The organism is Nocardiopsis sp. ATB16-24 (assembly GCF_030271535.1).
Taxonomy (GTDB): Bacteria; Actinomycetota; Actinomycetes; order Streptosporangiales; family Streptosporangiaceae; genus Nocardiopsis.
Map to the genome: position 1 here is coordinate 57,672 of NZ_JASCXJ010000011.1, position 56,438 is coordinate 114,109.

50 protein-coding genes and 1 riboswitch (2 of these 51 cut by a window edge) are annotated in these 56,438 nt (G+C 69.3%); of the genes, 26 read left to right on the forward strand and 24 right to left on the reverse strand.

Features of this window, described 5'->3' with window-relative positions:
* On the reverse strand, window positions 1-902 hold the 5' portion of the coding sequence (locus PFX91_RS13710; RefSeq protein WP_285731907.1) for a class I SAM-dependent methyltransferase. Its footprint begins 154 nt before the window's first position; 902 of the gene's 1,056 nt are visible here — the first part of the coding sequence; it begins with the start codon at window positions 900-902; its stop codon lies off the left edge, out of view.
* Window positions 903-1,257: 355 nt separating this feature from the next.
* On the opposite strand from PFX91_RS13710, the gene PFX91_RS13715 reads away from it, so the two are divergent.
* From PFX91_RS13715 to PFX91_RS13745, 7 genes are all read left to right on the forward strand, one after another.
* The gene (locus tag PFX91_RS13715; RefSeq protein ID WP_285731908.1) at window positions 1,258-2,820 is read left to right on the forward strand and encodes an ABC transporter substrate-binding protein; all 1,563 of its coding nucleotides are present in this window, start codon (window positions 1,258-1,260) and stop codon (window positions 2,818-2,820) included.
* A 79-nt stretch (window positions 2,821-2,899) separates the two neighbouring features.
* The gene (locus PFX91_RS13720) at window positions 2,900-3,982 is read left to right on the forward strand and encodes a class I SAM-dependent methyltransferase (protein ID WP_285731909.1); all 1,083 of its coding nucleotides are present in this window, start codon (window positions 2,900-2,902) and stop codon (window positions 3,980-3,982) included.
* A complete protein-coding gene (locus PFX91_RS13725) occupies window positions 3,979-4,992 on the forward strand; it encodes an ABC transporter ATP-binding protein (RefSeq protein WP_285731910.1) in 1,014 nt (337 codons plus the stop codon). The genes PFX91_RS13720 and PFX91_RS13725 overlap by 4 nt, the downstream gene beginning before the upstream one ends.
* Window positions 4,989-6,101 (forward strand): ABC transporter ATP-binding protein, encoded by a 1,113-nt coding sequence (locus tag PFX91_RS13730; RefSeq protein ID WP_285731911.1) that lies wholly within the window; start codon window positions 4,989-4,991, stop codon window positions 6,099-6,101. Before PFX91_RS13725 ends, PFX91_RS13730 begins: the two co-directional genes overlap by 4 nt.
* A 2-nt stretch (window positions 6,102-6,103) precedes the next feature.
* Window positions 6,104-6,379 carry a hypothetical protein gene (locus tag PFX91_RS13735; protein ID WP_285731912.1) on the forward strand — a complete coding sequence of 92 codons (276 nt, stop codon included), beginning with the start codon at window positions 6,104-6,106 and terminating at the stop codon, window positions 6,377-6,379.
* 4 nt (window positions 6,380-6,383) lie between these two features.
* On the forward strand, window positions 6,384-7,310 hold the full coding sequence (locus tag PFX91_RS13740) for an ABC transporter permease (RefSeq protein WP_285731913.1): 927 nt from the start codon (window positions 6,384-6,386) through the stop codon (window positions 7,308-7,310).
* Entirely contained in the window at window positions 7,307-8,251 is a 945-nt protein-coding gene (locus PFX91_RS13745) for an ABC transporter permease (protein ID WP_285731914.1), read from the forward strand. Before PFX91_RS13740 ends, PFX91_RS13745 begins: the two co-directional genes overlap by 4 nt.
* Before the next feature lie 133 nt (window positions 8,252-8,384).
* Here the strand turns inward: PFX91_RS13745 and PFX91_RS13750 are convergent, their stop codons facing one another.
* The 3 genes from PFX91_RS13750 to PFX91_RS13760 form a co-directional block, all read right to left on the reverse strand.
* Window positions 8,385-9,014: a DUF4352 domain-containing protein gene (locus tag PFX91_RS13750; protein ID WP_285731915.1), complete on the reverse strand. Its 630-nt coding sequence runs from the start codon at window positions 9,012-9,014 to the stop codon at window positions 8,385-8,387.
* Window positions 9,015-9,402: 388 nt separating this feature from the next.
* Complete coding sequence (locus PFX91_RS13755; protein ID WP_285731916.1) at window positions 9,403-10,209, reverse strand: hypothetical protein; 807 nt, start codon at window positions 10,207-10,209, stop codon at window positions 9,403-9,405.
* Window positions 10,210-10,789: 580 nt separating this feature from the next.
* Window positions 10,790-11,641, reverse strand: coding sequence for a poly(ethylene terephthalate) hydrolase family protein (locus PFX91_RS13760; protein WP_285731917.1), 852 nt, complete (start codon window positions 11,639-11,641; stop codon window positions 10,790-10,792).
* A gap of 456 nt (window positions 11,642-12,097) precedes the next feature.
* Between PFX91_RS13760 and PFX91_RS13765 the strand changes: the two genes are divergently transcribed.
* Window positions 12,098-13,555 (forward strand): acyl-CoA synthetase, encoded by a 1,458-nt coding sequence (locus PFX91_RS13765; RefSeq protein ID WP_285731918.1) that lies wholly within the window; start codon window positions 12,098-12,100, stop codon window positions 13,553-13,555.
* Here PFX91_RS13765 and PFX91_RS13770 read toward each other — a convergent pair.
* Window positions 13,527-13,703 carry a hypothetical protein gene (locus tag PFX91_RS13770; RefSeq protein WP_285731919.1) on the reverse strand — a complete coding sequence of 59 codons (177 nt, stop codon included), beginning with the start codon at window positions 13,701-13,703 and terminating at the stop codon, window positions 13,527-13,529. The two genes, PFX91_RS13765 and PFX91_RS13770, sit on opposite strands and share 29 nt — an antisense overlap.
* Before the next feature lie 168 nt (window positions 13,704-13,871).
* Here PFX91_RS13770 and PFX91_RS13775 point away from each other — a divergent pair, with 168 nt between their 5' ends.
* Together PFX91_RS13775 and PFX91_RS13780 are read left to right on the forward strand one after the other, a co-directional pair.
* Window positions 13,872-14,291 carry a Fur family transcriptional regulator gene (locus PFX91_RS13775; RefSeq protein ID WP_285731920.1) on the forward strand — a complete coding sequence of 140 codons (420 nt, stop codon included), beginning with the start codon at window positions 13,872-13,874 and terminating at the stop codon, window positions 14,289-14,291.
* 58 nt (window positions 14,292-14,349) lie between these two features.
* On the forward strand, window positions 14,350-15,849 hold the full coding sequence (locus tag PFX91_RS13780) for a catalase (RefSeq protein WP_285731921.1): 1,500 nt from the start codon (window positions 14,350-14,352) through the stop codon (window positions 15,847-15,849).
* A gap of 85 nt (window positions 15,850-15,934) precedes the next feature.
* Here PFX91_RS13780 and PFX91_RS13785 read toward each other — a convergent pair whose 3' ends face one another.
* Together PFX91_RS13785 and PFX91_RS13790 are read right to left on the reverse strand one after the other, a co-directional pair.
* Window positions 15,935-16,312 (reverse strand): ankyrin repeat domain-containing protein, encoded by a 378-nt coding sequence (locus tag PFX91_RS13785; RefSeq protein ID WP_285731922.1) that lies wholly within the window; start codon window positions 16,310-16,312, stop codon window positions 15,935-15,937.
* A gap of 9 nt (window positions 16,313-16,321) precedes the next feature.
* Complete coding sequence (locus tag PFX91_RS13790; protein WP_285731923.1) at window positions 16,322-16,465, reverse strand: hypothetical protein; 144 nt, start codon at window positions 16,463-16,465, stop codon at window positions 16,322-16,324.
* A gap of 392 nt (window positions 16,466-16,857) precedes the next feature.
* Here PFX91_RS13790 and xynA point away from each other — a divergent pair, with 392 nt between their 5' ends.
* Complete coding sequence (gene xynA / locus PFX91_RS13795) at window positions 16,858-17,874, forward strand: endo-1,4-beta-xylanase XynA (protein WP_285731924.1); 1,017 nt, start codon at window positions 16,858-16,860, stop codon at window positions 17,872-17,874.
* Window positions 17,875-18,427: 553 nt separating this feature from the next.
* On the opposite strand, the gene PFX91_RS13800 is transcribed toward xynA, so the two are convergent.
* Genes PFX91_RS13800 through PFX91_RS13810 form a run of 3 tightly spaced genes read right to left on the reverse strand, consistent with a single transcriptional unit; the run spans window position 18,428 to window position 21,719 of the window.
* The gene (locus tag PFX91_RS13800; protein ID WP_285731925.1) at window positions 18,428-20,824 is read right to left on the reverse strand and encodes an ATP-binding cassette domain-containing protein; all 2,397 of its coding nucleotides are present in this window, start codon (window positions 20,822-20,824) and stop codon (window positions 18,428-18,430) included.
* Between the two features lie 29 nt (window positions 20,825-20,853).
* Window positions 20,854-21,264, reverse strand: coding sequence for a VOC family protein (locus PFX91_RS13805; RefSeq protein ID WP_285731926.1), 411 nt, complete (start codon window positions 21,262-21,264; stop codon window positions 20,854-20,856).
* 5 nt (window positions 21,265-21,269) lie between these two features.
* Window positions 21,270-21,719 (reverse strand): helix-turn-helix transcriptional regulator, encoded by a 450-nt coding sequence (locus tag PFX91_RS13810; RefSeq protein WP_285731927.1) that lies wholly within the window; start codon window positions 21,717-21,719, stop codon window positions 21,270-21,272.
* Window positions 21,720-22,074: 355 nt separating this feature from the next.
* Here PFX91_RS13810 and PFX91_RS13815 point away from each other — a divergent pair, with 355 nt between their 5' ends.
* Both PFX91_RS13815 and PFX91_RS13820 read left to right on the forward strand, forming a co-directional pair.
* The gene (locus PFX91_RS13815; RefSeq protein ID WP_285731928.1) at window positions 22,075-24,351 is read left to right on the forward strand and encodes a catalase; all 2,277 of its coding nucleotides are present in this window, start codon (window positions 22,075-22,077) and stop codon (window positions 24,349-24,351) included.
* A gap of 358 nt (window positions 24,352-24,709) precedes the next feature.
* Window positions 24,710-25,378, forward strand: a complete 669-nt coding sequence (locus PFX91_RS13820; protein ID WP_285731929.1) for an enoyl-CoA hydratase-related protein — start codon at window positions 24,710-24,712, stop codon at window positions 25,376-25,378.
* Between the two features lie 142 nt (window positions 25,379-25,520).
* Here the strand turns inward: PFX91_RS13820 and PFX91_RS13825 are convergent, their stop codons facing one another.
* Entirely contained in the window at window positions 25,521-25,880 is a 360-nt protein-coding gene (locus PFX91_RS13825) for an MmcQ/YjbR family DNA-binding protein (protein ID WP_285731930.1), read from the reverse strand.
* 158 nt (window positions 25,881-26,038) lie between these two features.
* Entirely contained in the window at window positions 26,039-27,010 is a 972-nt protein-coding gene (locus tag PFX91_RS13830) for a peptidoglycan-binding protein (RefSeq protein ID WP_285731931.1), read from the reverse strand.
* 215 nt (window positions 27,011-27,225) lie between these two features.
* On the opposite strand from PFX91_RS13830, the gene PFX91_RS13835 reads away from it, so the two are divergent.
* The gene (locus tag PFX91_RS13835) at window positions 27,226-27,783 is read left to right on the forward strand and encodes a dihydrofolate reductase family protein (protein ID WP_285731932.1); all 558 of its coding nucleotides are present in this window, start codon (window positions 27,226-27,228) and stop codon (window positions 27,781-27,783) included.
* A 257-nt stretch (window positions 27,784-28,040) separates the two neighbouring features.
* Here the strand turns inward: PFX91_RS13835 and PFX91_RS13840 are convergent, their stop codons facing one another.
* On the reverse strand, window positions 28,041-29,123 hold the full coding sequence (locus tag PFX91_RS13840) for a type I restriction enzyme HsdR N-terminal domain-containing protein (protein WP_285731933.1): 1,083 nt from the start codon (window positions 29,121-29,123) through the stop codon (window positions 28,041-28,043).
* A 585-nt stretch (window positions 29,124-29,708) separates the two neighbouring features.
* Here PFX91_RS13840 and PFX91_RS13845 point away from each other — a divergent pair.
* The 4 genes from PFX91_RS13845 to PFX91_RS13860 all read left to right on the forward strand — a co-directional run bounded on the left by PFX91_RS13845 (window position 29,709) and on the right by PFX91_RS13860 (window position 32,276).
* Entirely contained in the window at window positions 29,709-30,377 is a 669-nt protein-coding gene (locus PFX91_RS13845; protein WP_285731934.1) for a lysoplasmalogenase, read from the forward strand.
* A 91-nt stretch (window positions 30,378-30,468) separates the two neighbouring features.
* Window positions 30,469-30,903, forward strand: coding sequence for a hypothetical protein (locus PFX91_RS13850; RefSeq protein WP_285731935.1), 435 nt, complete (start codon window positions 30,469-30,471; stop codon window positions 30,901-30,903).
* Window positions 30,904-30,952: 49 nt separating this feature from the next.
* Window positions 30,953-31,549 (forward strand): HD domain-containing protein, encoded by a 597-nt coding sequence (locus tag PFX91_RS13855; RefSeq protein WP_285731936.1) that lies wholly within the window; start codon window positions 30,953-30,955, stop codon window positions 31,547-31,549.
* Between the two features lie 58 nt (window positions 31,550-31,607).
* Window positions 31,608-32,276, forward strand: a complete 669-nt coding sequence (locus PFX91_RS13860) for a YdcF family protein (protein WP_285731937.1) — start codon at window positions 31,608-31,610, stop codon at window positions 32,274-32,276.
* Between the two features lie 36 nt (window positions 32,277-32,312).
* Here PFX91_RS13860 and PFX91_RS13865 read toward each other — a convergent pair whose 3' ends face one another.
* Both PFX91_RS13865 and PFX91_RS13870 read right to left on the reverse strand, forming a co-directional pair.
* The gene (locus PFX91_RS13865) at window positions 32,313-33,230 is read right to left on the reverse strand and encodes a polysaccharide lyase (protein WP_285731938.1); all 918 of its coding nucleotides are present in this window, start codon (window positions 33,228-33,230) and stop codon (window positions 32,313-32,315) included.
* A gap of 181 nt (window positions 33,231-33,411) precedes the next feature.
* The gene (locus tag PFX91_RS13870) at window positions 33,412-34,407 is read right to left on the reverse strand and encodes a GlxA family transcriptional regulator (protein ID WP_285731939.1); all 996 of its coding nucleotides are present in this window, start codon (window positions 34,405-34,407) and stop codon (window positions 33,412-33,414) included.
* A 70-nt stretch (window positions 34,408-34,477) separates the two neighbouring features.
* Here PFX91_RS13870 and PFX91_RS13875 point away from each other — a divergent pair, with 70 nt between their 5' ends.
* Both PFX91_RS13875 and PFX91_RS13880 read left to right on the forward strand, forming a co-directional pair.
* Complete coding sequence (locus PFX91_RS13875; protein WP_285731940.1) at window positions 34,478-35,818, forward strand: MFS transporter; 1,341 nt, start codon at window positions 34,478-34,480, stop codon at window positions 35,816-35,818.
* A 5-nt stretch (window positions 35,819-35,823) separates the two neighbouring features.
* Window positions 35,824-36,387: a hypothetical protein gene (locus tag PFX91_RS13880; RefSeq protein ID WP_285732018.1), complete on the forward strand. Its 564-nt coding sequence runs from the start codon at window positions 35,824-35,826 to the stop codon at window positions 36,385-36,387.
* Window positions 36,388-36,443: 56 nt separating this feature from the next.
* Here the strand turns inward: PFX91_RS13880 and PFX91_RS13885 are convergent, their stop codons facing one another.
* Window positions 36,444-36,602 (reverse strand): DoxX family protein, encoded by a 159-nt coding sequence (locus PFX91_RS13885; RefSeq protein WP_285732019.1) that lies wholly within the window; start codon window positions 36,600-36,602, stop codon window positions 36,444-36,446.
* Between the two features lie 559 nt (window positions 36,603-37,161).
* On the opposite strand from PFX91_RS13885, the gene PFX91_RS13890 reads away from it, so the two are divergent.
* Entirely contained in the window at window positions 37,162-38,529 is a 1,368-nt protein-coding gene (locus tag PFX91_RS13890; RefSeq protein WP_285731941.1) for an MFS transporter, read from the forward strand.
* A 23-nt stretch (window positions 38,530-38,552) separates the two neighbouring features.
* On the opposite strand, the gene PFX91_RS13895 is transcribed toward PFX91_RS13890, so the two are convergent.
* From PFX91_RS13895 to PFX91_RS13915, 5 genes are all read right to left on the reverse strand, one after another.
* Entirely contained in the window at window positions 38,553-40,814 is a 2,262-nt protein-coding gene (locus PFX91_RS13895) for a terpene synthase family protein (protein ID WP_285731942.1), read from the reverse strand.
* Between the two features lie 86 nt (window positions 40,815-40,900).
* Window positions 40,901-42,172, reverse strand: coding sequence for a 4-hydroxy-3-methylbut-2-enyl diphosphate reductase (locus tag PFX91_RS13900; protein ID WP_285731943.1), 1,272 nt, complete (start codon window positions 42,170-42,172; stop codon window positions 40,901-40,903).
* A 14-nt stretch (window positions 42,173-42,186) separates the two neighbouring features.
* A complete protein-coding gene (locus PFX91_RS13905) occupies window positions 42,187-43,224 on the reverse strand; it encodes a family 2 encapsulin nanocompartment cargo protein polyprenyl transferase (protein WP_285731944.1) in 1,038 nt (345 codons plus the stop codon).
* 8 nt (window positions 43,225-43,232) lie between these two features.
* A complete protein-coding gene (locus PFX91_RS13910) occupies window positions 43,233-44,624 on the reverse strand; it encodes a family 2B encapsulin nanocompartment shell protein (RefSeq protein ID WP_285731945.1) in 1,392 nt (463 codons plus the stop codon).
* A 123-nt stretch (window positions 44,625-44,747) separates the two neighbouring features.
* Window positions 44,748-46,178, reverse strand: a complete 1,431-nt coding sequence (locus PFX91_RS13915; protein ID WP_285731946.1) for a family 2B encapsulin nanocompartment shell protein — start codon at window positions 46,176-46,178, stop codon at window positions 44,748-44,750.
* 756 nt (window positions 46,179-46,934) lie between these two features.
* Here PFX91_RS13915 and PFX91_RS13920 point away from each other — a divergent pair.
* Complete coding sequence (locus PFX91_RS13920; RefSeq protein WP_285731947.1) at window positions 46,935-47,882, forward strand: serine/threonine kinase; 948 nt, start codon at window positions 46,935-46,937, stop codon at window positions 47,880-47,882.
* An 83-nt stretch (window positions 47,883-47,965) separates the two neighbouring features.
* Here PFX91_RS13920 and PFX91_RS13925 read toward each other — a convergent pair whose 3' ends face one another.
* Window positions 47,966-48,505, reverse strand: a complete 540-nt coding sequence (locus tag PFX91_RS13925) for a class IV adenylate cyclase (RefSeq protein WP_285731948.1) — start codon at window positions 48,503-48,505, stop codon at window positions 47,966-47,968.
* Between the two features lie 388 nt (window positions 48,506-48,893).
* Here PFX91_RS13925 and PFX91_RS13930 point away from each other — a divergent pair, with 388 nt between their 5' ends.
* Window positions 48,894-50,003, forward strand: coding sequence for an NAD(P)-dependent alcohol dehydrogenase (locus tag PFX91_RS13930; protein ID WP_285731949.1), 1,110 nt, complete (start codon window positions 48,894-48,896; stop codon window positions 50,001-50,003).
* Window positions 50,004-50,579: 576 nt separating this feature from the next.
* Window positions 50,580-51,632, forward strand: coding sequence for a pirin family protein (locus tag PFX91_RS13935; protein ID WP_285731950.1), 1,053 nt, complete (start codon window positions 50,580-50,582; stop codon window positions 51,630-51,632).
* A 189-nt stretch (window positions 51,633-51,821) separates the two neighbouring features.
* On the opposite strand, the gene PFX91_RS13940 is transcribed toward PFX91_RS13935, so the two are convergent.
* Window positions 51,822-53,138: an LLM class flavin-dependent oxidoreductase gene (locus PFX91_RS13940; RefSeq protein ID WP_285731951.1), complete on the reverse strand. Its 1,317-nt coding sequence runs from the start codon at window positions 53,136-53,138 to the stop codon at window positions 51,822-51,824.
* Window positions 53,138-53,920 carry a 3-oxoacyl-ACP reductase gene (locus PFX91_RS13945; RefSeq protein ID WP_285731952.1) on the reverse strand — a complete coding sequence of 261 codons (783 nt, stop codon included), beginning with the start codon at window positions 53,918-53,920 and terminating at the stop codon, window positions 53,138-53,140. Before PFX91_RS13945 ends, PFX91_RS13940 begins: the two co-directional genes overlap by 1 nt.
* Before the next feature lie 51 nt (window positions 53,921-53,971).
* Window positions 53,972-54,074: riboswitch (TPP riboswitch) on the reverse strand.
* 1,068 nt (window positions 54,075-55,142) lie between these two features.
* Here PFX91_RS13945 and PFX91_RS13950 point away from each other — a divergent pair.
* Entirely contained in the window at window positions 55,143-55,919 is a 777-nt protein-coding gene (locus tag PFX91_RS13950) for an aspartate racemase/maleate isomerase family protein (RefSeq protein WP_285731953.1), read from the forward strand.
* On the forward strand, window positions 55,916-56,438 hold the 5' portion of the coding sequence (locus PFX91_RS13955; protein WP_285731954.1) for an FAD-dependent oxidoreductase. Its footprint extends 674 nt past the window's final position; the window shows 523 of its 1,197 coding nt (coding positions 1-523); it begins with the start codon at window positions 55,916-55,918; its stop codon lies beyond the right edge, outside the window. Before PFX91_RS13950 ends, PFX91_RS13955 begins: the two co-directional genes overlap by 4 nt.

A 56,438-nucleotide genomic window follows, 5' to 3' on the forward strand; every position in this document is an offset into this window, starting at 1 on the left:
GTCTCCCAGTCCAGGACGACGGCGCGGAAGGCCTCCTGGTGTTCGTAGGGGGCCACGTCGCCGATGATGATGTCACCGCCCGGCTCCAGGACCCGGAACATCTCGCGCAGGATCGCCTCGGTGGCCTTGGGCGGGGTCTCGTGGAACAGGATGTAGGCGGCGACCAGGTCCACCGAGGCGTCGGGCAGCCCGGTGTCCTCGGCCGCGGCCTGGATCAGCTCCCAGTCCAGTCCGAGCTCCGCCGCGGTGGCGTGGGCGTAGCGCAGCATCTGCGTGGACAGCTCCACCCCCGTGATCTTGGCGTCGGGGAAGACCTTGCTCAGGGACAGGGCGAAGCGGCCGGTGCCGATGCCCGGCTCCAGGATCCTGCGGTAGTCGCGCCGGGGCGCCTCCATGGCCAGCAGGGTGCGCTGGTCGTTGAGGTCCTCTCCGGTGCGCACCGCGCCCACGCCTCCGGGCTTGAGGACGTAGTGGTAACCGAAGTCCTGGGTGATGACGCCCATCAGGTCGTGTCCGTCCCACCCGCCGGGGGTGAGGTGGAAGCCGTTCTCCCAGTAGGAGGGGGGCGTGAGGTCGGGGTCGAGGGTGAGTGTGCCCGGGGCGTCGGACACGTCCAGCCACTCCTCGATGGCCGGGCGCACCTCCTCGGCCGCGGGGATGGCCCGCACGTAGATCTCCTCGGCCACGTAGCGGGTGAGGAAGCGGTCGAAGCGCCAGGCGCTGTTGTCGGCCAGGGTCTGGTGGACCGAGTCCCGGCGTTCCTTGAGCTTGGTCGGGGGTTCGGGGACGGCGGCCGTGTAGGCGGCTGCGGCCCGCTTCTGGAGTACACCGCCGGAGTAGCCCTGGAGTGAGCCCAGGAACTCCATCCCCGCACGGCCCCGATGACGGATGGGAACGTCCATCAGCGATCCTCTCATGTTCCGCTCTCTGGAACGACATTCCAGAAAATCTGGCTCTTACACCTTAACCATCCAGGATGGTGTGTCAATGGTCATTTTTCCCTCTTGACGCATCATGCACCCTGTGTCCATTATTACTGGAACAGCTTTCCAACCAAGGAAACATAGACTGTTCGCGCCAGATCGCGAGAACTACCGTCACCCACAGTGACGATCCTTCGAGCGGGCCCCGACTCGCTCCCCCTTTTCGAACCAGGTGTCCGACCTCCGCGGACCGCGCCGAAGACGACCCTTCCGGACCCTGGCTCAGCCACACCACCCAAGCGTGTCCCCTCAGGGCGCGAACGAGGAGAAACCCATGACCGGACACCCGGTTCACGCGAACGATCCGGCTCCGTCCCGTGCCGGATCCTCCCGCCGAGGCCCGGCCCTCGCGGCCGTCGCGGCCATCACGGCGGCGGCACTGACGCTGACCGCGTGCGGCGCTCCCGGCTCCTCCGGCGGTCAGGAGGCGAGCACCACCATCACGGTGGGCACCACCGTCACCGAGGACGCCATCAACCCCCTGAACAAGCAGTACGCGACCTTCCAGTTCAACGCCTTCGACGCCCTGGTCCGTCAGATGCGGGGCGACGAGGAGCCCCAGCCGCGTCTGGCCACCGACTGGGAACAGGTCGACGACACCCTGTGGCGCTTCACCCTGCGCGAGGACGCCACGTTCCACAACGGCGCTCCCGTCACCGCCGAGGACGTGGTCTTCAGCTTCAACGAGATCCTCGACCAGCAGTTCGCCAACGCCTCCTACATCAGCACGGTCTCGGAGGTCCGCGAGGGGGAGAACGGAACCGTCGAGATCGAGACCTCCGAGCCCGACCCGCTGCTGCTGTCCCACATCGGCCAGATCTTCATCGTGCCCAAGGCCCACTGGGAGGAGGTCGGCGGAGCCGAGGGCTTCAGCGCCGACCCCGTGGGCTCGGGCCCCTACGAGATCACCTCCTTCGACCCCTCCACGGGGGTGGAGTACCAGGCCTACGAGGACTTCTGGGGTCAGGCTCCCGCCACCGAGAACGTCCACGTCCGCTACATCACCGACACCGGCGCCCTGTCCTCGGCGCTGGAGTCCGGTGAGATCGACATCGCCCACGAGCTGGCGCCCGACGCCATCGAGGTCCTGGGCGGGCGCGACGACATCGTCGTGCACAACGAGTTCAGCGGCCTACAGAACATGTTCCAGCTCAACGCCGTGCAGGAGCCCTTCGACGACATCCGCGTCCGCAGGGCCGCGGTCGCCGCCATCGACGCCCCCGCCATGATCGACGCCCTGTCCTACGGCGCGGGTACCATCGAGGACGGCCAGGTCGCCGCGGAGGGGGTCTTCGGCTACTCTCCCGACATCGAGCGTCCTCCCTTCGACCCCGACCTGGCCCGTGAGCTGCTGGAGGAGGCCGACGCGGTCGGCGTCGAGATCACCCTCTCGGGCCAGGCCCGCGACACCTCCCTGCTGGAGTCCCTGGGCAACCAGCTCGACGAGGTCGGTTTCAAGACCACCATCGAGGCCAACGAGATCGGCGTGTGGGTGGAGCAGTTCCGCAACGGAACCGACGCCGACATCTTCTACCGCGGGTCCTCCTACAGCGGGGTCTTCGACGCCGGGCGTCCCTACTCCTTCATCTCCTCGGGCGAGCGCCCCTTCGTCGAGGACGAGGAGTGGAGCGCGCTGTACGAGGCACAGCGCAACGAGATGGACCCCGAGGTGCGCGAGGAGCTGCTCATCGAGGCCTCCGAGTACGTCCGTGAGCAGGCCTACGTCCTCTACACCTACGGTCGGCCCTCGGTCTCGGCGAGCCACGCCGACGTCACCGGAGTCGACTACGGAGACGGCCTGGTCTTGCTGCTGGACGAAGCGGTCAAGAGCAACTGACCGACGCCGACCCGGGGCGCGTGGCCAGGCCGAGCACACGCGCCCCGGGTCCCGTCGGCCCCGATCCCAAGGAGTGACCATGACCACCGCACAGCCCGCCGTTCCCGACGGGATGCGTGCCGACGTCGAACTGGCACAGCGCGGCCGGTCCGAGATGCAGTTCCTCCAGGCCATGCGTGCCGGCCTGAAGCCGGTGCAGGCACGCCTGCGTGAACGTCTGGAGAAGGGGACCGCCCTGGCCGAGGGCTCCGGCGACATCGAGCGGTTGCGCGCGGCCGTCGACGAGGAACTGGCCGAGGACACCGACCTGGGACTCATCGGCGCGGCCCTGCGGTGGAACCGCTCCGTTCTGACCCCCCGCGCGATCGACGCCTTCGAGGAGCGGAGCGAGGAGCTGACGGCCAAGGCCGTCCCGCCCCGGGCCGAGGCGATCACCGACCGCGGTGAGGAGGCGGTCCCCCGCTACTGGCGCTACGAGTTCCACGGAACCGCCGGTGGGTGGGACGGCCACGAGCACATGGGGTTCGTCCACCACGAACTGGTCTACCGCTACCTGTTGGTCCCCTCCTTCCCCGGCGACATCTTCGGCCAGCGCGCCGCCGTGGCCCGGCTCGCCCCCCGCCAGGACTACACCGACATCTGCGACCTGGGCTGTGGAACCGGACAGTTCACCATGAAACTCGCCCAGACCTACCCCGACGCCCGCGTCACCGGGGTGGATCTGTCCCTGTCGGAGCTGCGCTACGCCCAGCGCCGCGCCGCCGAGGCCGGCCTGGAGTGGGACCTGGTGCGGGCCCCCGCCGAGGACACCGGTCTGCCCGACGAGGGCTTCGACCTGGTGACGTCCTTCATCCTGCTCCACGAGATCCCGCCGCACGCCATCCGCAAGGTCTTCGCCGAGGCCCTGCGTCTGCTGCGTCCGGGAGGCGACCTCGTCTTCTCCGACGTGGCTCCCTACCACCTCCGCAGCCCCTACCAGGCCTGGTACGACGACTGGGACGCCGAGAACGGCCACGAACCCTGGTGGCGGACCGCCGCCACCCTCGACCTGACCGAGGTCGCCCGGGAGGCGGGGTTCGTCGACGTGCGCCAGGAGGCCCTGGGCAGGGAGTCCTACCCCTGGGTCACCCTGGCCCGCAAGCCCGAACAGGAGCGACCGTGAACACCGCTACGGATGACATCCTCCGTCTTGAGCGGGTGAGCGTGCGGCTGCGCACCGCGAGCGGCACCGCCCAGATCCTGCGGGACGTCTCCTTCTCCGTGGGCCGCGGCGAGATCGTCGCCCTGGCCGGGGAGTCGGGGTCGGGCAAGTCCACCGCGCTGCTGGCCGTGCTGCGGCTCTTGGCGCCCGGAGCGCAGACCAACGGCTCCATCCTGGTCGACGGCCAGGACATCGCCCCCCTCCGGGGGCGCCGGCTGCGCGAGTTCCGCGCGCGCACCGCCAGGATGGTCTTCCAGGACCCCTGGCGGGCCCTGCACCCCATGCACTCGATCGGACGCCAGTTGGTGGAGTCGGCCCGCGCCGCGGACCCCTCCCTGTCCAAGGACGCCGCACGCGACCTGGCCGGCGACACGCTCGCCCGAGTCGGGATCCCCGACCCGGGGGCACGACTGCGCTCCTACCCGCACCAGGTCTCGGGCGGGCAGCTCCAGCGCGTGGTGATCGCGATGGCGCTGGTGGCCTCGCCCTCGCTCCTGTTGTGCGACGAGCCCACCACCGCCCTCGACGTCACCACCCAGGCCCAGATCCTCGAACTCCTCCAGGAGCTCAACCGGGACCTGGGGATCTCCATCGTCCTGGCCACCCACGACCTCGACGTCATCGCCGACGTCGCCGACAAACTGGTCGTGATGTACGCGGGCGCGGTCTCCGAGGAGGGCCCCACCCAGCAGGTCATGGCCCGACCGGAGCACCCCTACACGTGGTCGTTGTTGCAGGCCGCTCCGGGTCGGCACCCGGGGGAACGGCTGCGGGCGATCGAGGGCAGGCCGCCCTCCCCGCTGGCCGTCATCACCGGATGCCCGTTCGCGCCGCGTTGCGAGCACCGGCGTGACGTGTGCGATGCCGCGCCGCTCACACCGGTACCGGTGTCGGACCTGCCGGGCCGGCACTCCTCGTGTGTGCGTGTCACCGCGCAGAGCGCACGATCGACGGAAAGGACCTCGGGATGAGCGCTGACCACCGGGACGGTACGGGCGACGAGCCCGTCCTGCGCGCCCACGAACTGACCAAACACTTCCCCATGGGCGGCTTCGGCCGTTCCCGCAAGGTCCTCAGGGCCGTGGACGGGGTCTCCCTGGAGATCGGCCGGGGCGAGACCCTGGGCCTGGTGGGCGAGTCCGGCAGCGGGAAGACCACCGTGGGTCGCACCCTCATCCGTCTGTACCGGCCCACCTCGGGAACGGTCGAGTTCGAGGGCCGCGACATCACCGCCAGCTCCGGCTCCCGTCTCCGTCATGACGTGCGACGCCGGATGTCCATGGTCTTCCAGAACCCCTCGACCTCGCTCAACCCCTACCTGAGGTTGGAGGACACCCTCACCGAACCGCTGGTGGTGCACGGCTTCGGCAACACCGCTCTGCGTCGTGACCGGGTCGCCCGGATGCTGGAGATGGTCGGACTCGACATGTCCATGGCCCAGCGCTACCCCCAGGAACTCTCCGGGGGGCAGCGCCAACGGATCGGCATCGCCCGCGCCTTGATCACCGATCCCTCGCTGATCATCGCCGACGAGCCGACCGCGTCCCTGGACGTGTCCGTGCAGGCCCAGATCGTCAACCTCCTGGGCGACCTGCAAAGGGAACTGGGGCTGGCCTACCTGTTCATCACGCACGACCTGGCGCTGGTCCGCCACATCAGCCACCGTGTCGCGGTGATGTACCTGGGCAGACTCATGGAGGTCTCCCCCGCCGAATCCCTGTTCACCGAACCGCTGCACCCCTACTCCGCGGTGCTCGCCTCGATGCACCAGGAGCGCGAACACCGCATCGTCCCCTCGGGGGAGATCCCCTCACCGATGTCGCCTCCCTCGGGCTGTGTGTTCCGCACTCGTTGCCCGATCGCGCGCGAACGTTGCGCGTCGGAGGCCCCCGCCCTGCGCGAGGCCGCCCCGGGCCGTTCCGTGGCCTGTCACTACCCCGGCGAGTTGCGACTCGACGGGTCGGCCTCGGGGGTGCGTCCGGAGCCGGTCGGCCTCACCTTCACCGACGCCCCGTCCGTCTCCGCACCGTCACACCCGGTGTCCGTGGGTCCCGTATCGCGCACCAGCGAGGAGAAGTAACCATGCCAGGCTTCGCCAAAGACGACGCCGTGTACCTGACCCGACCGCAGCACATGGACGCGCTCTTCGCCATCACCATGGAACTGGCCTCAGAGCTGTGGGTGATGCGTGACAGGCTCACCGTGATCGAACAGCTCCTCGACGAGCGCGGCGGTCTCACCCGTGAGGACATCGAGAGCACCCAGCCTCGGGGCGAGGCCGCCGAGCGGCTCGCCCGGGAACGCGAACGCTTCCTGACCCGGGTGTTCGACGCCGCCTCACGGGCCGGTGAGGGGTAGGAACATGCTCGTCCATCTCCTCCGACGACTCGCCTTGGTCGTCTTCGTCGCGATCGGCGTCTCCACGCTGCTGTTCGCCCTGGTGCGTCTCTCCGGGGACGCCGCGACCCTGCTGGTGCCCGCCGACGCCAGTCCCGAGGTCGTCGAGGCCACTCGGGCCAGGTTCGGTCTGGACCAGCCCTTGGCCGTGCAGTACCTGAACACGATCCTGGCCAACTTCACGCTCGACTTCGGGCAGTCGTTCATGTTCGGTCTGCCCGCCGCCGAGATGGTGTTCGCGCGTTTGGGGCCGAGCCTGTGGATCGTGCTCCCCCCGCTGATCATCTCGTTGGTGGGCGCGCTCTCCATCGGCATCTTCGCGGCGCTGCGGCCCACCCGTCTCTCGGGCCGTTCCCTGATGGTCGTGACGTTCCTGTTCGACGGCATCCCCTACTTCTGGCTCGCGATGCTGCTCGTGCTGGTCTTCGCCATCAACCTGCAATGGCTGCCCGCCACCGGCAACGCCGACTTCTCCGCCCTGGTCATCCCCTGGATCGCGCTGAGCATCTACGGACTGGCCACCCTGAGTCGTCTGACACGCGGCCAACTGCTGGACGCCTTCACCGAGGGACACGTCGCCACCGCCCGGTCCAAGGGCATCAGTCCGGCCAGGGTGCTGCTCCTGCACGCCCTGCCCACCGCGCTGCCGCCGGTCCTGGCATGGTTGGGCATCCAGTTCTCCCTCATGTTCAGCGCCCTGCTCATCCTCGAGCCCCTGCTCAACTACAACGGTCTGGGCGCCCTCCTGGTCGGAAGCGTGTCCAACCGGGACTTCCCGATGATCCAGGCGAGCGTGTTCTGCCTCGCGGTACTGATCACCTTGATGAACATCCTCATGGACACCATCGTCAGAGCGGTCGATCCGCGGCTACGGACGAAGGCGGCACATTGAACAGCACGGCAAGCACACAGAACGCCGCGGCGGCCGGGGCGGCCCCCACCCCCCGCAGCACGTCCCGGACCAAGGAGATCCTGGGCAGGGTCTGGGCCGCGCCCATGGGCAGGATCGCCGCCCTGATGATCGCCGCCCTGATATTGGTGGCCTGTTGCGCGGAACTGCTCATCACGCACAACCCCACCGCCCAGATCCTGAGTCGGACGAACGAACCCCCGTCCTGGCTGGGCGGTGAGGGCGGCCACCTGTTGGGAACCGACCCGTTGGGCCGGGACGTGTTCAGCCGCATCCTGGTCGGACTGCGTCTGAGCCTGCTCATCGGGTTCCTGACCGCCACCGCGACCGCGCTCATCGGCCTGACCCTGGGTCTTCTCGCGGGTTACTACGAGCGTTTCGTCGGTGGATTCCTCATGCGGATGGCCGACATCCAGTTCGCGGTGCCCTTCGCGGCCGTGGGCATCGCCCTGGCCGCGTTCGCCGGGCCCAGCGTCGTCCTGCTGATGCTGGTGCTGGCGTTCTGGGGATGGACCAACTACGCACGGACCATCGTGTCCCTGGTGCAGCAGACCAAGCGGCTGGACTTCGTCACCGCGGCCCGCACCACCGGTGCCTCCCCGGTCAGGATCCTGGTGCGCCACATCACCCCCAACGTCCTGGGGCCCGTCATCATCCTGTGGTCCACGAGCGTGGGCACGCTGATCCTGGTCGAGAGTTCGCTCAGCCTGTTGGGCCTGGGCGTGCAGCCTCCGGGGTTCTCGCTGGGCAGCATGCTCGCCGACGCGCAGAAGACCCTGCGTCTGGCCTGGTGGGCGGCCGTGTTCCCCGGAGTGGGGATCACACTGGTCGTCATCGCGTTCAACCTGTTGGGCGACGCCCTGCGTGACGCGTTCAACCCCGCGCTGCGTTCCCTGACCGAGAACGACCCCGAGTTGACGTAGGACCGGGGCGAGGGCACCGGCCCGGAACGGCCCCACGCGTCGATCCGGTCCCCGCCCGAAGCGGACCGCGGGTCGGTCCCACTCCCACCGACCCGCGGTCCGCCTGTGAGCGGCCCCCGTCCGGGCCGCCCGTCTATCCGACCTCGGCGGTGTAGGTCCGCCCCATCCCGAAGGGCCCGCCGAACTCCACGCTCGCGGGGGTGAAATCCCCCTCGGCGGTGACCACGCCCTCGGCCCGCTGGCCCGGGCTCAGGGTCATCGTGGCGATCTGGTCCTCCGCCTCTCCCAGGCCGCTCGTGGTGTCCTTCTTGGTGCCGTCGTCGGCCACGATCGAGAAGTAGAGCGGGTTGACGTCGACGTTCTCGTCGCCGTTGTTCTCGACGGTGACGTACACACTGGTGAAGTCTCCACCGTCATAGAGGATGCTCGGTGTGAACTCGACGGCCTCGGCGGTGACGACGACGTCCTGTTCCTCCTCGGGGGCCGCCTCCTCCGTGTCCTCCGCCGCGGCCTCCTCGACCTTCTCCTCCTGCTCCGTCCCCTCCCGTGCGGTGGTCGGCTCCGGAGGGCCGTCGTCGAGGTCGCCTCCCGAGACGGCGGCCACGCACCCGCCGAACAGGAAAAGGACGAGGAGGAGACCTCCGCATCCCAGGCCGAACTTCTTGCCCGTGGACATGCCTGGTCGCGGGGAGGCGGGCGGCATGGGCCGACCGTAGGGGGGCTGCTGGGAGTCGCCGGGGTGAGGCTGCTGGGGCTGGGTCACGGTGTGCTCCGGTCTGGGTGTGAAGAGGCGGTGGGGACACCGCCGAGACGCGCCGGCGGTGGAAGGAGCCCCCGGCGGGCGAGGACACAGAGAAGGAGAGGCGGATGCACACGCCTTCCTTCGCCCCAGAGGACCTACGGAACTCCTGAGGCACTCACACAGTACACAGATATTGTGAACATGGGCAACCACACGCAGAAGATCGATTCATTCACAACTGTGAAGTCACCAAGAGGCCTCCTGGACGGCACGCACGCGCAAGGAGGGAGCGAAAAGGACCCGGACGAGGGCGGACCCGTGGCGACCGCCCGACGAAGGACCGCTCGAAACGACGACACCGGCCGGACAGGAGTTCTCCTGCCCGGCCGGTGTCTCACGTCGACGTGGCTCAGGTGGCTGTGGCCGCGCTCCCCACGGCGGGGGTCCGGAACACCTGGTGCGGCTGGAAGATGCAGATGTTCGTCTCACCCTGGACGTTGGCGTCGGTGATCTCGACGAAGTAGGCGTAGGCCGTCCGCTCCTGTAACCCGGCTCCGACCTGCACCTCGCCCCTGTTGAGTCCGGCGTGGTCGTGCCCGCGCCGCCGCTGGATGAAGATGTTGTCCCACCAGGTCAGGTTCTGGGTGTCGAACTCTCGGGCCGAGGAGCCCTTGGACAGCCGGTGGATGTAGTAGGCGTCGGGGCCGCCGCTCTGGTCCAGGGTCTGCCAGGAGCAGAACAGCTCGCCCACCTCGGGAACGCCGTCGATCTCCTGCCCACCGGAGGGGGTGAAGGAGGCCTTCAACTCCTCACGCCGCGAGGTGTAGTGCTCCACGAACCGCCGTGAGACCTCGCCGTCCTGGTGACGCGAACGGGTCTGCACGCTGCCGTCGGTACCGCGCACCTCGATCGTGTACTCGCCCTCGGCGAGGAACCCCGTGGGCAGGTTGACCATGTACCAGTAGTAGTCCAGGGTCCGGTCGTAGATGTGGCCGTCGGTGTTGGCGGGGGTGAAGACCTGGTTGGTGAATTCCACCTCGTACCCGCCGGGGCCGCGCGCGGTGATCGACTCGACCAGGTCTGGCGTCGGCACCCCCGGGGTGGGATAGAAGGAGACCAGGAACTTGTGCTGCTCCTTGGGCAGCGACGTTCCCTCGAAGTCCCAGTAGACGTCGCAGGCCATGATGTCGTAGACGCGCAACGGAGGGTTGCTCACGTTCGTTCCTTTCGTCGCGGGAGCGTGAACCGTCCTCGTGAGTGTGGTCCCGTGGGGAGCGTGCGCGCATCGGTCAAACCTCGGTGAAACGGCGTACCGGTGGAAAAGCCCGCAGCCTCCCCTTCCCCGGGAACGGGAGAACCGATCCATGCCGCTGCCGGTCCTCCACCGCGTGGTCCTCGCAGCCGAAAAGAACGAGGAAGGCGTTCGAAGAACGTCGTCCGACGGTTTCGGTCCGCGCTTTCTACGTCGCCTCGCATAATGCCGGGGCGAGGGCATCGAACCCAGAACTGTCCTCGACTTTCCAAGAACGGAGGATTTCGACGAGGACGTCCTTTTCCGGCCGGTGAGCGTGGAGTTCCGAAGGCCTCGGATCTCCGAGGAAGACGGCCGCCCCGTGGTGGACCCGGTCCAGGCTCCGCGAGAGTCCGGACTTTCGGCCGTCACGGCGAGCGACGTCGAGAACCGGCCTCCCCCCGGGGTCTCGACCGGGGCGCCCGCACACGGACGGGCGCCCCGGACGGCCGTGTGCCGGCGACCGCCCGAGGCGCAGAGAAGGCCGGTGTCACCGGCCTTCCGCCTACGACAGGTTCTTGCTGTCGATGTCCCATGCGGTGGAGCACAGGCCACAGTCCTCGCCGACGAACTCCCGGCGGGCCTGCGGATCGCCCTTGAGCTGCCACTTCAGCCACGCGGTGCCCACACGCCCGTACTCGCCGCCGTTGGGCTCGGCGAAGGTGCCGAAGTGTCCCACATCCAGGTGCCCGATGAAGGCGGGCAGGCCTTGGGGCAGTCGACCGTAGTCGTCCACGGCGTTGGCGTAGGCGATGTCGCCGGGGCCGCCGGTGAAGTAGGCGATGGGGGCGTGCAACCGGTCGAGCTGGTGGTTGTCACGGTCGTTCAGCATGCCGCTGTTCCACAGCACGGTGGTGGTGATCCGGGGGTCGTCGGCCACCTCGTAGGTCTCCAGCCCTCCGCAGGACTGCCCCATCACGGCGATCTTGCCGGTGTCGAGCCTGCCCCGGTAAGGGCTCAACAGACGGCTATTCTCCGCGATCGCCCAGTCGACGGCCTCGATGAGCATGTCGGCGTCGGTACTGCCCCTTCCTCCGGGGCGTCCGTTGGCGATCACCAGGAAGCCGTGCGAGGCGAACTCGGTGAGGATGTTCTCGAACCACGTCCCGTCGGCGCGGCAGGCGCCGTTGCCCCAGGCCACGATCGGCAACTTCTCGTCCCGGGGAAGGTCGACGGGACGGTAGATCGTGTGGTCACGCAGGCGCAGGGTGGTCACGTACTCGGCGTCATAGGGCCCCGACCCGCCCATGGTCTCCACGGTGTCGGCCGACGCCGGCGAAGCGGGAAGGACGGTGGCCGCCATGAGCAGGCCGAACAGTGCGGCCGAAGCCCGACGGATCAAACTCGGTGATCCCATATTCCGACTCCTCAGGGGGTGTGCTGAACACAGCGGGAGATCTCTTCCAGCGCGCTGAACCCCGAATATTCGCCACCGGGAAACCGCTGTCAACACACCCTCACGAAGGACCCGTGATTCTACGGATGCCCGCGCATTTTCTCCGATTTCTCATTCTCCACATCCGTGAGAACACGCATGGGCGACAATCGCACTCCTGCGTCCACACCGGATGCGGCGTGTGCTCGCCGAGAAAGTGAGCGACCCTCCTCCCGAAACCCGCGCTTCTCCACCCTTTGGTGTGTGTTCTCGTTGGAGCCGTGAAGGGACACCGTCGACGCGGCGGACGGGGTCGGACCTTCACCGTCGCCCACGGCGACGCCGGAAAGGACGGCCACGGGACCACCGCCCCATGCCCGCACACCACGCCCTGTGGTGTACTGGCTCGCGACCGGTCGGCGGCGGAGGGAGCACGGGATGCTGTTGGGCTCTGACACGGACCAGGAACTCGCGGTGCGGGTGGGGCGGGAGGAGATCGACCGCGAGGGACTGTGGTCCGCGGCCGCCGCCGTGGCCTCCCGGATCCACGGGGCCCGCGCCGTGGCGGTGCACGGCGCCCCCGACCTGTCCACGGTCGTCGCGGTCGTGGGCGCTCTGTCGGCCGGGGTGCCCGTGGTCCCGGTCCCCGCCGACGCGGGGATCGACGAGCGCCGCCACATCGTGCGCGACTCCGGCGCCGCCCTGTGGCTGGGTCCCCCTCAGGAGGGGGTCGATCTGCCGCACGTGCCCGTGGACCCCTCCGCACGTTCCCCGTTCACCCTGCCCGAACCCTCCCCCGACGCCACCGCGTTGATCATGTACACCTCCGGGACCACCGGCCCGCCCAAGGGCGCGGTCATCTCACGCCGTGCGGTGGCCGCCGACCTGGACGCGCTCGTCGACGCCTGGGACTGGACGCCTGAGGACGTGTTGGTGCACGGCCTGCCCCTGTTCCACGTGCACGGCCTGGTGCTGGGGGTACTGGGCGCCCTTCGCGTGGGCAGCCCCCTCCTGCACACCGTGCGGCCCTCCCCCGCCGCCTACGCCGCCGCGGCCGGGGCCCGCCCCTCAGGAAGCCTGTTCTTCGGTGTGCCGACCGTGTGGTCGCGCATCGCCCGCGATCCCGACAGCGCACGCGCCCTGGCCCGAGCGCGTCTGTTGGTGTCCGGCAGTGCCCCACTGCCCGACACGGTGGCCGAGGCACTGCGCAAGACGGCCGGGCACAGCCCCGTGGAGCGGTACGGGATGACCGAGACGCTGATCACCGTGGCCGCGCGCGCCGACGCGGCGCGACGTACCGGCTGGGTGGGCACGGCGCTGCCCGGGGTCACGACGCGGCTTCGGGACGAGCACGGCCGGCCCGTCCCCGACGACGGTCGGAGCATCGGCGAGTTGCAGGTGCGCGGTGCCACCCTGTTCGAGGGCTATCTCGGTCTGCCGCGGGCCACCGCCGAGTCCTGGACCGAGGACGGCTGGTTCCGTACGGGCGACGCGGCGGTGCGCGATCCCGAGGGCCTGCACCGGATCGTGGGGCGGATGTCGGTGGACATGATCAAGACCGGTGGTCACCGCGTGGGCGCCGGCGAGGTCGAGGCGGCCCTGCTCGGCCACCCCTCGGTGGTCGAGGCGGCGGTGGTGGGCGAGGCCGACGACGACCTCGGCCAGCGGATCGTGGCCTACCTGGTGGGCGAGGACATCCGCCCCGAGTCCGTCATCGACTTCGTGGCCCGACGCCTGTCGGCGCACAAACGCCCGCGTGAGGTGCGCGTGGTGCGCGAGTTGCCGCGTAACGCGATGGGCAAGGTGCAGAAGAAGCTGTTGGAGGGCGCCGACGGTCCAGGGGCGTGCGAACACCGTCCCCGACCCGTCAGCCGAACACCTCCAGCAGCACGATGACCAGTCCGATGACCAGCATCGCCACGAGCATGAAGTAACAGCCGACGTTCGCGGTGGGGCCGGGGTCCCGGGTGGGCCCTCGATGGATCTCGTTGGCGCCCTTGCCGCGCCCGGTGCGCCGACCCGACTTGCTCTTCTTCTTGGCCATGTCCGGTCCCTCTCCTCACCGTGCCGCGTATGGTCCCTGTGGACTGAAGACCCTACGGCACGGGAGATCCGGCCTCCACCGGGCGTCCGCACGTTCCGCATCCCCGCGTCGAGGGGCCCACGACCCCCTTGATTGGAATCATTCCAGAAAAGCTGCTTTAATGGGGGCATGCACCAAACGGAGACCGAGGCCCTTCTCCGGAATGCCTCGTTGCGCGTGACACGACCACGGGTCGCGGTCCTGGATGCGGTCGGGGCCCACCCCCACGCCGATGCCGGCACCGTTCTCCAGGTCGTCCGCGACGAGCTCGGTGCAGTGTCCACCCAAGCGGTGTACGACGTGCTCAAGGCCCTGACCGACTCCGGACTCATCAGGCGGATCGAACCGGAGGGCTCACCCGCCCGCTACGAACGGCGCGTGGGCGACAACCACCACCACGTGGTCTGCCGCGGCTGCGGCGCGATCGCCGACGTGGACTGTGCGACCGGCTCGGCCCCCTGCATGACGGGCTCCCAAGACCACGGTTTCGCCATAGACGAGGTCGAGGTCACCTACTGGGGCATCTGCCCCGACTGCCAGAAGCGCTGACGGCAGCCGGTGTCCTCACCACGGCACCACAAAGATCCCATCTCAGGACGAGGAATCGATGACGCAGGACAACACCAAACCGCTGACCACCGCCGGCGGCGCCCCCGTCGCCAACAACCAGGACAGCCTGACGGCAGGCCCCCGCGGGCCGATGCTGCTCCAGGACCTGTGGTTCCTGGAGAAGCTCGCGCACTTCGACCGTGAGGTCATCCCCGAGCGTCGCATGCACGCCAAGGGTTCCGGCGCCTTCGGTACCTTCACCGTCACCCACGACATCACCAAGTACACCAAGGCCGCGATCTTCTCCGAGGTCGGCAAGAAGACCGAGATGTTCGCCCGCTTCTCCACCGTCGCCGGCGAGCGTGGCGCCGCCGACGCCGAGCGCGACATCCGCGGTTTCGCCCTGCGCTTCTACACCGAAGAGGGCAACTGGGACGTCGTCGGCAACAACACCCCGGTGTTCTTCTTCCGCGACCCGCTGAAGTTCCCCGACCTCAACCGCGCCGTCAAGCGCGACCCGCGCACCAACATGCGCTCCGCGGAGAACAACTGGGACTTTTGGACCAACCTCCCCGAGTCCCTGCACCAGGTCACCATCGTGATGTCCGACCGTGGCATCCCGGCCGGCTACCGCCACATGCACGGCTTCGGCTCGCACACCTTCTCCTTCCTCAACGAGGCGGGCGAGCGCTTCTGGGTCAAGTTCCACTTCCGCACCCAGCAGGGCATCAAGAACCTCACCGACGAGGAGGCCGCCAAGGTCATCGCCGAGGACCGCGAGTCCTCCCAGCGCGACCTGTTCGAGGCCATCGAGCGGGGCGACTACCCCAAGTGGACGATGTACGTCCAGATCATGCCCGAGGCGGAGGCCGCGGACTACCGCTTCCACCCCTTCGACCTCACCAAGGTCTGGTCCAAGAAGGACTACCCGCTCATCCCGGTCGGCGAGTTCGAGCTCAACCGCAACCCGGAGAACTACTTCGCGGACGTGGAGCAGGCCGCCTTCACCCCGGCCAACCTGGTCCCGGGCGTCGGCGTCTCCCCCGACCGCATGCTCCAGGGTCGTCTGTTCTCCTACGGTGACGCCGCTCGCTACCGTGTGGGCGTCAACCACCACCAGATCCCGGTGAACTACCCGCGTGGCGCCAAGCTGGTCAACACCTACCACCGCGACGGTGCCATGCGCGTGGACGGTAACCAGGGCGGCGTCCCGGGGATCGAACCCAACTCCTACGGCCGTTGGCAGGAGCAGCCCGCCTACGCCGAGCCCGCACTGGGCGTGGGCGCCAGCGCCGACCGGTTCGACTACCGCGAGGACGACGACAACTACTTCCAGCAGCCGGGCGACCTGTTCCGCCTGATGAACGCGGACGAGCAGCAGCGACTGTTCGAGAACACCGCGCGCGCGATCGACGGCGCCTCCCAGGCCACCATCGAGCGCCACATCAGCAACTGCACCAAGGCCGACCCGGCCTACGGTGAGGGTGTGCGCAAGGCCATCGAGGCCCTCCAGGCGGGCAAGGTCTCCTCGACCGACCCCAACTCCGACAGCGTCTGAGCAGTGCCTGACGGCCTGACCCGGACCTGATCCACCGAGCCGACGCGGCCCCGCCGCGTCGGCTCGGCCCTTTTCGGGAACCGGCTCAGGGCAGCAGGTGGGCGCGACCGAACATCTGGGCCGTGGCACGGGCGCTGGGCGTGCCCGCGTCGAGGTCGGCGCCCGCGGCGACGAGCATCGCCACGACCGCCTCCTCCCCCTTGAAGAGCGCACCGGCCACAGGGGTCTGGTCCCGATCGTTGCGCAGGTCCACGTCGGCCCCGCGCTCGACCAGCGCGCGCACCGTCTCCTCCTGCCCGTGGTAGGCGGCGAGCATCACCAGGCTGTTGCCCTGCTCGTCACGGGTGTCCACGGGCAGACCGTGGTCGAGGAACTCCAACAGCTCCTCGGTACGCCCTTCCCGGGCGAGGTCCATGGCCAGGGCGATGACGCGGCCGGTCTGCTCTGGTGAGAGTTCGTTCATGGACCCATGCTAGAAGCGCCGCCCCGCGTCGAGCACGCTCGCCGAGACGGCGGGGCGGTCCGCCGCGCCGTGGCCGTCGACCTTGGGCGGGACAGCGGACCCGCGCTCTCGTAACGGCACCGCGGCGCGGTCCACCGCCACTGCGAAGGGCATGCGGTTCTGCCACCTCCGGCCGAGGGCGGGCCCGTTCGCGGAGCCGCGCCGAATCAGGCCGGCCCCGTGTCCACTACTCGGTACTTTCCCTTCACGCTCTCCGAAATCTTTCCGGAAGACACGCTGCCAGGTAGCGAATGCCCCTGTGCACAAGGCGGATAGCAGGCATGTCGCTCCGCCGCCGCCACACTCCCGCACATCTGCGTCCGGAATTTTCCGGAAGATTATTGACAACATGAGGTGCCGGATGGACACTGTCAGCACCGACAGCACTCACCCGCTGTCAGCGTGTGTCACCCACCGCGACCCGAGTCCGGGACGGCTTCCGCTCCGGGACCACCCCCTCAGGTCGCACCACCCCCCATCGGTCCTCTTACAGAGGAAGCACACACATGAACCACTCCTCCACACGACCCCGGAACCGCGTACGCGGCCGCGCCGGACAGTTCCTCGGACGTGTCTGCGCGGTCGCGGTTGCGATGGTCACGGCCATGGCGCTGCTGCCCGGCGTCGCCGCCGCCCAGACCGTCAACTCCAACCAGACCGGCAACCACGGCGGCTACTTCTACTCGTTCTGGACCGACAGCCCCGGCACGGTCTCCATGCAGATGGGCTCCGGCGGCAACTACAGCACCTCCTGGAGCAACACCGGCAACTTCGTCGCCGGCAAGGGTTGGGCCACCGGCGGACGCAGGGCCGTGACCTACTCGGGCACCTTCAACCCGTCCGGCAACGCCTACCTGACCCTCTACGGGTGGACCCGGAACCCACTCGTGGAGTACTACGTCGTCGACAACTGGGGCACCTACCGGCCTACGGGAGACTTCATGGGCACGGTCACCAGCGACGGCGGCACCTACGACATCTACCGAACGATGCGCTACAACGCCCCCTCCATCGAGGGCACCGCGACCTTCCCCCAGTACTGGAGCGTCCGACAGTCCAAGCGGACCGGCGGAACCATCACCTCCGGCAACCACTTCGACGCCTGGGCCCGCGCCGGGATGAACCTGGGCAGCCACGACTACATGATCATGGCGACCGAGGGTTACCAGAGCAGCGGCAACTCCAACATCACGGTCGGCTCCTCCGGTGGCGGTGGTGGCGGTGGTGGCGGCGGAAACCCCGATCCCGGGAACCCGGGCGGTTGCACCGCGACCCTCTCCGCCGGCCAGCAGTGGAACGACCGCTACAACCTCAACGTCTCGGTGTCCGGCTCCAACAACTGGACCGTGACGATGAACGTCCCCCAACCCGCTGAGATCATCGCCACCTGGAACATCAGTGCCAACTGGCCCAGCTCCCAGGTGTTGACCGCCCGCCCCAACGGCAACGGCAACAACTGGGGTGTCACCGTCAAGCACAACGGCAACTGGACCTGGCCTACCGTCTCCTGTAGCGCGAACTGATCCCTGACCACGGGTGACACCGCACCTGAAGGGCGCGGCGGCCTCAAGCCGCCGCGCCACACCCGTGCCCGGGTCGGGCGGCGCCGCCGTCGGGGAACCGTGGCAAGGCGCCCACCGCCTGGCGCGCTCGCGCCATGAACGGCGTGGAGGCGCTACCTCGGGCTGACACGCGGTGCCGTGTCCCCGCGTCCTGGGGTCCGTTCGGCCGATCAGATGGTGGGCGGATGCGGTTCTATCGCAGCGCGCACGAGGGGAGACTCGTCACGGACCGCTTCTCCGGTACCCCCGGCCAGAACGTGAGACCGCCCGGGAATCTCCGACCCGACGGGCACAGGGGCCATCGCGCTTCCGGTCGTCGGAACCCGTAGGTGTACGGGTTCATGGTGCACCGAGTGTTCTGCGATAGAGGAGCTTTTCTGTTGGAGTACGCACAAAACGCCACCTTTATACCGTAGATCATGGTGGGGGGAGAAAGAAACCGTTCCCGGTCGTACCCCACCACGTCGCGGGTGTCAGGCGTGGGCCCGTCCCCGCTGGGGAGGACCCACCCCTGTCAGGCGCCCACGTAGTCCGCCAGGTGCTCCCCGGTGAGGGTGGAACGGGAGAGGACGAGGTCGGCGGGCGTTCCCTCGAAGACGACCCGACCACCGTCGTGACCGGCACCGGGGCCCAGGTCGATGATGTGGTCGGCGTGCGCCATGACCGCCTGGTGGTGCTCGATGACGACGACCGACGTTCCCGAGTCCACGAGCCGGTCGAGCAGACCCAGGAGTTGTTCGACGTCGGCGGGGTGCAGGCCCGCGGTCGGCTCGTCGAGGACGTAGACCCCGCCCTTCTCGGCCATGTGCGTGGCCAGTTTGAGCCGTTGCCGTTCGCCTCCCGACAGGGTGGTCAGCGGCTGGCCGATCCTGAGGTAGCCGAGCCCGACCTCCTCCAACCGCCGCAGGATCCGCGCCGCCGCGGGCACCTTCGTTCCCTCACCGCCGAAGAAGCCGTGCGCCTCCACCACCGACATCGCCAGGACCTCGCTGATGTTCCTGCCGTCGTCAGGGCCGCCGAGGAGGTACTCCAGCACCTCCGCCTGGAACCGTCTGCCGCCGCACTCCTCGCAGGTGGTGGCGGCTCCGGCCATCATCGCCAGGTCGGTGTAGACGACGCCGGCACCGTTGCAGGCGGGACACGCCCCGTCGGAGTTGGCGCTGAACAACCCCGGCTTCACACCGTTGGCCTTGGCGAAGGCCTTACGGACCGGGTCGAGCAGCCCGGTGTAGGTCGCCGGGTTGCTGCGCCGCGAGCCGCGGATCGCGCTCTGGTCGATCGAGACCACACCCGCGTCGGTCGGCACCTCCCGCAGGAGCGAGCTCTTGCCCGAACCCGCCACGCCGGTGACCACGGTGAGCACGCCGAGCGGGATGTCCACGTCCACGTTCTTCAGGTTGTGGGAGTCGGCCCCGCGGATCTCCAGTACGCCGCTCGGCGTCCGCACCTTGGGCTTGAGCCCCGTCCGGTCGTCGAGGTGGCGGCCGGTGAGGGTGCCGCTGCCCCTCAGCTCCTCCACCGTGCCCTCGAAACAGACGACGCCGCCCTCCGACCCGGCGCCGGGCCCCAGGTCCACGACGTGGTCGGCGATCGCGATCGTCTCCGGTTCGTGCTCCACGACCAGCACCGTGTTGCCCTTGTCCCGTAGCCGCAACAGCAGGTCGTTCATCCGCCGCACGTCGTGGGGGTGCAGGCCGATGGTGGGTTCGTCGAAGACGTAGGTGGTGTCGGTGAGCGAGGATCCCAGGTGGCGGATCATCTTGGTGCGTTGGGCCTCGCCGCCGGAGAGCGTCCCCGAGGACCGGTCCAGGGAGAGGTAGCCCAACCCGATCTCCACGAACGAGTCCAGGGTCTCCCCCAGTTTCGCGAGCAACGGCGCCACCGACGGCTCGTCGAGGCCACGGACCCACACGGCCAGGTCGCTGATCTGCATCGCGCAGGCCTGGGCGATGTCGACCCCGTCGATCCGTGAGGAGCGGGCCGCCTCGCTGAGTCTGGTGCCCTCGCACTCGGGACAGGCGGTGAAGGTGACCGCCCGGTCCACGAACGCCCGGATGTGCGGCTGCATCGCCTCGCGGTCCTTGGCCAGGAAGGTCTTACGGATCTTGGGGATCAACCCCTCGTAGGTGAGGTTGATCCCGTCGACCTTGACCTTGGTCGGCTCGCGGTGGAGGAAGTCGTGCCTTTCCTTGGGGGTGTAGTCGCGGATCGGTTTGTCGGGGTCGACGAAACCCGAGGCGGCGAAGAGCCGCACCGTCCAGCCGTCCGCTTTGTACCCGGGGACGGTGATCGCCCCCTCGGAGATGGACCTGGAGTCGTCGAAGAGCCGGGTGAGGTCGAAGTCGGTGACCCTGCCCAGGCCCTCGCAGTGCGTGCACATGCCGCCGGTACGGGTGAAGGTCTGCTTCACGGCCTTGTGATCACCGCGTTCGACCTTGACCATGCCGGAGGCCTTCACCGAGGGCACGTTGAAGGAGAACGCGTTGGGCGAGCCGATGTGGGGCCGCCCCACACGGCTGAAGACGATCCGCAGCAGCGCGTTGGCGTCGGTCACGGTGCCGACCGTGGAGCGGGGGTCGGCCCCTATCCGCTCCTGGTCGACGATGATCGCGTTGGTCAACCCGTCCAGCACGTCGACCTCGGGGCGTGCCAACGTCGGCAGGAAGCCCTGCACGAAGGCGCTGTAGGTCTCGTTGACCAACCGCTGCGACTCCGCCGCGATGGTGTTGAACACCAGGGAGCTCTTCCCCGACCCCGACACACCGGTGAACACCGTCAGTCGGCGTTTGGGGATCTCGACACTGATGTCCTTGAGGTTGTTCTCCCTGGCGCCGTGCACACGTATCAGGTCGTGTCCGTCGGCGACGTGCCGGGCGGATGCCCGCTCCCGCGCTCGCGTGTCGATGCTCATCGTGCTCTCCGTCCGTGAGCGGCTCCGGCTCAGCGCTGTTCCTGGATGCGGATCATGTTCCCCGCGGGGTCGCGGAAGGCACAGTCGCGCACGCCGTAGGGCTGGTCGACCGGTTCCTGGACGACCTCGCCTCCGGCGGCCTCCACTTTCTCGAAGACCCCGTCGAGGTCGGTGGTGGCCAGGATGAGGCCGGCGTAGGTGCCCTTGGCCATCATCTCGGCGATGGTGCGACGCTCGTCGTCGGTGATGCCGGGGTCGGCGGCGGGCGGGGTCAGGACGATGGAGGTGTCCGGCTTGCCCACGGGACCGACCGTGATCCAGCGCATCCCGTCGTATCCGACGTCGTTACGGACCTCGAAGCCCAGGGCGTCGCGGTAGAAGGCCACAGAGGCCTCGGGGTCGTTGTGCGGAAGGAATCCGGCGTGAATGGTGATGTCCATGACGCTCACGCTAGAGGCGGTTCGGGCATCCGCGCTTCTTGATTCCTGATCGGTCTGGTCATCTGTTTGGCCACGCACGGCGGCATTCCCGCCGTCGCGCGTGCCGCCCGGCGACGGTAGACGCTGGGCGGCACGCCGACCAGTTCGGTGAAGCGGGTGCTGAAGGTGCCCAGGGAGGAGCAGCCCACCGTGAAGCAGACCTCGGTGACGCTGAGGTCGCCGCGGCGCAGCAGGGCCATGGCGCGCTCGATGCGCCGTGTCATGAGGTAGGAGTACGGAGACTCGCCGTAGGCGCCGCGGAACCGGCGACTGAGGTGACCGGCCGACATGTTCACTCCACGAGCGAGCGCCTCGACGTCCAGCGGCTGCGCGTACTCCCGGTCGATCCGGTCCCGGACACGACGCAGCAGGGCCAGGTCGCGAAGATACGAGGCTTCGACGAACGTACTGCTCATCTGGTGATGATGCCATGTGGCACCCACATTTCACAGTGTCGTCGCGGTGGGCGGGGAAGGCGCCCCAAACCCCACCCGGCGTCGCAAACCGTCTCTCCGGTGTCCTTCCGGGACGGGCCTCCCCGACGCCGGCGGGCCCGCCTTTGAGCGGTGGACGTTCCGACGCCCGTACTCCGACAGCACGCGGGCCGGACACAAGTCGGGTACACGGATGCTCACTCTCCGAAACATTCCTGCTTCGATCGTCCTGGGTCGGGTAGTCGCACGCCGTGACGGCCCGGCACGAGTGTCGGGCCGTGGTGGCGCGTCCGCTGGACGTGCGCCGGCGAACACGCATCCGTGAAGGGAAACCATCATGAAGGAGTCCAACCCGATCAAGGCGGCGGTCGACAAGGTCACCGAGGCGGTGTCGGACGGAGACGGGTCCGCCGAGGTCATCCCCGGCCGGCCGACCGGCCAGGCACCGCCTCTGGAGGAGCCGACCGAGCCCAGGGAGCCGCTCCCGCCCAAACCCGACCAGGGCCGTCCGGCCCCGCGCACGGCCACGGGTCGGCCGACCGGCGGATCCGCGGAGGCCTTCTCCCAGGAGGGCCCCTACCTGACCACCGCCCAGGGCGCGCGACTTCCCGACTCCGACCATTCGCTCAAGGCCGGGCCGCGAGGGCCGGTGCTCCTGCAGGACCACCACCTGCGGGAGAAGATCATGCACTTCGACCACGAGCGCATCCCCGAACGCGTGGTGCACGCGCGTGGGGCCGCGGCCCACGGCGTCTTCAGGGGTTACGGGACGGCCACCAACGTCACGAAGGCGGCCTTCCTCCGCAAGGACGTGGAGACCCCGGTGTTCACACGGTTCTCCACGGTGGTCGGCTCCCGAGGTTCGGCGGACACCGTCCGCGACACCCGCGGCTTCGCCACCAAGTTCTACACCTCCGAGGGCGTGTACGACCTGGTCGCCAACAACATCCCGGTGTTCTTCATCCAGGACGCCATCAAGTTCCCCGACGTCATCCACGCGGCCAAACCACACCCCGACCGGGAGATCCCCCAGGCGCAGAGCGCGCACGACACCTTCTGGGACTTCGTCTCCCTGCACACCGAGGCGATGCACCACACGATCTGGTTCATGGCCGACCGCGGCATCCCGCGCTCCTACCGGACCATGGAGGGCTTCGGGGTCCACACCTGGCGGCTGATCAACGAGCGGGGTGAGACGACCCTGGCGAAGTTCCACTGGAAGCCCAAGGCCGGGGTGCACTCCCTGGTGTGGGAGGAGGCGCAGATCGTCAACGGCGTGGACCCCGACTTCCACCGCCGTGACCTGGCCGACGCCATCGAGGCCGGCGCCTACCCGGAGTGGGAGCTGGGCATCCAGACCTTCCCCGACACCCCGGACCAGACCTTCGAGGGCATCGATCTGCTGGACTCGACCAAGATCGTCCCCGAGGAACTGGCACCGGTACAGCCGATCGGGTTGCTCACCCTCAACGCCAACACCTCCAACTTCTTCGCCGAGACCGAGCAGGTCGCCTTCCATCCCGGCCACCTGGTGCCCGGCATCGACGTCACCGACGATCCACTGCTGGCCGGAAGGCTGTTCTCCTACCTCGACACCCAGCTCATACGGCTGGGCGGACCCAATTTCGCCCAACTGCCGATCAACCGTCCGCACACACCGGTCAACGACATGTTGCGCGACGGCATGCACCAGACGGCCGTGCACAAGGGCGGCGCACCCTACAAGCCCAACAGCCTGGACGCCGGTTGCCCCTTCTTCGCCAGTGCCGACGAGGGCGGGTACGTCGAGGTCCCCGCACCGGTCGAGGCTTCCACGAAGGTCCGTCAGGCGCCCGAGTCCTTCGCCGACCACTTCACCCAGCCTCGGCTCTTCTGGCTCAGTCTCTCGCCGGTCGAACGCGAGCACACCATCTCGGCCTTCACCTTCGAACTCGGCAGGTGCTACGAGAACGCGATCAAGGAGCGCACTTTGCGGGCGCTGGCCGAGATCGACCCCTACCTGTGCGAGAAGGTGGCCGAGGGCCTGGGGCTTCCGGCTCCCAAGGCCACCCGCGAACTCCCGTCCGTCCGGCCCAGTGCCGCGATCTCCCAGATCGGCCGGAAGTGGCCCACCAAGGGCCGCATCATCGGCATCATCGCCGACGACGGCGCCGACCTCGACGCCGTCCGTGCCCTGCGTGAGCAGATCTTCGACGGCGACATGGTCCCGCTCGTCATCGCGCCCGCCGGCGGCAGGCTCGGCGCGGACGGAGACGATCCCATCGTGGTGCAGCGCAGCTTCGCCACAGGGCGGTCCATCGAGTTCGACGCGCTGATCCTGGCGGGCGTCCCCGCCCAGGGCGAGGACGCCTTCGCCACCCGCGACGCCAAGGCCTGGAACGGGAACACCCCGGCGCCCGTCGACCCGCGCGCCCTGCTCATGCTCACCGAGGCCTACCGTCACGCCAAACCGTTGGGGGCGCTGGGCGGCGCACGCCAGGTGTTCGACACCGCGGGCATCCCCGTCGACGCCCCGGGCATCGTCGTCGGTGACGGTGCCGGTGACGTTCTGGGGCGGATCACCGATCTGCTCGGCCACCACCGGGTGTGGGAACGCTTCCCCGCCCACGCCTGACCACGGGCTACGGGCGACCCGCCCGTGGGACCGCGGGGCGAGAAGAAGAGAAGACCCCTTGGCGTCGGCCGGATCCGGCCGACGCCAAGGGGTCCACCACATCCGTGCCGGACCCGGCCTCCTCAATGGGGCTTCCTTGGCATCCGTGCCTGTCCGCACGCGTCCTCCGCACTCCGGGGCGCAGCCGGTCGACACAGGTCGATCCCGCCCACGGTCCGTCCGGCCCTATGCTGTCCCACGTAAGTTACTCGCCGGTAGGACCGAGGTGGGACCGCCGTCCCACCGTTGCGTACCGCGGGCGGGAAGGGTCGACCCCGGCTCCACGCCCCGCCCCTCCCCCATACGACAAGGAGTGCCCATGCCACTGCTCGAACGCCACGACGAGGTCCTCGTTCTGGAACTGGGCGACGGAGAGAACCGTTTCCACCCCGACTGGATCGCCTCGGTCAACACCGCCCTGGACGAGGCCGAGCAGGTACAGGGGTCCCGCGCCCTGGTCACGGCCGCCACCGGCAAGTTCTACTCCAACGGCCTGGACCTGGAGTGGCTGATGGCCAACCCCGACCGGCACAGGGAGTACGTCGTCAGCGTCCATCACCTCTTCGCGCGGCTGTTGGCTCTGCCCATGCCCACCGTGGCGGCCCTTCAGGGTCACACCTTCGCCGCCGGCGCGATGTTCTCCCTTGCCCACGACCTGCGCGTGATGCGTGCCGACAGGGGCTACTGGTGCCTGCCCGAGGCCGACATCGACATCCCCTTCACCCCGGCCATGTCCGCGCTCATCCAGGCCCGGCTGACACCGCGGACCGCCCATGAGGCGATGGTGACCGCCCGTCGTTACGGCGGCCACGACGCCGCCACCGCAGGCATCGTGGACCATGCGGTGGACGAGGACGCCGTGCGCTCCACCGCCGTCGAACTGGCCCGTTCCCTGGCCGCCAAGGACGCCGCCACCCTGGGCACCATCAAGTCCCGCATGTACGCTCCCGCCCTGGAGCTGCTGCGGCAGGACGATCCCGTCATCTGAATCGCCCGAACCCACCCGCGGACTCACGACCGGTGGAGTCCCGGTGTCGACGGAGCGGCCCGCCCGGCCCGTGAGCCGGGCGGGCCGCTCCGCACCACGAAACCACTCACGCCGCGACGCGGCGGGGCGACCGACGGGCCGGTCAGGCCTGGATCAGGGAGAGCGGGGTCGGTGGGGCGGTGAGCATCTCCTCGGGTGCGGTCAGGTACCAGGCCTCCAGGGTGAGTTCGCTGAGCTCGTCCAACTCGATCCCGTCCAGGTGGACGACCACCCATCCGAACCCGCCCGCGGTGAACTGCACCTCGAACACCTCGGGACGTTCGGCCACCAGGGCGGTCTGCTCCAGCAGGGTCTGCTTCAACCCCACGGTCTCGGTGTCGGGCCACAGGTAGCCGAAGGGCCGGCCTCGCACCCGGAACGTCGTGTACCGTTCCGACTCCTTGTGCTCGCACTCCGGCAGCGCGCCGACCAACCGCAGGAACCGCTCGATCTCCACAGCCATGGGGAGAAGACAACCACACACCACTGACAGGCGGAGGCACTCCCCCGTCCTCCTCCTCGTGTTCCCAGGTCATGGCGGACAGAGGCCTCGCCGTACGGCCCGTGGGGCCGTGCGGCGAGGCCTTGGGGTCCGTCACAGGCCCCGGGCACTGCGCGAGGTCAGCCCACCAGGGCCCGCCAGGTGACGGCTCCCGCCAGACCATCGACGACCAGACGGTTCACGCTCTGGTAGGTACGGACCGCGGAGTTCATCACCGGGCCGAAGTTGCCGTCGACCACCACTCCGGCGCTTCGCTTGTTCATCGCCACTTGCAGAGCACGAACGTGTGAGCCGTCGGCCACCCCCTGACGGAGCGAGTAGACCAGGCGCGGCCAGGTCAGCGGCCCCACCTGCCCGTCGGCGACCAGTCCCTGGGAACGCTGGAAGGACTTGACCGCGTTCACCGACACCGGGCCGTAGTAGCCGTCGGCCACCAGGGAGTACCCCCGCTGGTTCATCAGGTGTTGGATGGAACGGGCCCGGGCGCCTCTGGCCTCCGGGTCGATCCGCGACCATCCGCCGCCCAGGTCGACACCGCGCGCCGTCATGAACGGCACGGGGTTGACCGTCCGTCCCAGCCCTCCGCTGTGGGTCTCGAAGTGCAGGTGGGGTCCGGTGACGTTGCCGGTGGTGCCCATGTCCCCGATGCGTTGTCCGGCCGAGACCCTGGCGTTGAGCGCGACCCTGTAGGCGTTGAGGTGGCCGTAGTAGGTGTAGACGTTGCCGCCGTGGGAGATGACGATGCCGTTGCCCGTACGACCGGTCAGACCACCGCCCCAGCTTCTGCGGATCACGGTCCCGGCCGCGGCCGCGTAGACGGCCGTGCCGGCGGTGTTGGTGATGTCCTGGCCCGCGTGGGAGACGCCCCCTCGGGGAGCGCCGTAGTGTCCCCCGTTGGGGAAGTAGCCCAGAGCGGGGTTGCACCACGCTCCGTTCATCGCCGAGGCGGCGTGGGCCGGGCTTCCGCCGAGTCCGGCCACGGCGATCGCCGCTCCGATTCCGGCGCCGAAGAGCACTCGACGGGACAGGGGGTTGGGGGATGTCTCGGCTTCCTCCGGGGAGGATCCGGGGACCGAGCAGGTGTCGCACATGCGATCTCCAGAAGAAAGTTCCGGTCAGGGGGAAATACGGGAAGGTTTCCTTCATTGGGGAGGATAGGAGGATCATCCCTTCTTGCCTAGGGGGTCGTGGTGATCCGGTAGTTCCTCGCCACCGGCAAGGACATCCGACCGGGCCGATGAGTTCGGCTCCCGGGGCCGGTCGGTCATGGAGGAGTCCCGATTCGACGACCACTTCGGAGGAACCCATGGGACAGCTCGTCTATTCGATGTTCGTCTCGCTCGACGGGTACGTCGCAACGCCCGACGGCGGACTCGACTGGTCCTTTCCCGACGCACAGGTCCACCGTTTCGTCAACGACCAGGCGCGTGAACTGGGCGCCTCCCTGTACGGCCGACGGCTGTACGAACTCATGGCCGCCTACTGGCCCACCGTGGAGGAGGGGCCCGACGTCCCCGAGGTCGAGGTGGATTTCGCCCGTGTCTGGAGGGCCACACCCCGGATCGTGTTCTCCAGGACCCTGGAACGGGCCGAGTGGAGCAGTCGGCTGGTCCGGGAGAACGCCGCGGAGGAGGTCGCCCGGCTCAAGGAGCAGGTCAGCGGTGACATGGAGGTGGGAGGTCCCACCCTGGCCGCCGAACTCATACGCCATGGTCTGGTCGACGAGTACAGGATGTTCGTCTTCCCCGTGGTCCTGGGCGGCGGCCTGCCGTTCTTCCCCGCCCTGGACACTCCCCTGGACCTTCGTCTGATGGAGAGCCGTGCGTTCGACTCGGGGGTGGTGTACCTGCGCCACCGGATCTGATCCCGAGCGTCCCGGACACCGAAGGCCCGGCGGCCCGGGGTCGGCACCGGGCCGCGCAATCGTCCGAGACCAGGCCGCGGCGGCCTCCCCCTCGTATCACGGGCGGCTCGCGTGCGGGCGCACCTGAACCGCCCCGGGCACGACCGTGCCCGTCGGGAACGGTGTCATCGGCCGCGTTCGGAGGCGGCCACGTCCCCGTCGCCGGCGGGGGCCGGGCCGGGAGGGGCGGGGAGCTCGGCCTCAGGCCCCGGCGGAGTTCAGGACAGGTGGCTGCGTACCGCCGCGCGGATCTTCTCGGCGTGGAGGTAGATCTCGTCCATGGACTTCAACAGGTGGCGGGTCTCGTTCTTGTCGGCGTCGAAGGTGCCCAGGTACTTCTTGGACTTGGCGTTGAAGTGCAGGCGCGCGATCGGCCTGCGGTTGTTGTCGTCCAGCAGGACCGCGAAATAGCTCTTGGAGTCACGGTGCGTGATCCGCTGGGGTTTGACCTCGCTGCACGCGATCGCCTTGACGACCTGGTAACCCTCCAGTTCCTCCAGGGTGGTCTCGATCCCCGTACCCCGATCCAGGTCCTCCTCCGCGACCGGTTCACTGCTGACCGTCTCCGCCTCGGCCTGCGGGCGTGTGGACTCCAGCGCCTTCTTCAGTCGGACGTTGACCTGGTCGTCGAGAAAGGACGAGACGGCCTCCTTGACCAAAGGGGTGAACTGGTCCCGGGCCCGCCTGGTGAATGCCTTGTCGTAGACACGGCCGGCGAGGAACTTCACCCATTCGTCGTCGGGTTCGTGGAACTGTTCTGCGAGGGTGCGCTTGAGGGCGCCGAGGTACTTGAGCTTCTCCGCCGCGTCGACCACCGAGCCCAGGTCGAAGGAGGCCTTGGTCAGCTTGCGCAGCTCCGGCAGGAGAGTCTCGTCGACCTCACCGAGGTCGAGCACCATGAAGGGCTTGGAGTCCATGCGGTTCGGAGCGTCGAGGTCGGTGTAGAACTGATATTCGACACCATTGGTGAGAATCGCGACCCTGGCGTTGGTGACGGAGAAGTACCGGTAGAGCTGGGAGGCGTGCTCCATCCTCAGGTCGCCGTTCGCCTTCTTGCACTCGACCAGCATCTGCACCTCGTTGTCGAGCATGATGGCGTAGTCGACCTTCTCGCCCTTTTTCACACCGACGTCGGCAGTGAATTCAGGAACGACCTCACGCGGGTCGAAGACGTCGCACCCGAGAACGGTCGCGATAAACGGCATGACGAAAGCATTTTTCGCAGCCTCCTCGGTCTGGGTCATCTCGCGCTGCTTCTGCACCTTGGAGCTGAGCGCGGAGACCTTTTCCTCGAATTCCATAGCACATCCTCTATCGGGTCTGGTCCGGGCACCCTAACAAAGGGAAATGCACGGCATCCAGAGGTCGACGAATTCGTTATCGGAAGAAAGATCCGAAAGGGATTTCGACGGACGACCGCACGCAAGGGGAGCCCGACACCCTCTTCCCCGCGCCGCGGAGCGGGACCGCCCGGCGCACCGGAAAGGACCTCACCCCTGGGCCCGTCGCCACCGCCGGCACCCCTTCCCACGCCAGGACCGACTCTCTCCACGCCCAAGGCGACGAACGACGTCCGTCGCGGCTCGACCCCCGGCCGGGCGAGCCCGGGTGAACATATGCGCCTCCGATGTACAGCAACGGACTCTGCGCCCCTTACGGGACCAAAGACCCGGCCGGGGAAAGTCCCCGGATCACGTGAACCCGGAGACCCGCCCCACCGTCCTGATCACCAAGAACGTGTTACGCGTCATTGAAACTACCAAACACAGGTGGTTCGTGAACAGATCCAACCATGTCACTTTTCCGCTTCGCGCCTGGAACTCCTCTCGAAGACGTCGCCCTCCCTCCCCGCAGGGACCCTCCGCGCACGTCCGTATGATGTCGGGATGCTCCCCCGGCGCCCACTCGTCCTCGCCCTCGCGGTCCTCTTCCTCGTCCTGTCCGCCGCCCACCTGGTGATCCGGCTCCTGGGTCCCGACGCCTGGTCACGGCCGACCCAGGTCCTCCTCATGCCCGCCCTGGCCCTGGTGGTGCTCACCGCCGTCCGTCGGCCTCGGCAACGGCCGGTGAAACTCGTGCTGGTCGCCCTGTTCTTCTCCTGGCTGGGCGACTCCCTCCCCGCCCTGGCGGAGGGCGACCTCGCCTTCCTGCTGATGGTGGCCGGTTTCCTGGTCGCCCAGGTGGTGTACGTGGCGGCCTTCTGGCCGTACCGTGCCCACAGCGCGCTCCACCACCGCAGATGGCTGCTGGTGCCCTACGTCGGTGTCGTGTCCGCCCTGGTGTGGGTGTGCGCCCCGCACGCCGAAGCCCTGCTGGTGCCGGTTCTGCTGTACGGCCTGGTGCTGGGGCTGATGGCGGTCATGGCCACCGGGGTCGGTCCCTGGACCGCGGTCGGCGGAGCGCTGTTCCTGGTCTCCGACGCCCTCATCGCCCTGCGTGCCTTCGCCCCGGGGTTCGCCATGCCCCACGACGGCTTCTGGGTGATGTCCACCTACATCACGGCGCAGGCCCTCATCGTCCTCGGTGTCCTGCGACGCGTCCGCACCCTCGGTTGAGCCCCGCCGCACGCGCCTCGATCCGGCCTCACCCGCGAACGGGCCTGTGGAAAACCCGATCCGCCCGTGTCCGCGCGCGCATACTCAGAGCATGCTCTCCTCCTGCGCCCGCGCCCTGCTGTCCGCCCTCCTCGACGACCTGCCCGGCGATCGCCACATCCTCACCCTGCACGCCCCGTACGCGATGAGCACGGCGATCGAACGTCGGGATGGAGATTGGGACGTCGAGCACCCTCCGGTGGTGGAACGGCTGTGCGCCGCACTCTCCCGAGGGGGCGGCGCGGGCGTGGTGCTGCGCAGTCTCACCGACCAGACCTCCTCCACCCTCACCGACGGGGCCGACGCCCCCGTCGCCCTGGTCCGCGGCTGGACGGTCGCCGACCGGCGTCTGGTGCCCCTGGACGAGGCGCGGATGTTCGACGCCCACTGCACCGACGCGGCCTCGGGGGCGCCCCTGGCGCCCGAACGGGGCGTGGTGTACACCGACGCCCCCGAGGTCGACCTCACGTCCTTCCATGGCACGTGAACGTCCGTTCCGCTCCTGGGGCGCCCCGGTTCCGGTTACCGTCGAAGGCATGGTGATCCCCGGTGACGAAGAGATCCGCGCACTGCACGAGCGGTACGCCCCCACCCGCGAGGCGTTCGACCTGGTCTTCACCCACTGCCGGATCGTGTGCGCGATCGCCGAGCAGCTGCTCGACCGCTCCTGCTCCACACTGGACCGCGCCCTGGTACGGGCCGGATGTCTGCTGCACGACATCGGGGTCTACCACCTGTACGACCCCTCGGGCCGGCTCGACCACGCCCGCTACGTGAGCCACGGGGTGCTCGGCCATCGGATCCTCACCGAGGAGGGCCTGCCCGAGGCTCTGTGCCGGTTCTGCTCCCACCACACCGGTATGGGCCTGACCCGCCAGGACATCCGGACGCAGAAGCTGCCCGTCCCCGAGGGGGACTACCTGGCCGAGACGGCGGAGGAGGAGCTGGTCATGTACGCCGACACGTTCCACAGCAAACGCACTCCCCCGGTGTTCCTCTCCGCCGACTCCTACGCCGCCTCCGTCGCACGCTTCGGCGAGGACAAGGTCATCCGGTTCAAGGAGTTGCGCGCCCGTTGGGGGGTCCCCGACCTGGGCCCGCTCGTGGCCGCCCACGGTCACGCCCTGATCTGAACCGATCTCCGTCGAAGCGGGCGCTTTGACGGACCGACCGTGCACGAGGGAGCATCACATGGCCGGCGACGCGCACGACCTCACCCCGGAGCGGTGGCGGCAGGCCGAGCTGATCTGGGACTTCCACCGGATGCACCACCCGCTACGGCCCTGCGACGCGGCGATCGCCTTAGGCTGCGACGACATCGGTGTCGCGGTGCACGCCGCCGAGCTGTACCTCGCCGGACTCTTTCCGGTCCTGGTGTTCACCGGAGGCAACAGCCCTTCCACCGCCGAGGTGTTCCCCCGTGGTGAGGCCGTGCACTTTCGCGAGCGCGCTCTGGAGCTCGGCGTCCCCGACTCCGCCGTCCTGCTGGAGCCCGAGGCATCCAACACCGGCGAGAACATCTCCTTGGCCCGTGGGGTCCTGTCCGCGGCCGGCCTCGCCCCCACCACCGTGCTCCTGGTCAGCATGCCCTCCATGGAGCGGCGCGCCTTCGCCACCACCCGCAGGCTGTGGCCCGAGGTCGAGGCGGTGTGCGCCTCCCGACCATCGGGGCTCGGCGACTACGTCGAGGCCATCGGCGACGCCCGACGGGTCATCGACACGATGGTCGGCGACCTCCAGCGGGTGATGGAGTACCCCCGGCTCGGGTTCGCCGTCGCACAGGAGGTCCCGCCGCGAGTACGCGACGCCTACGACTCACTCGTCGCCGCCGGGTTCGACCGGGGTCTGATACGGACCTGAGCCTCCCGGCCACGATCCCGGGCCGGCACACCACGGTCACAGGCAGCCGACAGCACCGCAGACGTCGAAGCGCGAGGTGGAGACCTCCAGGTCGTCGTACCAGACGTAACTGTCGTGGGTCGGGGCGAAGCCCTCGGTGGAGCCGCCGAAGAAGGTCGAGAAGTAGGCCTTGTCCACCAGGTCGTCGTTGTCGACGAAGCGCAGACCCGTGACCAGGGCGGCGGACTCACCGTTGTAGAAGACCTCGATCTCGCCGTTGGGGTCGGCCCGTCCGGCGGTCACGGTGTTGACCCTGAGCCGCTGGACGATGTTCACCCACTCGCCCCGGGGGTAGCGGACATCGGCCCCGTCCACGCGCAGCAGCGCATGGTCACCGTAGGTCCCCTGTTTGTCCATGTGGTAGTAGTACACCGCCGCCTGGCCGCCTCGGCGCCAGATCATGCGGGAGGTGAAGCCGTTGCCTCCGTCACAGGTCCGCCCGCCCGAGCACGCCCCTCCCCCGGCCAGACCCACCCCCAGCTTCCCGCCGAACGACGTGGTCCCCCAACTGAAGTCCTCGTCGAAGCGCGCCCAGAAGGACAGGTGGTACTCACGCGCCGGGTCGAGCCGGAACGGCGCCAGCACACCGGAGTCGCGCGCACCGATCTCGCCCTTGGGGTAGAGCACGCGCAGCGACTGCTCTCCGCTGCGGGCGGGGACCGAGTCGTCGATGAGGGTGCGCCCGGCCAGACCCGTCCCACGGGGGGCGTACCATCCGTCCCTCTCCCACTCCGCCAGCGAGTAGGCGATGCCCGCGTCGGGACGTTCGAAGCCGTTGTACCGGTGGGTGGGCGAGGGAAGGACCGAGGAGGGGACGGTGTCCGCGGCGGCGGGGAGCGTGACCTGCGCGATCAGCAGTAGTAGGGAGACGAGCAGGGCCTTGAGCGTCATGGGCGCCTTGCCTTCCGTCGGCACGGGAGAAGAGGACGGGCCGGTATGGCCTTCCTCTGATGTCCGCACCGGCGACGAAACCATCTTTTCCCCGTTCACCGGGTACGACCGGTGAACGACACGGTCCGATCCGCCCCACGACCCCTCCCCGTGGGGCCCACCGGTCTCCCGACCGACCTCTACAGGGAACCGACGACCGGTCGGGTCAGGCCGTGGGCGGGGCGCCCCGGAAAGTGCGCCGGTAGGCGCTGGGAGAGACTCCGAGTGCGGCGTGCATGTGCTGACGTAGCGACTCCGCAGTACCGAAACCGACCTCGTCCGCGATCCGGTCCACCGGCAGATCCGACTCCTCCAACAGTTGACGGGCCCGGTCCAGGCGCTGCCGAGTGATCCATCGGCCCGGGGACAGCCCCACCTCCTCACGGAATCGGCGGGTGAAGGTGCGCACGCTCACCGACTCACAGCGGGCCATCTCCTCCAGGGTCGGTCGCAGATGCAGGTGCTCCAGCGCCCAGACCCGCGCACGACCCGTGCCGGACCGTTCCGGCGAGGGCACAGGGGTACGGATGTACTGGGCCTGACCGCCGTCGCGGTGGGGCGGAACGACGGTACCGCGCGCCACCTCGTTGGCCACGGCCGCGCCGTGGTCGGTACGGATCATGTGCAGGCTCAGGTCGATGCCGGAAGCGACGCCCGCTGCGGTCAGTACACGCCCGTTGTCGGTGTACAGCACGTCGGGGTCCAGGTCGACGTCGGGGTACATGGCGCGGAAGAAGCCTGCGGACTTCCAGTGGGTGGTCACCCGGCACCCGGTCAGTAGCCCGGCGGCGGCGAGCACGAACGCCCCGGTGCAGATCGAGGCCACACGTGTCTCGGGTCGAAGACGTGCGAGGGCCGAGGCCAGTGCCTCGTCGAGGGGATCGTGCGGGCGCTCGACATAGTCCTCGTCGGCCGCGGGCAGGACGACCGTCCGCGCCTCGTCGAGGGCCTCGGGACCGTGCTCGACGTTGATGGTGAAGTCGGTATCGGTCCGGATCTCGCCGGGTTCCAGCGCACAGGTGAGGACCTCGTAAAGGGGTTCTCCGCCGGCGCCGCGGGCTTGACCGAACAGACGGTGGACGATGCCGACCTCGATGGGCAGCACGCCGTGGCGGACGAGGACGGCCACACGGTGGCGGTCGGAAGGGGTGAGAACACTCATGGCCTGATCCTTGCGCATGTTGGCTTTCAGGACACTTCCAAGAAGACGCCCCTCGCAGGACTCTGGAGCCATGGTCGACGACATCACCTCTGTACCAAAACCCGCACCCACCATGATCCACCGCGCGTGGCCGATCGCCCTGATCGCGTGCCTGACCATCGTGGCGGCCGCTGCCTTCGCCGCGATGCCCGGACTGCTGACCGATCCCCTGCACACCGAATACTCCTGGTCCCGCGGGTCGATCGGCGTGGCGGCCTCGCTCAACATGATCGTCTACGGCCTTATCGCCCCGTTCGCCGCCGCCTTGATGGACCGTTTCGGCATCCGGCGCATCGCCCTGGTGGCTCTGGGAGTGATCGTCGTGGGCGCCGGGTTGACCACCGTCATGACCGCCGCCTGGCAGCTCACCCTGTATTGGGGACTGCTCATCGGCGCGGGCACCGGGTCTTTGGCGATGACGTTCGCCGCCACTGTCACCAACAATTGGTTCGTGGAGCGCAAAGGGCTGGTCATCGGCACTCTGACGGGGGCCAGCGCCTTCGGCCAGCTGGTGTTCCTACCCGCGCTGGCCTGGATCATCGACCATCACGGGTGGCGCCCGGCCATCGTGACGCTGGCACTGACGGCCGGCGTGATGGCCGTCCTCGTCGCCTTGGTCCTGCGCGATCACCCGGCCGACCTGGGTCAGCGCCCCTACGGCTCCGCGGTCTTCGTGAAGAAGCCCAGAACGGACCGGGGCGCGGCGCGGCGAACGGTGGAGGTCCTGTACTCCTCGGTGCGCAGTCGCCGGTTCTGGCTCCTCGCGGGAGCGTTCGCCATGTGCGGCGCCACCACCAACGGCCTCATGTGGACCCATTTCGTACCCGCCGCCCAGGACCACGGGATGGCCGTCACGGTCGCCGCCGCCCTGGTGTCGACGATCGGCGTGTTCTCCCTCGTGGGAACGATCGCCTCGGGGTGGTTCACCGACCGGATCGACCCGCGCACGCTCCTGGTCTGCTACTACGTGGGCCGGGGCGCCCTGCTGGCGGTGCTGCCCGCTCTGTTCGGCCCGAACGCCGAAACAGCCATGATGGCCTTCGTCGTCGTGTTCGGTCTGCTCGACGTCGCGACGGTGCCCCCGACCATTCTGTTGTGTCACCGGCTCTTCGGTGCCGACGGCGCCATCGTCTTCGGGTGGACCAACGCCGTCCACCAGGTGGGAGCGGGCGCGATGGCGGTCTTCGGTGGGTTCACCCGGGACGTGACCGGCGGTTATGGGTCGGTGTGGGTCCTGGCCGCCGCCCTGTGCGGAGTCGCGGCACTACTGGTCCTGCGCCTCCCCGGAGCGAAGGACCGGAGAAGGCCGTCCGCAGCGGCCGGGGAAGAGTCCGTCGACGGGGGGAACCGCGCCGAGCGGGAGGGGGTGTGATCGACATGGGCGCCACCGGCGACGAGGAGCCGTCGGGGGTCGGAGCGAACACCCCCGAGGAAGCCCTCAGCGTGGAGACCGGAGAGGTCCACGGAGCCGCCCTCTCCCGAAGGCCGTCACCGCAGTTCTCCGTCGTCCTGGTGATCCTGGCGGTCCTGGTGGCCTACGTGGGGGTCTCCGGGCTGGGGCAGGGTCTGCGCGCGGCGCGTGGCGAGGGCGCACCGGGGGTGTTCACCATGACCAGCATCACGTGCGTTCAACACCCCGGACACGAGTCGTGCACCTGCAACGGGACCTTCACCGGCGACGCGGGAGAAGAGCCCCGCAGCGTCTACCTGCACGCCGCGGGGCGTGACACCTGCGTAGAGGACGCGTCCATCCCGGCCGGGGACGTCGGTGCGTCCAACCGCGTCTACGGCCCCGACGGCTCCCGCGAGTGGATCCTTTCCGTGTTCATCCTCGTGGCGTGCGCGGCCGTCATCGGCGGTGTCGCGATGACCTGGGTACGCCACCTGTGGGCAACGACCAGACCAAGGTCAGGGGAAAGGACCGGTCGGAACGTGGGGTGAGGTGCGAGGAAGGCCCGGATCCGGTCTTCCGGGGAGTCGGCTCGGACCTTCCTCGCTCAGAAGGGGTAGGGGCCGAGGCGACCCCAGGTCACGACGGCGGCCAGGACGAGCAGCACCACGTTCTCGACCACGTCCCGGCCCTCCTTGAGTCGGGCGTGCACGATGCTCGCGCCGCTCATGACCAGGATCGGTCCGAACGCGGCCAGGGGAGCCAGGGCGCGGGTGACCTCCGGAGGGCAGGACCGGTCCCGCCACCGCCAGGACCTCCAGCGGTCCGATCGGCTTGAGCATTCAGGATGAGAAGCCCTCGGCCCGGACCGTCATGGGGCCGGTGGTCGGTCTCTCCTTCGGCCGGTGTCGGCTTCCTCGAGCCTGTTCCGAGGAGGTCGACGCCCGGCCTACGGCGAGGGCCCGGAGAACGGTGTTCATGAGCGCCTCCTCGGCCGCCGGGCGCGATCGGCGCGCAGGGAAAGGGGGCGGGAATCGATCGGCGTCGTCGGGGTCGCCTCCGGCGATGGCGATCACCCTGTACATGAGGCGCGCAGGGGCGGCGGACGACCGTCGTCGAGGGGTGCGCGTGCGTTCTCACCGGACCGGCGCGCTTGGGCCGGCTGTTTCCTCGGGTTCACGATTCTCTTCCACCCGGTCGTCGACCGTCGGACGGGCACAACGGTGAAAGCGCGACGCACCCGGGTTCTGTGAGGTGCCCCGCTGTCGCACCGCCCGGAGTGGCGGACCGGGCCAAGGGCGCGGTCGACCTTCTAGGTTGAGATCATGGAACCGACCGAGCGGATCTATTCGGCGCTCGTCAAGCGCAACCCGGAGACGGAGGCGGCGCTGCCCGAGGGCGTGCGGAGCAACGTCGCGCGCAACGGCCTGCGCCTGGTGTCGGCCAGCGCCCTGCAGTCCTCCGGAGACCAGACGGTCAACGCCTCGACCGTCCTGCCGTGGCTGTTCCACGCCCTGGGTGTTCCTCCGGCGTTGGTCGGTGTGCTCGTGCCCATCCGCGAGTCCGGGTCGATGCTGCCGCAGGCGTTCCTGACACCACTGATCCTGCGGGTGCGGTACCGCAAGTGGGTCTTCGTCACCGGAGCCCTCGTCCAGGCCCTGTCGGTGGCGGTGATGGCGGCGACCGCGGCCCTCGGTCGGGGACTGACCGCCGGTGTGATCATCGTGGTCGCCCTGACCCTGTTCTCCCTGGGCCGGTGCCTGGGGTCGATCTCGTCCAAGGACGTCCAGGGCCGTACCGTCCCCGGTGGTGAACGCGGCCAGATCAACGGGCTGGCCACCACCGCGGCGGGGATCGTGGCCATCACACTGGGACTGGGCATCCGTGTGTTCGGCGGAGAGGACCTGTCGCCCGTCGGCCTCGCCTGGGTGCTGGCCGCGGGCGCGGCGCTGTGGGTGGGCGTGGCGCTGATCTACTCCGGTGTCCGGGAGCCGGCCGGCGCGGGAGGGCCGACCGACGCCCCCGGCGAATCGGACGACGACTCCGAGGATCACGACGGCGAGGCCCCAGGGCGGCGGGGCTGGTTCGCGCGGACCTACCTGCTGCTGCGTGAGGACCGCTCCTTCCGGCACTTCGTCTCCGTCCGTGGTCTTCTGCTGGTGTCGGCGTTGAGCCCACCGTTCGTGGTCACCCTGTCCGTGCAGTCGGGGACCTCGGGGCTGGCGGGACTCGGCGGGTACGTCATCGCCTCCGGTGTCGCCGCGCTGCTGGGCGGGCGTCTGTTCGGCCGGTTCGCCGACAGGTCGAGCCGCACGCTGATGGCGGCCGGGGCCGGAGCCGCCTCGGGCGTCATCCTCGTGCTGGTGCTGGTGGTGTCCCTACCGGGGTTCTCCGGCGACAACGCGTGGGGGTCCCTGCTGTTCGTCGTCTGCTACTTCCTGCTGACCCTGATGCACACCGGTGTCCGGGTGGGACGCAAGACCTATGTCGTGGACATGGCCGAAGGCGACCTGCGCACCACCTACGTGGCCGTGTCGAACTCGGCGATGGGGGTCGTCCTGCTCGTGGTCGGCGGGATCAGTTCGCTGCTGGCCCTGGCCGGGGTCGTGTGGGCTCTGCTCTTCCTCGCCGCTTTGGGAGTCGTCGGTGTGGTGGCCGGCGGCAGACTGCCCGAGGTGTCCCACCGGGCGTGACGCCCGACGGGACACCCTGGTGGTCAGGAAGGGATCCGGGTCCGCGACACGGTGGCCAGACGGGCGGCGGAGGTGCCCAGTCCCGAGGGGCTCCAGGCGTGGTCCACGGGGACGCCCTCACGCGGGTCGATGGGGGCGCGCAGGCGGCGTTGCTCCCGCTCGGTGTAGCGGACGCACTTGCGGTGCCATTCCAGGATCCCCGACATCCACTCCTTCATGCCCTCGGCGTCGCGGAGCAGGGCCCCACGGGCCGACTCGTCGAGGTCGAAGTCGTCGAAGAGCCTCGGCATCTCGTGGGCGAGGATGTGCTCGAACTGCTCCATGCGGGCGCGCATCAGGTCCACGACGACGTCGCGGGCGGTGAAACGGTCGAGATCGAGGAAGTTCTCCACGACCAGGACCAGGTTGTGCACCTCCCCCTCGAACTCGATCTCCTTCTGGTAGGAGAACAGGTCGTTGGTGAAGCAGGCGTAGTCCTGGGCGGCGGTCTCCAACTCGCGCATGGTCCGTGTCCGGAAGATCTCCGCGGGCACGTCGGCGAAGCCGGTCAGTTTGGCCAGGCTCCGCGTCATGTCCGAGCCGAAGGTCATGCGGCGCATCTCGATGTAGTCGACCGGGTCGGGCACGCGGTGGTGGGCCTGGTTGTCGAGTTCCCAGAGCCAGCTGGTGGTCATGTCCCGCACCGCGGTGCGGAACTCGGCACGGGCGGCGGGGTTCATGGGTCCCGCGGTGCGGCGCCACAGATCGGCCAGGCCACGTTCCATCGGGTTGGTCGGTTCCGGGGTGGGACCGAGGTCGAGCGGCATGAAGGCCGGGAACCGTTCGTTGCAGAGTCTGGCCGCCGCCGCGTTGCGCGTGGTCCCGAACACCAGGGGGAAGAAGTCGTCGCCGTAGGTGCCCCAGGCCAACCAGTCGGAGGAGACGCACAGCTGCTCGTAGCTCGCGTCGGCGTGGATCATGGCGGCGCAGTGGGCCAGGTCCAGGCCGATGAACTGACGTTCGTTCCACACCCCGGCGATCTCCACGCCGGGCAGTGAGTCGAAGAACCCCATCCGCCGCGCCCAGTCCACGGCGTAGGCGCGAGCCGCGTCGATGTGCGGGTTGGTACGGAAGGGGAACGGCATGTACAGGTCGGGCAGTTCCAGGGGGCCGACGGGCCGCAGCACCTCCTGGAGGTGCTGCCGTGAGCGCCGACGCACCCCGGGGGCGAGGGCGGCCACGGCCGGACGGGAGGCCGACGTGCCCAGACCCGTGGGGCCGGCGAGCCCTCCGGCCGGTTCGGTCGCGCCCTGGTTCATGTACCGGTTGGAGCGTGCGTGCCACTCGTGCCCGCCCGCCTGCCAGTCCTGAAGACCCCTGACGTAGGCGGCGACCCCGGCCTGCTCGTGGGGGGCCGCGGAGTGTTCGGCGAGCAGCGCGGGCACCTCGCCCAACGCGGTGTCCTCGAACTGCACCAGGCGCGAGGTGAGCAGGTCGTTGACGAGTTCAGCGGCCTCCTGCGCGGGGCGGCCGAAGAACCGTTCGAAGACGAGCACCGCGTTGGAGTTCTCCCCCTCCTCCTGGACCTCGCGCTGGTAGGAGAACAGGTCGTTGCGCAGGTGCACCGCGTCGGAGAAGGTGTCGGCCAGCACCCTCATGGGTCGTGTCTCGGCCAGCCTGTCGGGCAGCTCCGCGCCCACGGCGACCTCCACGAGGTTGGCCGACCACGGCGCCCCACCGACCCGACGCCTCATCTGGATGTACTCGATCGGGTTGGCCACCCGGTCGCGTTCGATGTTGTCCAACTCCCACATGGACTCGACCATGAGGTTGTGGGTGCTGAGGGTGAAGCGCCGCCGCCAGTCCGCCGACATCGACGGCACGGTACGCCGCCACAGGTCGGCCAGGCCCGCCTCGGCGGGGTTGTCCGGTTCCCGTGGCCGCTCGCCGTCCTCGGTCATGAACTCCTCCAGGCGGTCCAGGAAGGTCCGCGCGCCGGCGAAGTCACGAGAGTACTTGTACTGCTCCAGGAAGTGGTCGTCGAAGAAGAACACCCACACGTACCAGTCGGTGACCAGGTCCAGGGTGGGCCCGTCGCAGTCGGGATGGGTGTAGGCGCACATCAACGCGTAGTCCATCCCCGCCAGGGTGGCCTCGTCCCACACGAGTCCGCCCCTGGGGGCGGGGGTGTCGAGCATGCCCATCCTGCGGGCCCAGTCCATGCTGTGCTCGCGGGCGCGCTCCAGGTGCGGGTTGAGCCTGGCGGGATGCGGCAGGTAGAAGTGGGGCAGTTCGAACGCTTGCATGGGAAAGCCTGTTCCGGTCGGCCGACGGTCGTGTTCGTCCGGCCCCGGCCGCGTCCATCGGTCGCGCGCCGGGGCCCGGTGGCGGGTCAGGGGCTGCGGACCTGCGACGGCAGGGTGAAGCGCACCGTCTCGCGGGCGGTCCGGTGTTCGGTCACGGTCACCGGCCCCAGCCCCGCCAGTGCCGCGACGACCTCCTCCACGAGGTGGTGCGGTGCGGAGGCGCCCGCGGTGAGACCGACCGTGGACACCCCCTCCAACCAGGTGGGACGGATGTCGCGTGCTTCGTCGATGAGGTGGGCGCGTGTACCGTGGCGCCGGGCGAGTTCCACCAGGCGCTGGGAGTTGGAGGAGTTGTCCGACCCCACGACGAGGACCAGGTCGGCCTCCCCCGCGATCCGCGCCAACGCCTCCTGACGGTTGGTGGTCGCGTAACAGATGTCGTCGGACCCGGGCCCGCGCAGGGCGGGGAAACGGGCGCGCAGGGCCTGGATCACCTCGGTGGTCTCGTCCACGGCCAGGGTGGTCTGGGTGAGGTAGGAGACCCGTTCGGCGTCTTGCACCCGCAGCCTCTTCGCCTCCTCGGGGGTCTGCACCAGGACGGTGCGGTCCGGGGCCTGGCTCAGGGTGCCCTCGACCTCCTCATGGCCAGCGTGTCCCACCAGTACGACGGTGTCGCCGCGTGCGGCGAACCGGCGGGCCTCGTTGTGGACCTTGGTGACCAAGGGGCAGGTCGCGTCGATCACGTCGAGTCCGCGTCGCCGCGCCTCGGCGCGTACCGTCGGGGAGACCCCGTGGGCGGAGAACACGACCGTGGCCCCGTCGGGGACGGCGTCGAGCTCGTCGACGAACACCGCGCCCCTGCGTTCGAGTTCCGCCACCACGTGCCGGTTGTGCACGATCTGTTTGCGCACGTGGACCGGGGCGCCTCGCTGTTCCAGGGCGCGTTCGACGATCTCCACGGCCCGCTCCACCCCGGCACAGAACGAGCGCGGCGCGGCGAGCAGGAGGGTGCGGGGGCGCCCCGCGGCCGAGGCCCAGTCCTCGACGGCCGCCCGTGCCGCGGTCGACCCGTGGTCGTCGTACGCGGCCGCCCCGAAGGCGACCTCTCCTTCGTCGACGTGCAGCAGCACGGCCGGGCCTGCGCCCGCTCCTGGTGGTGCGGCGGAGGTCGGCCCCTCCCGGAGGGGTCCGCGCAGGGTGCGCGCGCCGCGTCTGCGCACCTGTCCCTCGACCAAGGCCGCGGCGGGGCAGGGCAGGTGCGTCCCGTCCGGGCGCAGCAGCGTGTCGGCCACCAGCACGGTGCCGTGTTCCAAGGGACCGGTGGTGTACGCGGTGCCGGTCGCCTGTGTGATGGGCATGGGACCTCCCTGGGTCAATGGGTGCGGTGGACGGCGAACCGGGCGAGGGCGCCGAGTTCCCTCGCGGGCCCGGGCACGGGGTCGATGGAGTGGAGCGCGTCCAAGGCGCGTTCCAACAACGTGTCGGCCTGGTTCTGGCTCCAGCCGCGCCCTCCGGCGGCGTCGACCAGTCGCGCGGCGCGGGCGACCTCGGCCTCGGAGAGCTCGCCGTCACGGAGGTAGAGGTCGGCCAACTCCCGTCCGGCGGGGGTGTCGGAGTTCAGTGCCGCCACCACGGGCAGGGACTTCTTCCTGCTGCGCAGGTCGGAGTAGACCGGTTTGCCGGTGATGTGGGGACTCCCCCAGATGCCCAGGAGATCGTCGACGTGCTGGAAGGCCGTCCCGAAGGATCTGCCGAACTCGCCCAGGGGCTCCACACGGTCGCCTCCGCCCCCGAAGGCGGCCCCGATCGCGCAGGCGCACCCCAGCAGGGCGCTGGTCTTGCCCTCGGCCATGCGCACGCACTCCTCCAGGGCCACGTCCCGCCGGTGCTCGAAGTCCAGGTCGGCCCGTTGTCCGTTGATCAGGGCCAGCACCGCGGCGCTGAGCATGCGCAGGCCGTCCCTGGCCGCGGCGTGACCGCTCGCGGCGAGCACGTCCAGGGCCAGGGTGAGCAGGGCGTTGCCGGTGAGGATGGCCGCGTCGGCCCCGAAGACGACCCAGGCGGTGGGCCGGTGGCGACGGGTGGTGTCGCCGTCCATGACGTCGTCGTGCAGGAGGGAGAAGTTGTGCACCAGTTCCACGGCCACCGCTCCCGGCAGCGCGGAGGAGGGCGGCGCGCCCACCGCCTCGGCGGCCAACAGCGCCAGCGCGGGGCGGATCGCCTTGCCGGACACGGCGTCGTCGGGGGCGCCGTTCTGGTCGCGCCAGCCGAAGTGGTAGGCGGCGACGGAGCTCACGGCCGGAGGCAGTCCCTCGACGGCGGCGCGCAGCGCCGGTTCGAACAGAGCGCGGTTGCGGGTCAGGACCTCGTCCGGCCGGTGGCCTCGCGTGGCGTCCTCGGTGATGGACATGTGTCTCCTCAACGCGTGATGTCGACGTTCTCCAGGACCCCCAGTGCGTCGGGCACCAGGACGGCCGCGGAGTAGTAGGTGCTGACCAGGTAGGAGGCGACGGCCTGCTCGTTGAGGCCCATGAAGCGGACGTTCAGTCCGGGTTCGTACTCGTCGGGGATGCCGGTCTGGTTCAGGCCGACGACGCCGTGGGCCTTCTCGCCGGTACGCAGGGCCAGCACGGAGGTGGTGCGGGCCCCGGTGACGGGGATCTTGTCGCAGGGCAGGAGGGGCACACCCCGCCAGGCCGTCATGGTGCGTCCCTCGACCTCGACCGGTTCGGGGGTGAGGCCGCGGCGGTTGCACTCGCGTCCGAAGGCGGCGATGGCCTGGGAGTGTGCCAGCAGGAAGCGTGTTCCGCGCCGACGCGAGAGGAGTTCGTCGAGGTCGTCGGGGGTGGGCGGTCCGCTCCGGGGCTGGATGCGCTGGTCGAAGGAGGCGTTGTGCAACAACCCGAAGTCGCGGTTGTTGATCATCTCGTGCTCCTGGCGCTCCCGCAGGGCCTCGATGGTCAACCGGAGCTGCTGCTCCACCTGGTTCATCGGCTCGTTGTACAGATCCGCCACCCGGGTGTGCACCCGCAGCACCGTCTGCGCCACACTCAGCTCGTACTCACGCGGCTCACGCTCATAGTCCACGAACGTCCCCGGCAGCACCGGTTCGCCGGAGTGCCCCGAGGACAGGGCGATCTCCGCCTCACCGTGCCTGTTGTGGGGTCCGGGGGCGAGGGGCCGGTCGCGGACGTGGGCGCGCAACGCCTCGGAGTCGCGGACCGCGCCTTCGGCCGCCTGCTCGGGAAGGACCATGACGATGCACGGGGTGAGGGCGCGGAAGGTGTGCTCCCAGTCCCCGGGGCCCCGGAGCGCTTCGGAGCCGAAGAACTCCCCGTCGGCCATGACCCCGAGGACGATGTCGTCGCCGTACTTGCCCCGACCATGCCGCTCCACACGGCCGTGCGCCAGGACGTACACCCCGTCCCGAGGCCGCCCCGCCTCCACGATCACCTCCCCCGGACCGAACTCCCGCTGCTCGAAACGCGCCGCCAACGCCTCCAACACCGCGTCGTCACCGAAGTCCCGCAACACCGGAAGCTCCCGCAACTCCTCCGGCACCACACTCACCCGAGCACCGGTGTTCACACACGTCACACGGCCATCACCCACCGTGTACACCAGACGACGGTTCACCCGATAGGCACCACCCCGCGCCTGCACCCACGGCAACATCCGCAACAACCACCGCGACGTGATCCCCTGCATCTGAGGAGACGACTTCGTCGTCGTCGCGAGATTGCGCGCCGCCGACGTCCCCAGACTGAGCGGGGCGGAGGGGGGAAGAGGAGTGTCGGTGTTCGTTGTCATGGCAAGAGCCGCCGATCCTGCTGGGTGCCGTGGATGGAGGGCCGCCCCGGGGGCTGGGGCGGCCCGGTCTGCGGATCCGGTGCGGGGGGAGGCCGCACCGGATCCGCGGTGGGGGGAGTCTGGTCAGTCCTCCCGTCCGAGCTCGACGTCCTCCAGGATTCCCAGTGCGTCGGGCACCAGGACGGCCGCGGAGTAGTAGGTGCTGACCAGGTAGGAGATGATCGCCTGCTCGTTGATCCCCATGAAGCGCACGGAGAGCCCGGGTTCGTACTCGTCGGGGATGCCGGTCTGGTGCAGGCCGATGACGCCGCGGTTCTTCTCACCGGTGCGCATGAGCAGGATCGAGCTGGTGCGGGCCTTGGTGACGGGGATCTTGTTGCAGGGCAGGAGGGGCACACCCCGCCAGGAGGGGACCTTGTGCCCGGACATGTCGATGCTCTGGGGGTAGATGCCGCGGCGGCTGCACTCGCGTCCGAAGGCGGCGATGGTGCGCGGGTGGGCCAGCAGGAAGCTCGGTTCCTTCCACACCGTGGCCATGAGCTGGTCGAGGTCGTCGGGGGTGGGCGGTCCGCTCCGGGGCTGGATGCGCTGGTCGAAGGAGGCGTTGTGCAACAACCCGAAGTCGCGGTTGTTGATCATCTCGTGCTCCTGGCGCTCCCGCAGGGCCTCGATGGTCAACCGGAGCTGCTGCTCCACCTGGTTCATCGGCTCGTTGTACAGATCCGCCACCCGGGTGTGCACCCGCAGCACCGTCTGCGCCACGCTCAGCTCGTACTCACGCGGCTCACGCTCATAGTCCACGAACGTCCCCGGGATCATGGGCTCGCCCACGTGACCGGCGGCCAGCTCGATGGCGGCCTCGCCCGTCCCCTCCTCCGTCTCCTGGAGCCGGTCCTGGACGTTGCGGGCGTGCTCGCGCAGGGCCTCGGCCTGCCCGTCCAGCCCTCCCAACGCCTGGGGGGAGAGCACGAGCACCGTGCAGCGGGTGACGGTCTTGGCGGTGAAGTCCCAGGGCTCCTCGGCGCCGGCCAGGACCTCGCCGCCGAAGTGGCTTCCACCCGCGAGGACGTCCAGGACGATGTCGTCGCCGTACTTGCCCCGACCATGCCGCTCCACACGGCCGTGCGCCAGGACGTACACCCCGTCCCGAGGCCGCCCCGCCTCCACGATCACCTCCCCCGGACCGAACTCCCGCTGCTCGAAACGCGCCGCCAACGCCTCCAACACCGCGTCGTCACCGAAGTCCCGCAACACCGGAAGCTCCCGCAACTCCTCCGGCACCACACTCACCCGAGCACCGGTGTTCACACACGTCACACGGCCATCACCCACCGTGTACACCAGACGACGGTTCACCCGATAGGCACCACCCCGCGCCTGCACCCACGGCAACATCCGCAACAACCACCGCGACGTGATCCCCTGCATCTGAGGAGACGACTTCGTCGTCGTCGCAAGATTGCGCGCCGCCGACGTCCCCAGACTCATCTGCTGCTGCCCGCTCCGCAGCGCAGGGTTCGACTCGACCGTTTCCGTCACCGAGAACACCACCATTTTCCGAACGCAGTGAATGCACGTGATGCCGGCGCCGGGAGAAGGAGTCTTCTCGAGGGGCCCCGGCCTCCGACCCTCACCAAAGAGACCACAGGTGCGGGACCTCTGGCAATGAAAATGTGGTTTTTTAGAAAACGGATCGATTCAGCGTATTCACGCAGGCCTACCCGCACGCCTTGTTTTCACACCAGGACACGACACGGACCGGACACGGCGATAACATTCCTCCATTCTCCCCTCAAATATGACAGAAGCATATGAGCGTAGAGAAAGACCACTCGACCCTCGCAGGAAAATGCACGAAAATGCCGGAATAGCGACTTTCCGCACGGTGATCGCAGAGCCTTACCCCTTCTCTTTGCGGACATCCCCGAAGATCCGTGACGTCAGGCCTGCAAACCCGCCCCCCGGCGCGCGTCAGGACCGAGAGGCCTGAGTGCCGACCTGCGGCCCTCCGCCAGGAGAAAGACCTGGCGACGATGCCTCCTCGACCCCCGAAGGGTCCACATCCGGGAAGGGACACAGGGGCACAAAAGCACCCTGACCTGGAGGAAAGGGTCCTCTCGGAGAGCTCTGCCCGCCCCCGCGCGCCGACGATCCCCATAACCTTCACGTCACGATAGGCGCAAATCCACACTTCACCAACAAAGCGGACAGAACACTGGTACGGCAGCTTCGCACAGCTCACACGCACCAGCCCGCACTCCAGATTCCTGGTGCTCGTCCGCCTTGCCTTCCGTGGATCCTGGAGTATCCATGACCATTCCCCAGCCTCCCCTCCCGGCGGAACCGAAGCCGGGCCTGTCCCTCGGCGCGAAGATCGGCATCGGCTGCGGGGGGTGCGCGTCCATTTCCATGGCCGGCTTCCTGTTCCTGCTGTTCATCGGCGCCCTTCTCGGCCCACCGGACACGGAGGCCGAATCGGTGGCGGCCACCCCGTCGCCCTCCCCCACCGCGTCACCGACCCCCACCGCACCCGATCTGGTCGGCCTCGACCTGACGGAGGCCGAAGGAGAGATCGACGACTCCGACTTCGCCCTGGGCGAGATCGTGCTCGCCGCGGCCGGCGACGACCCGGCGTGGAACCGCTCGGCGATGCTGGTGTGCTTCCAGGAGACCGACGACGCCGTCGTCGACCTGGGCGTCGCACCGGAGGGCACCGACTGCCCCGACGAGCCCGAGGCCGCGCAGGAGTGGCCGACCCTGCCCGGTTTCGTGGACGAGGAGGTCTCCAAGGCGCGCGAGTGGGCCGAGACCGCGGGCATCGCCGGTGTGGAGGTGTCGGCCGCCTTCGGCGACGTCGACGACCCCGAGCTCGACGAGGCCGACGCCCACCTGGTGTGCGCCCAGTCCCCCGGGAAGGCGAAGAAGACGGCGCCCTACGAGGACGACCTCGTCCTGAGGCTGCACGTCGTCGAATCCACCGAGGAATGCCCCGACGAGATCGGGGACCCACGCCCCGAACCCGAACCCGCCCCCGAGCCACGACCCGAGCCCGCCCCGCAGCCCGAACCGGCTCCACAACCCGAACCCGAACCCGAGCCCCAGCCCGAACCGGAGCCGGAGGCTCCGTCCCATGTCCAGGGAGTGCACCCGGGGGCGTTCTGCTCCCAGCACTGGCAGTACGGGTACACCACCGCGGGCACCCTCATGCAGTGCACGACCACCGCCGAGGACAGCAGGTTCCGCTGGCGCAGGGCCTGACCGCCACTTCGGCCCCGGGCCCGACCCGGGGCCGAAACACCACCGGTGGAGGTCGGGGTTCGCCCACCCGGGACGGTGGGACCTCAGACCGACGCCACTCCCACCAGGGCGTCATAGGTGGAGGTGGTGCGTTCCAGCCCCACCCCCAGTCCGCGCGCCCAGGCGTCCAGTTCGGCCTGCACGACCAGAGCGTCGCGGTCGTCGTCCACGACCAACTCCAGTTCGAGGAAGACGCCCAACCCCTCGACCAGGTCCACGCACACCCCGACCCGCCCGGCCCTGCCGGCACGACGGTGCTTGACGATGCGCACGGTCGGTTCGAACCCCATCGCCAGGATCGCGCCGTGCATCTGTTCCCGATCCACCACGGTCGTCTCGTACTCGGCGCACTCCATGGCGTTGGACAACGGGGTCTTGGTCGTGAACACGTGCACACCGCCGTCCAACCCTCGCAGGCGGACGAAGGTGTGTCCGACCCTGCCCATCGTGGGCCTCCACCCCGCGGGGGCGTAGGCCTGGTCGTCCTGGAAGACCGGGTCGCCCAACTCCACTCCGGCGGTCGTGAGCGCCGCCACCAACTCCTCCAGGTCCGCCACCCGGTACTTCGTCTCGATCTCCCGCATCACAAACCTCTCCGACCTCGACACCACCGACTCCGGGAGCGTACCGAGAGCACGCCGTGAGCAGCGCGGATACCGAGAATTCGGCTCCTCGGTCCTGCTCGGGGGGCCGCCCGGCACCCGTCGGACGGTACCCGCGCCCCCGGGAGCCGTGTTCGGCCCCGCCCGGGCACGGGTGCGCACACCGCGCGCAAAAGTGGGAGGCCAGGACGGCGTTTCCTCGGGCGCCGATGGGTAGTCGCCCCGATAAACCACCGCCGACCAGCCACAACGACCGACAGGGCGGTACGAACGCCTCGCACGCTCGGCCGGCTCGGCCTCCCGGCCACGGACCCGCGACAGAGCGGTCCGGCAGGGGGCACGCGATCCGGCGACTCCACCCACGGAGGAGATGAGTCCCATGCAGGTCACGGCGGCAGTCGCCCGCACCCAAGGAGACCCGTTCACCATCGAGGAGCTCGAACTCGACGAGCCCCGACACGACGAGGCGCGCGTCCGCCTCGTGGCGACGGGTGTCTGTCACACCGACGCCGTGGTCCGCGACGGTGTCTACCCGACTCCTCTCCCCGCCGTCCTGGGCCACGAGGGCGCCGGCGTGGTCGAGGCCGTCGGCGACTCCATCACCACGGTCCGGCCCGGTGACCACGTCGTCCTCGCCGCGGCCTACTGCGGGCGCTGCACCCGGTGCCGCCGCGGGCAGATGGCCTACTGTGAGAACCTCTTCGCCGCCGACTTCGGTGGTCGGCGCCTCGACGGCAGCACCGCCTTTCGCTCGAACGGGGAGACCGTCTCGTCCCACTTCTTCGGACAGTCGTCCTTCTCCACGTTCACCAACGTCGTGGAGGAGTCGATCGTCAAGGTCGACCCCGACATCCCTTTGGAATACCTCGGCCCTCTGGGTTGTGGTTTCAACACGGGGGCCGGGACCATCCTCAACGAACTACGCCCCGAGATCGCCTCCTCCCTGGCCGTCTTCGGCACCGGCGCGGTCGGCAGCGCCGCCGTCATGGCCGCCAAGGTCGCCGACTGCGCCACCATCGTCGCCGTCGACATCCACGACTCACGCCTTGAGACGGCGCGCGAGCTGGGCGCCACGCACACGATCAACACCACCACCGAGGACATCACCACCCGGTTGTCCGAGATCACCGACGGTCGGGGGCTCGACCACGTCGTCGACACCACCGGACGACCGGAACTGCTGCACGCCGCCGCCGACTCGCTCGGCGTGCGGGGCACGGTGGCGCTGGTCGGAGCCTCTCCGGCGGGCACCGAGGCCACGTTCGAGATCGGTGAGTCGTTGATCAAGGGCTGGACCTTCAAGACCGTGGTCCAGGGCAGTTCGGTACCGCAGGTCTTCGTCCCCCGGATGATCCACCTCTGGAAACAGGGCCGATTCCCGATCGAGAAGCTCATGCGCCGCTACGACCTGAAGGAGATCAACCAGGGCTTCGCCGACTCGGCCTCCGGCACGACGGTCAAGCCGGTCGTCGTCTTCTGACCAGCGGGGCGTGCGGCGGCGATGATCGCCTCGCGCCTCCCGAACCCCTCCACGGCTCGCTCCCGGTGCCGAGCCGTGGAGGGCTCCTCTTCGGGCACCGGTGGTGGGTGGTGCGGCCCTGGCGGTCCCCCTGTCGGTGGCGCGCGTCCGAGGCGGGCCGACCGGCCCCTCACTCCAGGGTCGACGCAGGCGACGGCCCCGGCGCGGGCCTCCCCCGTCCGTGCCGGGAACGGCCGGGGCCCGCCCGCCTCGGTGGGCGTGGCCGTCACAGGCTCCCGCACCGATTCGTCCCCTCGAAGAACCGCCACCGGAGCCCAGAGCGACCACCGGTGCCCGCGGTCGAGGGACGCGGGTCGCCGGTGCGTCCGGTGATCACGACCAACGACGGGCCCTGAGCGGCACCGACCGTTCGGTGCTTCCTCACACGCGAGCGCGAAGGAACGTTCGCGAGGCGGAGCGCGTACGTTGGACCGTGGACGGGCGAGGTTTCGAGGCTCCCGTACCCCTCGGCCCTCACGGGGAGAGCGTCGACATCGCGACCGTCGTCTCCACGTCCGCGACGAAAGGGGCATCTCGATGACCAACCCCGAGGCGAACCCGAAGACCCACGTGTGCGCCGACGGCGGCCTGCCCGGGCCGTGGGCCGAGCGCGAAGGCGGAGCTCCGGTCGAGATCATCACCGCCCGCGCCGTGCCCCTGGGCGGGCCGCGCGCCATGAACGTGCGCCGTACCCTGCCGCAACGACAGCGTTCGTTGATCGGCGCGTGGTGCTTCCTCGACCACTACGGACCGGACGAGGTGACGGCCACCGGCGGAATGGACGTGGCCCCGCATCCGCACACAGGGTTGCAGACGCTCAGTTGGTTGTTCGAGGGGACCATCGCCCACATCGACTCCGGTGGACACAGCGCCCACGTCCTCCCCGGAGAGATGAATCTGATGACGGCGGGTGCGGGCATCTGCCACTCCGAGACCTCCACGCCCGGCACCGAGCGACTCCACGGGGTGCAGTTGTGGATCGCCCTTCCGGAGGAGGCACGCCACAGGCCCGAGCGTCGATTCGAGAACTTCGTCCCCGACCCCGTGGAATTCGACGGGGGGTCCGCGCTGGTGTTCCTCGGTTCCCTGCTCGGCTCGCGGTCACCGGTGCGCACGCACACGCCACTGGTGGGCGCCGAGATCGGACTCGAACCGGGCAGGACCCTCGACCTGTCGGTCGACCCCGGGTTCGAACACGGCCTGCTGGTGGACACCGGTGAGGCGGTCACCCTCGAAGGCGTGCACGTGCCCAAGGACGCCGTGGGCTACACCGGTGTGGACAATCGGACCCTGCGGATCGCCAACGGCGGCGACGGACCGGCCAGACTCGTGTTCCTGGGAGGCGCGCCCTTCACCGAGGAGGTCCTCATGTGGTGGAACTTCCTGGGCCGCTCGATGGAGGAGATCCGGCGGTACCGGCAGGAGTGGCAGGACCACGGCGAGCGGTTCGGGCGCGTCGAGGGCTACGTGGGCCACGGCGGCCCCGGAAGGAACCGTGAGGGGATGGACCGGCTCCCCGCCCCGGAGCTGCCGCCGGTGCGGATACGTCCGAGGAAGAACCCGCCGCCCCACGCACGATTCCAGGACTGACCGGTCCTGCGGGCGCCCGAGTCGGGGAACTCCCCACGCCGATCCCGCCCGGAGGCGGTCGTCCCATGCACAGGTGACGGGGACGGGGACGGGGTCTCTCCCAGGAGTGACGTTCCCGGCCGGACCTCATCGCCCGGTGCGGCGGGGCCCGGAAGGGTCACGGACGTGCCTTCCGAGCCCCTTGCGTGTTCAGTGCGGTGACGGCGGCCGTTCCAGGCCCAGATGGCCCCGGAGCGTGTCCGACTCGTACTCGCGGCGGAAGAGCCCGCGCTGTTGCAGGATGGGGACCACGTGGTCCACGAAGTCGTCGATCCCGCCCGGCAGCGACGGCGGCATGAGGTTGAACCCGTCCGCGCCGCCGTTCTCGTACCACGCGATCATCCGGTCGGCGATCTGCTCGGGCGTTCCGACCATGGTGCAGTGCCCTCCGCCGGCGGCCAGGCGGCCGAGCAACTGCCGCACCGTGGGTCGTTCCGCACTGATGATGCGCAGAATGGTCTCGTAGCGGCCCTGGGGTCCGGTGAACTCCTCCAGTGGCGGCAGATCGGGAACCGGTGCGTCCAACTCCCAGTCGGAGCAGTCCTGTTCGATGAACAGGCCCAACTGCTGCAACGACTCCTCGGTCGGCAACAGTTCGTCCAGTTCGCTCTGCTTGGCCCGGGCCTCCCGCTCGGTGGAACCGACGTAGGTGACCAGGCCGGGCATGATGGCGACGGCTCCGGGGTCGCGGCCGGCCCGACGGATCCGCGCTTTGACGTCGCTGTAGTAGTCCTGGGCACTGGGCAGGTCGTAGGCCACGGAGTAGACGGCCTCCGCGCGGCGGGCCGCCAGCTCGCGTCCCTGCTGCGACGAACCCGCCTGGAACAGCACCGGGTGTCCCTGCACCGGACGCGGCACGTTCAACGGGCCGTCCACCCGGAAGTGCTCCCCCCGGTGGTCGACCGGCCGCACCAGGTCCGGGTCCGCGAAGAGCCCGCCCCGGTCGTAGTGGAGGGCATCATCGCTCCAGGAGTCCCACAACCCCAGCACCACCTCCACGAACTCCTCGGCGCGCGCGTAGCGCTCCTGGTGCGTGGGCATCCGCTCGTACCCGTGGTTGCGGGCCTCGCCGTCGAACATGGACGTCACCACGTTCCACCCCACCCTCCCCCCGCTGATGTGGTCCAGGGAGGCCAGCAGACGGGCCGCGTGGAAGGGCGTGTAGAACGTGCTGGACACGGTGCTGACCAGACCGATGTGCCGGGTGGCCCGGCTCATGGCCGCCAGGGTGGTCAACGGTTCGAGGAACCACCACGGACCTCCGGCGACATCGCCCGCGGCGTGGCCGTCGGCGAAGAACACCGCGTCCAGGCGACCGCGTTCGGCGGTACGGGCCAGTTCCTCGAAGTAGGTGATGTCACCGATCCGTTCGGCCGGCGAGTCGGGGTGACGCCAGGCGGCCTTGTGGTGGCCGCAGCCGAAGATGAACAGGTTGAGGTGCATCCGGCGGTCGGGGGCGGCGGCCATCAGTTCATCACCAGTCCGCCGTCGACGACGAGGTTCTGCCCCGTGACCGCGCGTGCCCAGGGGGAGGCGAAGTACAGGGCCGCGTCGGCGAACTCCTCGGGGGTGGTGACCCGCCGCAACGGGGTACCGGAGGCGATCAGGTCGAACACCGCCTCGGGGGTGGCGGAGCTGGCGTCGGTGGTGCGCAGCAGCCCGCCGGAGACCATGTTGACGGTGATGCCGTCGGGGCCCAGGTCATGGGCGAGGGTGCGGGTCAGGGAGAGCAGTGCCGCCTTGGCCGCGGTGTAGTCGTGGTAGGGGACCACGGGGTGCTGGAACAGGTTGGTGCCCACGTTGACGATCCGACCGAACCCGCTCTCCCGCATCCCCGCCAGCGCGGCCTGCACGGTGTTCAGCGCGCCCTGGACGGTACCGCTGAACTGCCGGTCGAGGTCCTTCCAGGTGAGGGTGTTCGCGCGGGGTCGTGCGTCCCCGTTGAAGGAGAAGTCGACGAGCGCGTTGTTGACGACGGTGGTCACCGGGGAGCCGAAGTGCTGCTGTGCGGTGCGTAGCATGTCGGCGACCTGTTCGGGGTCGCGGACGTCGGCCTCGACGGCCAGCGCGTGTCCGGGGCGGGTGTCGGCCAACTCCCGGGCGGCCTCGCCGCTGGACCGGTAGTTGATCACCACGCGTGCGCCCTCGCGCAGGAACGCGCGTACCAGGTGGGAGCCCAGTCCGCGAGCCCCACCGGTGACGACGACCGTCTGCCGGTCGAGGGGAAGCGCGGTACGGGAAGAACTCATCGGTGGCCTTTCTGACATGGGCGAAGGCATTCCTCTTGGCCACCGATGTCATCGGCCGTGTGCGGACATCCCTTCGCCGGCGTTATCCGGATCAGGTTCGACGGGTGTCATCTCAGCCCGGATCAGCAGATCCCGGGCACCCCGTGTCACTGGAGCACAAGGTAGCCCATGAGCGCGGCCCCCGGCCACCGGGGTGCGGTCCGGTGCACGTTCACACTCCGTGGGAAGGCGCGGGCTTCGACCTTGGAGTAGGCCCTGACCTGGGTCTTCGCGGCAGGGCGGGTTCACCCGAGCCCGGGGGTTCGTGGTGCTCGACGGTCCAGCCCGTTCCCAAGGCCGCTCTTCGGAGCAGGGCAACCCACCCCGAAGACGGGTGACGTCGCAGGGGTCGAGCGCGTCCGTGTGCCTCGTTCGGAAAGCGGGGGGACCACGGGAGAAGGAGACTCCCCTCGACCTGGCGGCGAACCCTGTTCCAGGGCCGTTCTCGACACCAAAAGTGGTCCTGGAACGGGGGCGGCGGAGGTGTCACCGACGTGCCACGTGGAGGCGGTCGCGTCTTCGGCGGGTACCGGCCGAAGACCGAACTCCCTGCCCGAGGGTGGTGGGCGAGCCGGCGAAGAGCACAGAAGTACCCGAGACCCTCACACGGGGGACGGGGCCCTCGTTCCATAGCCTTCAATTGTTCCGATAAGTGGGATACTGTTCCACGCTCAGATGGCAAGGCGCCACTCGCCACCCCACCCCCTCGACCGCGCGCCCATGACCCCCTCGGCCCACTTTCGCCCGTACTCGCTGCTCGAAAGCGGGTGCCGCCAACAGAACGCCCCGCGCAACCTTCGGCACGGACAGTGGTCTTCGCACCAGGGCATTGACGACGCAGACACCAAAACCTACGATAACCGGAACGCTGTCCCGGTAAGAGGAATACACGCTTCTACGTGGACGGCAACACACGAACCAGAGTGAGGGGTCCGGCAGTGACGAAGTTCGACCCACTGATCCGCGGCGCCGACATCACGCTCCCGCCCCCCAAGGCCTCTCGAGCCGTATGCGCGCAACAGGACTCAGAGTCCGCACAGGCCCGCCTCCCCTTCACGGGGTCCGCCACGGGGACGGCCGCACGGCGCACACCGACGCGCGGTCGGGCCGTCCGTGGAGACGGGGCCGTGGCGGAGGAGCCCTCGATCGGCCACCCACTCCGCTTCCAGGAAGGGAGCTCCCGGTGACGAGCCACGCCACACCGACGGACCGACCCTTCAGGGTCGGCCTGGTCACCCCCAGCGCCAACCCCTCCTTCGAGAACGAGGTCATCGACCTCCTTCCCCTTGGCATGGCGGCACATACGGCGCGGCTGCCCGAACACATCGGACTGGACCTGCGCGCCCGACTGGAGTCCTATGTCGATGACCTGCCCGACACCGTGCGCGGGTTCGGCGCCCTTCCCCTGCGCAGGGTGTTCGTCGGCTGCACCGGCTCCTCCTACGGTCTGGGTCCCGGAGGGGACGCCCGCTGGTCGGCCGAGGCCTCGGCGATCACCGGCGTGCCCGTGACCACGGCGGCCGGGGCGGTGAAGTCGCTGCTGACCGCCCTGTCCCGTACCCGGCTGCTGTTGGTCTCCCCCTATCCGGAGTGGCTCACCGCCATGTGCGTGGAGCACTGGAAGAACGAGGGCTTCTCCGTCGCGGCGGCGGATCGGCTTCGGGGCGAGGTCTCGGTGTACGAGCGCTCCCCCGCCGATGTCCACGAGGCCGTGACGCACGTGGCGGCGGGCTACCCCGAGGACGACGGCCGTACCGCGGTCGTGGTGACCGGTACCGGAGTCCGCTCCCTTTGCGCGCTGGACGCCGCCGTGTGGCGGACGGGGCTGCCCCTGCTCTCCTCCAACGTCGCGGTGGCGTGGGCCGCGGCGAACGCGGCCGGCCTGGGCGACGCGCTCTCGCAGTCGTCGAGCGCGGCACTGCGCCGCCTGCACACCCTCACCCGGAAAGGTCGCACATGAACCTGATGGATGTCGCCGTCATCGGCGCCGGACCGGTCGGCCTGGCGGCCACGCTGGCCCTGGCCCGGCAGGGTGCGCGGGTCGTCCTGCTGGAAGAGGGCGACGGGGGCGTGCGCACCGAGTGGAGAGGCTCCACGCTCCACCCCCCGACCCTGGAGATCCTCTCCGAGCTCGACCTGGCCCGCCCGGTCGTGGACGGAGCGGTCCGTGTGGAGCGCGTCCAGTACCGCGACCTGGAACTTGCCGAGAAGGCCGAGTTCCACACCACTCTCCTGGAAGGGGCCACCCCGTTCCCCTACCGGCTGCAGTTCGAGCAGTACAAGATGGTGCGCCTCCTCCATGAGGCGGTGGCGGCACAGCCCTCGGTCGACGTTCGGTTCCGTCACCGGGTGGAGGACGTGCGGCAGGAGGACGGCCACGTCGCGCTGGAGGCCGAGACCTCGGGCGGCCGCAGGACGGTGCGGGCGCGCTGGGCGGTCGCGGCCGACGGCAGCCACAGTCGAACACGCCGTCTTTTGG

Excerpts from the sequence above, each read along its gene's own strand:
- PFX91_RS13835 (WP_285731932.1), top strand. The coding sequence starts at position 27,226 with ATGGGACAGCTCGTCTATTCGATGTTCGTCTCGCTCGACGGGTACGTC.
- PFX91_RS13940 (WP_285731951.1), bottom strand. The coding sequence starts at position 53,138 with ATGGCCGCCGCCCCCGACCGCCGGATGCACCTCAACCTGTTCATCTTC.
- PFX91_RS13840 (WP_285731933.1), bottom strand. The coding sequence starts at position 29,123 with ATGGAATTCGAGGAAAAGGTCTCCGCGCTCAGCTCCAAGGTGCAGAAG.
- PFX91_RS13920 (WP_285731947.1), top strand. The coding sequence starts at position 46,935 with ATGACCATTCCCCAGCCTCCCCTCCCGGCGGAACCGAAGCCGGGCCTG.
- PFX91_RS13785 (WP_285731922.1), bottom strand. The coding sequence starts at position 16,312 with ATGAACGAACTCTCACCAGAGCAGACCGGCCGCGTCATCGCCCTGGCC.
- PFX91_RS13830 (WP_285731931.1), bottom strand. The coding sequence starts at position 27,010 with ATGTGCGACACCTGCTCGGTCCCCGGATCCTCCCCGGAGGAAGCCGAG.
- PFX91_RS13900 (WP_285731943.1), bottom strand. The coding sequence starts at position 42,172 with ATGCCCATCACACAGGCGACCGGCACCGCGTACACCACCGGTCCCTTG.
- PFX91_RS13930 (WP_285731949.1), top strand. The coding sequence starts at position 48,894 with ATGAGTCCCATGCAGGTCACGGCGGCAGTCGCCCGCACCCAAGGAGAC.
- PFX91_RS13730 (WP_285731911.1), top strand. The coding sequence starts at position 4,989 with ATGAGCGCTGACCACCGGGACGGTACGGGCGACGAGCCCGTCCTGCGC.
- PFX91_RS13810 (WP_285731927.1), bottom strand. The coding sequence starts at position 21,719 with ATGAGCAGTACGTTCGTCGAAGCCTCGTATCTTCGCGACCTGGCCCTG.
- PFX91_RS13935 (WP_285731950.1), top strand. The coding sequence starts at position 50,580 with ATGACCAACCCCGAGGCGAACCCGAAGACCCACGTGTGCGCCGACGGC.
- PFX91_RS13915 (WP_285731946.1), bottom strand. The coding sequence starts at position 46,178 with ATGGTGGTGTTCTCGGTGACGGAAACGGTCGAGTCGAACCCTGCGCTG.
- PFX91_RS13815 (WP_285731928.1), top strand. The coding sequence starts at position 22,075 with ATGAAGGAGTCCAACCCGATCAAGGCGGCGGTCGACAAGGTCACCGAG.
- PFX91_RS13790 (WP_285731923.1), bottom strand. The coding sequence starts at position 16,465 with ATGCCCTTCGCAGTGGCGGTGGACCGCGCCGCGGTGCCGTTACGAGAG.
- PFX91_RS13850 (WP_285731935.1), top strand. The coding sequence starts at position 30,469 with ATGCTCTCCTCCTGCGCCCGCGCCCTGCTGTCCGCCCTCCTCGACGAC.
- PFX91_RS13945 (WP_285731952.1), bottom strand. The coding sequence starts at position 53,920 with ATGAGTTCTTCCCGTACCGCGCTTCCCCTCGACCGGCAGACGGTCGTC.
- PFX91_RS13740 (WP_285731913.1), top strand. The coding sequence starts at position 6,384 with ATGCTCGTCCATCTCCTCCGACGACTCGCCTTGGTCGTCTTCGTCGCG.
- PFX91_RS13760 (WP_285731917.1), bottom strand. The coding sequence starts at position 11,641 with ATGGGATCACCGAGTTTGATCCGTCGGGCTTCGGCCGCACTGTTCGGC.
- PFX91_RS13845 (WP_285731934.1), top strand. The coding sequence starts at position 29,709 with ATGCTCCCCCGGCGCCCACTCGTCCTCGCCCTCGCGGTCCTCTTCCTC.
- PFX91_RS13775 (WP_285731920.1), top strand. The coding sequence starts at position 13,872 with ATGCACCAAACGGAGACCGAGGCCCTTCTCCGGAATGCCTCGTTGCGC.
- PFX91_RS13890 (WP_285731941.1), top strand. The coding sequence starts at position 37,162 with ATGGAACCGACCGAGCGGATCTATTCGGCGCTCGTCAAGCGCAACCCG.
- PFX91_RS13770 (WP_285731919.1), bottom strand. The coding sequence starts at position 13,703 with ATGGCCAAGAAGAAGAGCAAGTCGGGTCGGCGCACCGGGCGCGGCAAG.
- PFX91_RS13880 (WP_285732018.1), top strand. The coding sequence starts at position 35,824 with ATGGGCGCCACCGGCGACGAGGAGCCGTCGGGGGTCGGAGCGAACACC.
- PFX91_RS13805 (WP_285731926.1), bottom strand. The coding sequence starts at position 21,264 with ATGGACATCACCATTCACGCCGGATTCCTTCCGCACAACGACCCCGAG.
- PFX91_RS13855 (WP_285731936.1), top strand. The coding sequence starts at position 30,953 with ATGGTGATCCCCGGTGACGAAGAGATCCGCGCACTGCACGAGCGGTAC.
- xynA (WP_285731924.1), top strand. The coding sequence starts at position 16,858 with ATGAACCACTCCTCCACACGACCCCGGAACCGCGTACGCGGCCGCGCC.
- PFX91_RS13910 (WP_285731945.1), bottom strand. The coding sequence starts at position 44,624 with ATGACAACGAACACCGACACTCCTCTTCCCCCCTCCGCCCCGCTCAGT.
- PFX91_RS13780 (WP_285731921.1), top strand. The coding sequence starts at position 14,350 with ATGACGCAGGACAACACCAAACCGCTGACCACCGCCGGCGGCGCCCCC.
- PFX91_RS13765 (WP_285731918.1), top strand. The coding sequence starts at position 12,098 with ATGCTGTTGGGCTCTGACACGGACCAGGAACTCGCGGTGCGGGTGGGG.
- PFX91_RS13820 (WP_285731929.1), top strand. The coding sequence starts at position 24,710 with ATGCCACTGCTCGAACGCCACGACGAGGTCCTCGTTCTGGAACTGGGC.
- PFX91_RS13860 (WP_285731937.1), top strand. The coding sequence starts at position 31,608 with ATGGCCGGCGACGCGCACGACCTCACCCCGGAGCGGTGGCGGCAGGCC.
- PFX91_RS13800 (WP_285731925.1), bottom strand. The coding sequence starts at position 20,824 with ATGAGCATCGACACGCGAGCGCGGGAGCGGGCATCCGCCCGGCACGTC.
- PFX91_RS13875 (WP_285731940.1), top strand. The coding sequence starts at position 34,478 with ATGGTCGACGACATCACCTCTGTACCAAAACCCGCACCCACCATGATC.
- PFX91_RS13895 (WP_285731942.1), bottom strand. The coding sequence starts at position 40,814 with ATGCAAGCGTTCGAACTGCCCCACTTCTACCTGCCGCATCCCGCCAGG.
- PFX91_RS13715 (WP_285731908.1), top strand. The coding sequence starts at position 1,258 with ATGACCGGACACCCGGTTCACGCGAACGATCCGGCTCCGTCCCGTGCC.
- PFX91_RS13825 (WP_285731930.1), bottom strand. The coding sequence starts at position 25,880 with ATGGCTGTGGAGATCGAGCGGTTCCTGCGGTTGGTCGGCGCGCTGCCG.
- PFX91_RS13720 (WP_285731909.1), top strand. The coding sequence starts at position 2,900 with ATGACCACCGCACAGCCCGCCGTTCCCGACGGGATGCGTGCCGACGTC.
- PFX91_RS13735 (WP_285731912.1), top strand. The coding sequence starts at position 6,104 with ATGCCAGGCTTCGCCAAAGACGACGCCGTGTACCTGACCCGACCGCAG.
- PFX91_RS13905 (WP_285731944.1), bottom strand. The coding sequence starts at position 43,224 with ATGTCCATCACCGAGGACGCCACGCGAGGCCACCGGCCGGACGAGGTC.
- PFX91_RS13870 (WP_285731939.1), bottom strand. The coding sequence starts at position 34,407 with ATGAGTGTTCTCACCCCTTCCGACCGCCACCGTGTGGCCGTCCTCGTC.
- PFX91_RS13925 (WP_285731948.1), bottom strand. The coding sequence starts at position 48,505 with ATGCGGGAGATCGAGACGAAGTACCGGGTGGCGGACCTGGAGGAGTTG.